Annotated in this window: 57 protein-coding genes and 1 pseudogene (2 of these 58 running past the window's edge); 33 read left to right on the top strand and 25 right to left on the bottom strand. The window is 70.7% G+C overall.

The features are described from left to right. The 3 genes from ACTOQ2_RS24995 to ACTOQ2_RS24985 all read left to right on the top strand — a co-directional run. Positions 1-713, top strand: the 3' portion of a protein-coding gene (locus tag ACTOQ2_RS24995; RefSeq protein ID WP_440102640.1) for an arsenate reductase/protein-tyrosine-phosphatase family protein. It extends 58 nt beyond the left edge of the window; the window shows 713 of its 771 coding nt (coding positions 59-771); the start codon falls outside the window, past its left edge; the stop codon is at positions 711-713. Continuing rightward, positions 710-1,117: a VOC family protein gene (locus tag ACTOQ2_RS24990; RefSeq protein ID WP_440102638.1), complete on the top strand. Its 408-nt coding sequence runs from the start codon at positions 710-712 to the stop codon at positions 1,115-1,117. Before ACTOQ2_RS24995 ends, ACTOQ2_RS24990 begins: the two co-directional genes overlap by 4 nt. A gap of 170 nt (positions 1,118-1,287) precedes the next feature. Continuing rightward, positions 1,288-1,638 carry a hypothetical protein gene (locus ACTOQ2_RS24985; RefSeq protein WP_440102636.1) on the top strand — a complete coding sequence of 117 codons (351 nt, stop codon included), beginning with the start codon at positions 1,288-1,290 and terminating at the stop codon, positions 1,636-1,638. Between the two features lie 147 nt (positions 1,639-1,785). Here ACTOQ2_RS24985 and ACTOQ2_RS24980 read toward each other — a convergent pair whose 3' ends face one another. Both ACTOQ2_RS24980 and ACTOQ2_RS24975 read right to left on the bottom strand, forming a co-directional pair. Next, positions 1,786-2,223 carry a hypothetical protein gene (locus ACTOQ2_RS24980; protein WP_440102634.1) on the bottom strand — a complete coding sequence of 146 codons (438 nt, stop codon included), beginning with the start codon at positions 2,221-2,223 and terminating at the stop codon, positions 1,786-1,788. 162 nt (positions 2,224-2,385) lie between these two features. Continuing rightward, positions 2,386-6,171 (bottom strand): nSTAND1 domain-containing NTPase, encoded by a 3,786-nt coding sequence (locus ACTOQ2_RS24975; protein ID WP_440102632.1) that lies wholly within the window; start codon positions 6,169-6,171, stop codon positions 2,386-2,388. A gap of 187 nt (positions 6,172-6,358) precedes the next feature. On the opposite strand from ACTOQ2_RS24975, the gene ACTOQ2_RS24970 reads away from it, so the two are divergent. From ACTOQ2_RS24970 to nhaA, 4 genes are all read left to right on the top strand, one after another. Continuing rightward, positions 6,359-6,709, top strand: a complete 351-nt coding sequence (locus ACTOQ2_RS24970) for a DUF952 domain-containing protein (RefSeq protein WP_440089548.1) — start codon at positions 6,359-6,361, stop codon at positions 6,707-6,709. Beyond that, a complete protein-coding gene (locus tag ACTOQ2_RS24965) occupies positions 6,706-7,254 on the top strand; it encodes an NUDIX domain-containing protein (protein WP_440066744.1) in 549 nt (182 codons plus the stop codon). Before ACTOQ2_RS24970 ends, ACTOQ2_RS24965 begins: the two co-directional genes overlap by 4 nt. 147 nt (positions 7,255-7,401) lie before the next feature. Then, positions 7,402-7,671 carry a hypothetical protein gene (locus ACTOQ2_RS24960; protein ID WP_440066742.1) on the top strand — a complete coding sequence of 90 codons (270 nt, stop codon included), beginning with the start codon at positions 7,402-7,404 and terminating at the stop codon, positions 7,669-7,671. 326 nt (positions 7,672-7,997) lie between these two features. Next, positions 7,998-9,896: a Na+/H+ antiporter NhaA gene (gene nhaA / locus ACTOQ2_RS24955; protein WP_440102630.1), complete on the top strand. Its 1,899-nt coding sequence runs from the start codon at positions 7,998-8,000 to the stop codon at positions 9,894-9,896. Between the two features lie 86 nt (positions 9,897-9,982). Here the strand turns inward: nhaA and ACTOQ2_RS24950 are convergent, their stop codons facing one another. Then, entirely contained in the window at positions 9,983-11,266 is a 1,284-nt protein-coding gene (locus ACTOQ2_RS24950; protein WP_440102628.1) for a glycosyltransferase, read from the bottom strand. After that, positions 11,263-11,892 carry a TetR/AcrR family transcriptional regulator gene (locus tag ACTOQ2_RS24945; protein ID WP_440102626.1) on the bottom strand — a complete coding sequence of 210 codons (630 nt, stop codon included), beginning with the start codon at positions 11,890-11,892 and terminating at the stop codon, positions 11,263-11,265. The genes ACTOQ2_RS24950 and ACTOQ2_RS24945 overlap by 4 nt, the downstream gene beginning before the upstream one ends. A 109-nt stretch (positions 11,893-12,001) precedes the next feature. Between ACTOQ2_RS24945 and ACTOQ2_RS24940 the strand changes: the two genes are divergently transcribed. Next, entirely contained in the window at positions 12,002-12,862 is an 861-nt protein-coding gene (locus ACTOQ2_RS24940; protein WP_440102625.1) for an alpha/beta fold hydrolase, read from the top strand. Positions 12,863-12,925: 63 nt separating this feature from the next. Here the strand turns inward: ACTOQ2_RS24940 and ACTOQ2_RS24935 are convergent, their stop codons facing one another. The 3 genes from ACTOQ2_RS24935 to ACTOQ2_RS24925 all read right to left on the bottom strand — a co-directional run bounded on the left by ACTOQ2_RS24935 (position 12,926) and on the right by ACTOQ2_RS24925 (position 15,976). Beyond that, complete coding sequence (locus ACTOQ2_RS24935; protein WP_440102624.1) at positions 12,926-14,218, bottom strand: ArsB/NhaD family transporter; 1,293 nt, start codon at positions 14,216-14,218, stop codon at positions 12,926-12,928. Beyond that, positions 14,215-14,658, bottom strand: coding sequence for a CBS domain-containing protein (locus ACTOQ2_RS24930; RefSeq protein WP_440102623.1), 444 nt, complete (start codon positions 14,656-14,658; stop codon positions 14,215-14,217). The genes ACTOQ2_RS24935 and ACTOQ2_RS24930 overlap by 4 nt, the downstream gene beginning before the upstream one ends. A 145-nt stretch (positions 14,659-14,803) precedes the next feature. Further along, positions 14,804-15,976 carry a macrolide family glycosyltransferase gene (locus ACTOQ2_RS24925; protein ID WP_440102622.1) on the bottom strand — a complete coding sequence of 391 codons (1,173 nt, stop codon included), beginning with the start codon at positions 15,974-15,976 and terminating at the stop codon, positions 14,804-14,806. 41 nt (positions 15,977-16,017) lie between these two features. Here ACTOQ2_RS24925 and ACTOQ2_RS24920 point away from each other — a divergent pair, with 41 nt between their 5' ends. Further along, entirely contained in the window at positions 16,018-16,617 is a 600-nt protein-coding gene (locus ACTOQ2_RS24920) for a TetR/AcrR family transcriptional regulator (protein ID WP_440102620.1), read from the top strand. Between the two features lie 50 nt (positions 16,618-16,667). On the opposite strand, the gene ACTOQ2_RS24915 is transcribed toward ACTOQ2_RS24920, so the two are convergent. After that, a complete protein-coding gene (locus ACTOQ2_RS24915) occupies positions 16,668-16,862 on the bottom strand; it encodes a hypothetical protein (RefSeq protein ID WP_440102618.1) in 195 nt (64 codons plus the stop codon). A gap of 164 nt (positions 16,863-17,026) precedes the next feature. Between ACTOQ2_RS24915 and ACTOQ2_RS24910 the strand changes: the two genes are divergently transcribed. The 3 genes from ACTOQ2_RS24910 to ACTOQ2_RS24900 all read left to right on the top strand — a co-directional run bounded on the left by ACTOQ2_RS24910 (position 17,027) and on the right by ACTOQ2_RS24900 (position 18,845). Beyond that, a complete protein-coding gene (locus ACTOQ2_RS24910; RefSeq protein ID WP_440102616.1) occupies positions 17,027-17,413 on the top strand; it encodes an ArsR/SmtB family transcription factor in 387 nt (128 codons plus the stop codon). 23 nt (positions 17,414-17,436) lie between these two features. Continuing rightward, positions 17,437-18,081, top strand: a complete 645-nt coding sequence (locus ACTOQ2_RS24905) for an SRPBCC domain-containing protein (RefSeq protein ID WP_440102614.1) — start codon at positions 17,437-17,439, stop codon at positions 18,079-18,081. 272 nt (positions 18,082-18,353) lie between these two features. Next, entirely contained in the window at positions 18,354-18,845 is a 492-nt protein-coding gene (locus tag ACTOQ2_RS24900; RefSeq protein ID WP_440102612.1) for an SRPBCC family protein, read from the top strand. Positions 18,846-19,155: 310 nt separating this feature from the next. Here the strand turns inward: ACTOQ2_RS24900 and ACTOQ2_RS24895 are convergent. Continuing rightward, positions 19,156-19,493 (bottom strand): annotated as a pseudogene (locus ACTOQ2_RS24895) (Tn3 family transposase); the annotation flags it as partial. Between the two features lie 170 nt (positions 19,494-19,663). Here ACTOQ2_RS24895 and trpB point away from each other — a divergent pair. From trpB to ACTOQ2_RS24880, 3 genes are read left to right on the top strand one after another with little or no spacing between them, the layout of a single operon-like run. After that, entirely contained in the window at positions 19,664-20,878 is a 1,215-nt protein-coding gene (trpB, locus tag ACTOQ2_RS24890) for a tryptophan synthase subunit beta (protein ID WP_440102610.1), read from the top strand. Next, the gene (trpA, locus tag ACTOQ2_RS24885) at positions 20,875-21,657 is read left to right on the top strand and encodes a tryptophan synthase subunit alpha (RefSeq protein ID WP_440102609.1); all 783 of its coding nucleotides are present in this window, start codon (positions 20,875-20,877) and stop codon (positions 21,655-21,657) included. Before trpB ends, trpA begins: the two co-directional genes overlap by 4 nt. Further along, on the top strand, positions 21,657-22,403 hold the full coding sequence (locus tag ACTOQ2_RS24880; RefSeq protein WP_440102608.1) for a GntR family transcriptional regulator: 747 nt from the start codon (positions 21,657-21,659) through the stop codon (positions 22,401-22,403). The genes trpA and ACTOQ2_RS24880 overlap by 1 nt, the downstream gene beginning before the upstream one ends. A 7-nt stretch (positions 22,404-22,410) precedes the next feature. Here ACTOQ2_RS24880 and ACTOQ2_RS24875 read toward each other — a convergent pair whose 3' ends face one another. The 3 genes from ACTOQ2_RS24875 to ACTOQ2_RS24865 all read right to left on the bottom strand — a co-directional run bounded on the left by ACTOQ2_RS24875 (position 22,411) and on the right by ACTOQ2_RS24865 (position 24,539). Further along, positions 22,411-23,073, bottom strand: a complete 663-nt coding sequence (locus ACTOQ2_RS24875) for a TetR/AcrR family transcriptional regulator C-terminal ligand-binding domain-containing protein (protein WP_440102607.1) — start codon at positions 23,071-23,073, stop codon at positions 22,411-22,413. A gap of 101 nt (positions 23,074-23,174) precedes the next feature. Further along, positions 23,175-23,885: a sulfotransferase family protein gene (locus ACTOQ2_RS24870; RefSeq protein ID WP_440102606.1), complete on the bottom strand. Its 711-nt coding sequence runs from the start codon at positions 23,883-23,885 to the stop codon at positions 23,175-23,177. An 87-nt stretch (positions 23,886-23,972) separates the two neighbouring features. Next, positions 23,973-24,539: an insulinase family protein gene (locus tag ACTOQ2_RS24865; RefSeq protein ID WP_440102728.1), complete on the bottom strand. Its 567-nt coding sequence runs from the start codon at positions 24,537-24,539 to the stop codon at positions 23,973-23,975. Here ACTOQ2_RS24865 and ACTOQ2_RS24860 point away from each other — a divergent pair. Next, entirely contained in the window at positions 24,474-26,069 is a 1,596-nt protein-coding gene (locus tag ACTOQ2_RS24860; RefSeq protein ID WP_440102605.1) for an ABC transporter ATP-binding protein, read from the top strand. The genes ACTOQ2_RS24865 and ACTOQ2_RS24860 overlap by 66 nt on opposite strands. A 225-nt stretch (positions 26,070-26,294) precedes the next feature. Further along, on the top strand, positions 26,295-27,461 hold the full coding sequence (gene tuf / locus ACTOQ2_RS24855; RefSeq protein WP_440102603.1) for an elongation factor Tu: 1,167 nt from the start codon (positions 26,295-26,297) through the stop codon (positions 27,459-27,461). Between the two features lie 132 nt (positions 27,462-27,593). Here tuf and ACTOQ2_RS24850 read toward each other — a convergent pair whose 3' ends face one another. Then, on the bottom strand, positions 27,594-28,703 hold the full coding sequence (locus ACTOQ2_RS24850) for an aldo/keto reductase (RefSeq protein ID WP_440102601.1): 1,110 nt from the start codon (positions 28,701-28,703) through the stop codon (positions 27,594-27,596). Positions 28,704-29,316: 613 nt separating this feature from the next. On the opposite strand from ACTOQ2_RS24850, the gene ACTOQ2_RS24845 reads away from it, so the two are divergent. Further along, the gene (locus ACTOQ2_RS24845) at positions 29,317-30,525 is read left to right on the top strand and encodes a phosphatase PAP2 family protein (protein WP_440102600.1); all 1,209 of its coding nucleotides are present in this window, start codon (positions 29,317-29,319) and stop codon (positions 30,523-30,525) included. 100 nt (positions 30,526-30,625) lie between these two features. On the opposite strand, the gene ACTOQ2_RS24840 is transcribed toward ACTOQ2_RS24845, so the two are convergent. Then, complete coding sequence (locus tag ACTOQ2_RS24840) at positions 30,626-31,231, bottom strand: TetR/AcrR family transcriptional regulator (protein ID WP_440102598.1); 606 nt, start codon at positions 31,229-31,231, stop codon at positions 30,626-30,628. 51 nt (positions 31,232-31,282) lie between these two features. Here ACTOQ2_RS24840 and ACTOQ2_RS24835 point away from each other — a divergent pair, with 51 nt between their 5' ends. The 3 genes from ACTOQ2_RS24835 to ACTOQ2_RS24825 all read left to right on the top strand — a co-directional run bounded on the left by ACTOQ2_RS24835 (position 31,283) and on the right by ACTOQ2_RS24825 (position 33,756). Continuing rightward, positions 31,283-31,486: a hypothetical protein gene (locus ACTOQ2_RS24835; protein WP_440102597.1), complete on the top strand. Its 204-nt coding sequence runs from the start codon at positions 31,283-31,285 to the stop codon at positions 31,484-31,486. A gap of 348 nt (positions 31,487-31,834) precedes the next feature. Then, a complete protein-coding gene (locus ACTOQ2_RS24830) occupies positions 31,835-32,059 on the top strand; it encodes a hypothetical protein (RefSeq protein WP_440102596.1) in 225 nt (74 codons plus the stop codon). Next, positions 32,056-33,756 (top strand): ABC-F family ATP-binding cassette domain-containing protein, encoded by a 1,701-nt coding sequence (locus ACTOQ2_RS24825; RefSeq protein WP_440102595.1) that lies wholly within the window; start codon positions 32,056-32,058, stop codon positions 33,754-33,756. The genes ACTOQ2_RS24830 and ACTOQ2_RS24825 overlap by 4 nt, the downstream gene beginning before the upstream one ends. Before the next feature lie 170 nt (positions 33,757-33,926). Here the strand turns inward: ACTOQ2_RS24825 and ACTOQ2_RS24820 are convergent, their stop codons facing one another. Further along, positions 33,927-34,496: an HIT family protein gene (locus ACTOQ2_RS24820; protein ID WP_440102594.1), complete on the bottom strand. Its 570-nt coding sequence runs from the start codon at positions 34,494-34,496 to the stop codon at positions 33,927-33,929. On the opposite strand from ACTOQ2_RS24820, the gene ACTOQ2_RS24815 reads away from it, so the two are divergent. Then, positions 34,495-34,674, top strand: a complete 180-nt coding sequence (locus ACTOQ2_RS24815; RefSeq protein WP_440102592.1) for a hypothetical protein — start codon at positions 34,495-34,497, stop codon at positions 34,672-34,674. The two genes, ACTOQ2_RS24820 and ACTOQ2_RS24815, sit on opposite strands and share 2 nt — an antisense overlap. Positions 34,675-34,695: 21 nt before the next feature. On the opposite strand, the gene tnpA is transcribed toward ACTOQ2_RS24815, so the two are convergent. Beyond that, positions 34,696-35,124 carry an IS200/IS605 family transposase gene (gene tnpA, locus ACTOQ2_RS24810; RefSeq protein WP_440102591.1) on the bottom strand — a complete coding sequence of 143 codons (429 nt, stop codon included), beginning with the start codon at positions 35,122-35,124 and terminating at the stop codon, positions 34,696-34,698. Between the two features lie 25 nt (positions 35,125-35,149). Here tnpA and ACTOQ2_RS24805 point away from each other — a divergent pair, with 25 nt between their 5' ends. The 3 genes from ACTOQ2_RS24805 (at position 35,150) to ACTOQ2_RS24795 (ending at position 38,054) form a co-directional block, all read left to right on the top strand. Beyond that, entirely contained in the window at positions 35,150-35,641 is a 492-nt protein-coding gene (locus ACTOQ2_RS24805; protein WP_440102590.1) for a hypothetical protein, read from the top strand. After that, a complete protein-coding gene (locus ACTOQ2_RS24800; RefSeq protein WP_440102589.1) occupies positions 35,572-36,291 on the top strand; it encodes an RNA-guided endonuclease InsQ/TnpB family protein in 720 nt (239 codons plus the stop codon). The genes ACTOQ2_RS24805 and ACTOQ2_RS24800 overlap by 70 nt, the downstream gene beginning before the upstream one ends. A gap of 302 nt (positions 36,292-36,593) precedes the next feature. Next, entirely contained in the window at positions 36,594-38,054 is a 1,461-nt protein-coding gene (locus tag ACTOQ2_RS24795; RefSeq protein WP_440102588.1) for a choice-of-anchor Q domain-containing protein, read from the top strand. Positions 38,055-38,165: 111 nt separating this feature from the next. Here ACTOQ2_RS24795 and ACTOQ2_RS24790 read toward each other — a convergent pair whose 3' ends face one another. From ACTOQ2_RS24790 to ACTOQ2_RS24780, 3 genes are all read right to left on the bottom strand, one after another. Continuing rightward, complete coding sequence (locus ACTOQ2_RS24790; protein ID WP_440102586.1) at positions 38,166-40,838, bottom strand: LuxR C-terminal-related transcriptional regulator; 2,673 nt, start codon at positions 40,836-40,838, stop codon at positions 38,166-38,168. A 585-nt stretch (positions 40,839-41,423) separates the two neighbouring features. Further along, on the bottom strand, positions 41,424-41,609 hold the full coding sequence (locus tag ACTOQ2_RS24785) for a hypothetical protein (RefSeq protein ID WP_440102585.1): 186 nt from the start codon (positions 41,607-41,609) through the stop codon (positions 41,424-41,426). Between the two features lie 10 nt (positions 41,610-41,619). Next, complete coding sequence (locus ACTOQ2_RS24780; RefSeq protein WP_440102584.1) at positions 41,620-41,964, bottom strand: isocitrate lyase/phosphoenolpyruvate mutase family protein; 345 nt, start codon at positions 41,962-41,964, stop codon at positions 41,620-41,622. A 590-nt stretch (positions 41,965-42,554) separates the two neighbouring features. Here ACTOQ2_RS24780 and ACTOQ2_RS24775 point away from each other — a divergent pair. Next, positions 42,555-43,451: an AfsR/SARP family transcriptional regulator gene (locus tag ACTOQ2_RS24775; protein ID WP_440102583.1), complete on the top strand. Its 897-nt coding sequence runs from the start codon at positions 42,555-42,557 to the stop codon at positions 43,449-43,451. A 65-nt stretch (positions 43,452-43,516) separates the two neighbouring features. On the opposite strand, the gene ACTOQ2_RS24770 is transcribed toward ACTOQ2_RS24775, so the two are convergent. The 5 genes from ACTOQ2_RS24770 to ACTOQ2_RS24750 all read right to left on the bottom strand — a co-directional run bounded on the left by ACTOQ2_RS24770 (position 43,517) and on the right by ACTOQ2_RS24750 (position 47,490). Further along, complete coding sequence (locus ACTOQ2_RS24770) at positions 43,517-44,086, bottom strand: S26 family signal peptidase (RefSeq protein WP_440102582.1); 570 nt, start codon at positions 44,084-44,086, stop codon at positions 43,517-43,519. Continuing rightward, on the bottom strand, positions 44,083-45,897 hold the full coding sequence (locus ACTOQ2_RS24765; protein WP_440102580.1) for an ABC transporter ATP-binding protein: 1,815 nt from the start codon (positions 45,895-45,897) through the stop codon (positions 44,083-44,085). The genes ACTOQ2_RS24770 and ACTOQ2_RS24765 overlap by 4 nt, the downstream gene beginning before the upstream one ends. Before the next feature lie 3 nt (positions 45,898-45,900). Next, entirely contained in the window at positions 45,901-46,476 is a 576-nt protein-coding gene (locus ACTOQ2_RS24760; RefSeq protein WP_440102578.1) for a TlpA family protein disulfide reductase, read from the bottom strand. Between the two features lie 50 nt (positions 46,477-46,526). Then, positions 46,527-47,063, bottom strand: coding sequence for a MauE/DoxX family redox-associated membrane protein (locus ACTOQ2_RS24755; protein ID WP_440102577.1), 537 nt, complete (start codon positions 47,061-47,063; stop codon positions 46,527-46,529). A 127-nt stretch (positions 47,064-47,190) separates the two neighbouring features. Next, positions 47,191-47,490, bottom strand: a complete 300-nt coding sequence (locus tag ACTOQ2_RS24750) for a hypothetical protein (protein WP_440102576.1) — start codon at positions 47,488-47,490, stop codon at positions 47,191-47,193. Between the two features lie 1,066 nt (positions 47,491-48,556). On the opposite strand from ACTOQ2_RS24750, the gene ACTOQ2_RS24745 reads away from it, so the two are divergent. From ACTOQ2_RS24745 to ACTOQ2_RS24735, 3 genes are all read left to right on the top strand, one after another. Further along, positions 48,557-48,997, top strand: a complete 441-nt coding sequence (locus ACTOQ2_RS24745; protein ID WP_440102575.1) for an acyl-CoA thioesterase — start codon at positions 48,557-48,559, stop codon at positions 48,995-48,997. Between the two features lie 131 nt (positions 48,998-49,128). Next, positions 49,129-49,698, top strand: coding sequence for a hypothetical protein (locus tag ACTOQ2_RS24740; protein WP_440102573.1), 570 nt, complete (start codon positions 49,129-49,131; stop codon positions 49,696-49,698). Beyond that, a complete protein-coding gene (locus tag ACTOQ2_RS24735; RefSeq protein ID WP_440102571.1) occupies positions 49,698-50,243 on the top strand; it encodes a hypothetical protein in 546 nt (181 codons plus the stop codon). Before ACTOQ2_RS24740 ends, ACTOQ2_RS24735 begins: the two co-directional genes overlap by 1 nt. A 74-nt stretch (positions 50,244-50,317) precedes the next feature. Here ACTOQ2_RS24735 and ACTOQ2_RS24730 read toward each other — a convergent pair whose 3' ends face one another. Beyond that, entirely contained in the window at positions 50,318-50,944 is a 627-nt protein-coding gene (locus tag ACTOQ2_RS24730) for a TetR/AcrR family transcriptional regulator (RefSeq protein WP_440102569.1), read from the bottom strand. A 63-nt stretch (positions 50,945-51,007) separates the two neighbouring features. On the opposite strand from ACTOQ2_RS24730, the gene ACTOQ2_RS24725 reads away from it, so the two are divergent. From ACTOQ2_RS24725 to ACTOQ2_RS24710, 4 genes are all read left to right on the top strand, one after another. Continuing rightward, positions 51,008-52,207: a cytochrome P450 gene (locus tag ACTOQ2_RS24725; protein ID WP_440102567.1), complete on the top strand. Its 1,200-nt coding sequence runs from the start codon at positions 51,008-51,010 to the stop codon at positions 52,205-52,207. A gap of 8 nt (positions 52,208-52,215) precedes the next feature. Continuing rightward, the gene (locus ACTOQ2_RS24720; RefSeq protein ID WP_440102565.1) at positions 52,216-52,881 is read left to right on the top strand and encodes a class I SAM-dependent methyltransferase; all 666 of its coding nucleotides are present in this window, start codon (positions 52,216-52,218) and stop codon (positions 52,879-52,881) included. A 369-nt stretch (positions 52,882-53,250) separates the two neighbouring features. Further along, the gene (locus tag ACTOQ2_RS24715) at positions 53,251-53,595 is read left to right on the top strand and encodes a YciI family protein (RefSeq protein ID WP_440102563.1); all 345 of its coding nucleotides are present in this window, start codon (positions 53,251-53,253) and stop codon (positions 53,593-53,595) included. Continuing rightward, on the top strand, positions 53,592-53,980 hold the start of the coding sequence (locus ACTOQ2_RS24710; RefSeq protein ID WP_440102561.1) for an RNA polymerase sigma factor. The gene runs 841 nt beyond the window's last position; only the first 389 of its 1,230 coding nucleotides appear in the window; the start codon lies at positions 53,592-53,594; its stop codon lies off the right edge, out of view. Before ACTOQ2_RS24715 ends, ACTOQ2_RS24710 begins: the two co-directional genes overlap by 4 nt.

Genomic DNA, 53,980 nt, shown 5'->3' with positions numbered 1-53,980 from the left:
GGTGGCGGCTGCTGACCGAGCTGGCCACGAGCGACTACCGGGTACGCGAACTGGTGGACCTGGTGGATCACCCGCAGAACCTGGTCTCCTACCATCTGCGGCTGCTGCGCGACGGCGGCCTGGTCACCACGCGGCGCAGCAGCGCCGACGCCCGCGACAGCTACTACCACCTGGACCTGGACCGCTGCGCCCACGCCCTGGCCGCCACCGGCCTCGCGCTGCACCCCGCGCTGCGCCTCACCCCGGCCCCATCCCCGCCACCCCTGGCACCCCTGGCGCCCGCGCGCCCGCCCGCCGTCCTGTTCGCCTGCACCGGCAACAGCGCCCGCTCACCGATCGCCGAAGCCCTGCTGCGTCACGGCGGCGGCGGCCACCTCGAGGTCGCCAGCGCGGGCAGCCACCCCCGGCCGCGCCTGCACCCCGACGCCGTCCGGGCCCTGCGCGAGGGCTACGGCATCGACCTCGGGGACCAGCGCCCCCGGCACCTGGACACCCTGACCGGGCGCCACTTCGACCACGTCGTCAGCCTGTGCGACAAGGTCCGCGAGGTCTGCCCCGACTTCGGCGACCACTCCCGGCGCGTCCACTGGAGCATCCCCGACCCCGTCGCCGAACAGGCCGGATATCCCGCCTTCGCCCGCACCGTGGCGGAGATCGACACCCGTGTCCGCCACCTGCTACCCGTCCTCACACCGCGAGAGGCCCAGCCATGACCGCACCCGACCAGTTCGCCACCGTCCGCTACCTCGTCGACGACGTGACCGCGGCCGTCGGCTACTACACCACCCACCTCGGCTTCACCCTGCGCATGGACGCCACGCCCGCCTTCGCCGACGTCGTACGCGGACCGCTGCGGCTCCTGCTGTCCGGGCCCGCCAGCTCCGGCGCCCGCGCCACACCCCCGGGCACCCCCGCCGGCCGCAACCGCATCCACCTCATCGTCGACGACCTCGACACCGAGACCGACCGGCTCCGCGACGCCGGCCTGTCCTTCCACGGCGACGTGGTCGCCGGCCCCGGCGGACGCCAGATCCTGCTCACCGACCCCGCTGGCAACCTCGTCGAACTCTTCGAACCCGCCCGCACTCCGGCTGCCACCACACCGGCCCGAGCCTGACCGGCGCCCGCCGCGACCGCGTCCTGGCCGGCCTTCGACAGGTCCTCAGGCCTTGCGACGGAACTCAAGGGGATATGTCTCTTTGACATGCCGACCTCTCTTGAAAGGGATAGAGGCATGTAAGTCGACCAGCGACTCCGCGAAAGCCGGGGCGTGTGTTTCGCCCTGCTATGCGCCGCCGCCCGCAGCTTCGCTCCAGTCCATGGCTCACCCTCGACGGGACCGTGCTCACCAACAGCGTGACCGGGACCGACACCGACGGCGTGCCCGATCCGACGCTCAGCGACAACACCGCCCAGGCCAGGACCACGGTACGGGCCCCGGTGCTGACCGTCGGCCAGTCGGCCACGGTCAACGCGGGTCGGGCCATCACCTACGCCAACACCGGCGGGGGCGCCGCCTCCGGGGTGGCCATCACCGCCACGCTGCTGTTGCCGGTCGACTCCAGCACCTCGGCGCGCTACAGCCAGATCATCGCAGTGCTGGACGACATCAACGCGAACAAGATCGAAGTGTACTGACCGGGTTGGGCGCGTCCCCGGGAATCCCGGGGACGCGCCCTTCAGCCCGCTGCCTCCGGGGTTGATGCCGGTGACCCGCCTGGAGCCTTTGACAGGGGCCACCGGCATACGGCAGCCGGTGGCACGCTCGTTGACGGCATTCCTGGATCATCCGCAGTAGGGGTCGCCGGCTGAGGCGGTTGTGAACCTGATGGGCACGGTGAACCCCAGTTCGGCCTTGACCACGAAGCAGCCGCCCTCGGCGTAGGCCTCGGTGAGGCGCTTCTTGGCCTTGTTGTAGGGGAAGAGCAGCGCCGCCGAGCACGCGAACCTGACCAGGCGGTTGGGAATGCGGAGGCAGATGATGTCGGCGGTCGGTCCGGCGAGCCAGCCGGCCCGGTCGGCGGCCTTCTTCATCGCGGCCGTCGTGGCGGGGGAGAAGGAGAACGAGCAACTCGTTCCCGAGCACCTGCCTCCTCCGGCTGAGGCGGACGCGGCTTGAGCGGACGCGGCTTGGGCGGGCGCGGCTTGGGCGGGCGCGGTGGAAAGGACGGCCGCCAGCAGCGCGGTGGAGAGGAGGGTGGCGGTGAGCGGGTAAGCGCGCATGGAAGGGCTCCAGGAAGCAGGAAGGTTTGGTCGAAGCCCACAGTGCGGACGCGACGGCCTGTCCGGCCAGCAGGCCGGACGCTTTCCCCGTGCGTGGTTTCTTCCGGCCTGGTCAGGCCCTGGCCTCCGCCGGTTCCCCGGTGTCCGGCGGCACCGGACAGCTCACGGACACGTCGCCGTGTACGGCTCGCCCGCGGGCAGGAATTCCCGCCACTCCTTCGGCGTCAGCGACCGGCCGGCCACCGCGCACACCTGCCGGTAGGGGTCGGAGGTCAGCCGCAGCGGCCACCGCTTGGCGGTGCCGTCGCGAGCCACGGCCAGCAGGGTGGTGCCCTCCGGGTCGAACGTCACGTTCACCGGCTCCTCGGTGGAGCCGACGGGCGGCGCAACCGCGATCTGGCGCCGCGACCGGACGTCCCACAGGCGCAGGGAGCCGTCGTCTTCACCGGTCGCCAGATAGGCGCCGTCCCGGCTGAGGGTCATGGCCGTGACGGAGGCGGGGCTGGGGAAGGGGTTGCCGATCTGCGCCCAGTCGCCGACGCGCAGTACACGGATGAGGCCTCCGGTGTCGGCGCCATTGGTCTCCGCCGTGATGATCGCCTTGCCGTCGGGGGTGAAGGCCATGGCATAGACGTCGAAGCCCAGGGCCGGCGAGGCCGCGATCTGCCGCAGGGTCGTCGTGCTGCGCAGCGTGAGATTGGCCCCTGCCGTTGCGATCACGCTGTCGTCGGGGCTGATCGCGATGGCGTTGATCGAGCCTGGGAGACGGTCGACCGTGCTCACCTGGCGGCGAGCCGCCAGGTCCATGACCCTGAGCCGGGTGCCGTCGGTGGTCATGCCACCGTCCTTGCCGGAGAGGAAGCGGCCGGCGCTGATCCCCAGGAGGCGGCCATCGCGGCCCATGACGATGCCGCTGGGGAAGGAATCGCTCGGCCCGAGGTCGAGCGGGTCGCCGGTTGGCCGCCCGGTGGCCGCGTCCAGGAGGCGGACGGAACTCCGCGAGGGACCACGCGGGCGTATTCCATCCGTCTGGATGGCCATGACGCGGCCGTCGCCGCTGATCGCGGCCGCGCTGACGAACCGGTCGGCCGCGGCCGCGGGCGCGGGCGCGGGTCCGGATACCTGGGCCCAGCTCGTGGTGTCCCAGATGCGGGCGTTGCGCTCGGTGGCGGTGGTCATCAGATGGGCGCCGTCGGCGGAGTAGGCCAGATCGGAGACGAAGGTGCTGTGCCCGCGCAGGACGGCCCCCGTCGGCCGGCGGGTGCGGGAGTCGAGGAAACGGACGACGCCGTCACCACCGCCGATCGCGACGGTCCGGCCGTCGGGGCTGTAGGTCATCGAATAGATCGACGTGCCGACGCGCACCGGGGTACCGATCTTGCGGTAGGTGGTGAGGTCCCACTGCTGGACCAGGCCGCCGTCCTCGCCGAAGTTGTCGTTGGAGGTGATGACCGTCCGGCCGTCCGGGCTGAACGCCAGTTCACCGGCCACGATGGGGGGCCCGTACGGCCGGCCGGTGGTCAGGTCCCAGACCTGCCAGTTCGAGGCGGTGCTGGAGCCGTCCCCCTGGACGGCCAGGGCCGAGCCGCCGGCACCGAGCCGGGTCCAGGTGCCCTCGCCCTCGCGCGGCGGCCCGAAGGCGGGTCCGAGGCGACGCCAGGTCTTGGTGTCCCAGTGCTGGACGATCTGGTTCTCATCGGCCGTGCTCAGCGTCGCGCCATCGTGGCTGAAGGCGATGGCGCTCAGAGCGCCTCGGTGGCCGGTCAGCGGTGAGGTGAGCAGCCGGCCGGTGGCGGCGTCCCTGATCAGGACGACACCGTCATGCTCCTCATCCCCGTCGCCCGAGGCGATGACGGCACCGTCCGGGCTGAACACGATGGGGTAGACACCGGACCTGTGTCCGGTCAGCGGCGCCCCCTTGGGCCGTCCGGTGATGTCCCACAGACGCACCGTCCCGCTCGTGTCTCCCGTCGCGACTGTCTCGCCGTCCGGGCCGACGGCGACCGCGCTGATGTCGGCGGACGGACTGTTCAGCACGGCCTCCAGCGGAGTGGCCAGCGCCGCCAGCATGCTGTACCTGGCCTCCTCGGTGGGCGTGTAGCGCCATGCCGCCACGGCGAGCAGGCCGGCCACGATCGGGTCGGCCGTGCGCATCGCGTCGCTGCGCGCCGTCAGCAGCCGTGACACGGCCTCGCGGCGCTGTGCCTCGGCCCGGTCGGCCGTGCGCATCGCCAGCACCCCGGTGGCCGAGGCTGCCAAAGCCAGGACGCTCACCAGGACCAGTGCGGCACGGGCCAGTCGCCGCCTGCGCACGGCCGCGCGCCTGGCGTGGGCGGCGGCCTCTTGCGAGGCGGCCAGAAAGGCGTGGGCCAAGGCGTCGTCGGCCGGACGCGCCCACGAGGCCGCACCGTAGGCGTCACGCGCCGTCTGCAGCCGGTTGCCGGTGTACAGGTAGGCCGCGTCGCGCCCGCCCTCCTGCCAGGCGGCCGCGTCGGCGTCCAGACGCTGCAGCACCACCAGGTCGGCGCGATCCTCCTCGATCCAGGTCCGCAGCCGCGGCCAGCCGCGGATCAGCGCCTCATGGGCGATCTGCACGCTCTGGGCGTCGACGCTCAGCAGCCGGGCCCGCGCCAGATGATCCAGTACCTGCCGCAGGCGCGGATCGGCGGGCAGGCCGGTGAGCGGCATCCGCCGCGCGGTGTCGGCGGCATCGACGCCCACGTGGACCAACCGCGTCAGCAGACGGCGAGCCGTCTGGCGAGCAACCGGGTCCAGGCTGTTGACGGTGGCGTCCGCGCTTTGGGCCAGCGACCGGATGATGCCCCCCGAGGCCCGGTACCCGGCCAACGTCAGATCCGTGCCTTCGCGGTGCGCCCACGTCTCACGCAGCGCGTGGGACAGCAGCGGCAGCACCCCCACGGCATCGGCGTGATTGCGATCACTGCGCAGGTCCTCCAGCAGCAGCTCGGCGAGGCCGTCCTGTAAAGTCAGGCCGGCCAGCCGCGCTGGGCCCGTGATGACCTCCAGCAGGTTCTCCCGCGTCATCGGCGTGACGACCACCGGGCGCTCGACCGCGGGGACGAGGGCCGAGTACTGGGCACAGTGGCCAAGAAAGTCGGCCCGCACCCCGAGAACGACCACCAGCGGGCCGCCCGCGCCGGCACCCAGTGCTGTGACGACCTCGACGAACGTGCTGCGGCGGCTTTCCTCTCCGGCGGTGAACACCTCTTCGAACTGGTCGATGATGACGGCCCTGTTCGACCATCGCGTCCTGAGAATCCCGGCCAGCCGGTCGGTGCCGACCTCGTCGCCGCTCTGGGCCAGGTCACACAGGGTTCGCAGCGGTTCGGCGCCCGGGGTGAAGACGACCGGGGCGGTGACGGCGTCACAGGCGAGCGCGGGTACCAGGCCGGCTCGCAGCAGGGAGGACTTGCCCGAACCTGACGGGCCCATGACGATCAGCAGGCCGCCGATGCCGGTGATCCGATCCAGCAGCGCGGCCGTCAGCGCGTCGCGGCCGAAGAAATAGTCGGCGTCGGCAGGGCCGAAGGCCTCCAACCCCCGGTAGGGCGACGACGGTTCCGCCGTGCGAGTGATACGGGGGACGGAGCGGACCGGCTCGCGCTCCTCGATCTGATCGTTCAGCGCCCGGTAGGCCTCGTCCCACGCCTCCCGGTCACCGAGCCCATCGGGCAGTACACGTCCGGTCTCGGCGGCCACCCGGATACAGGTGTCGACGAACACCTCGAAGTTGTGCCGCTCAGGCCGCACGGGCCTGCTCTGACTGATCATCCCGTCGACCGTGCTGTGCGGCAGCCGGATCGGATCCCGGCCCTCACGGCGGCGAGGCGTACGGGCGCTGGCGATCGTCAAAGCGCGCACCGAAAGCCCCGAGGCGTCCTTCAACGCCCGCAATCGCCGAGCGAACCGCGCTCTGGCGTCCTCCATGCCGCGATCGTAGAACAGGTGCCCTCGGCTGTCCGACGGCTCCGGACATTTGTCAGGAGGAGGACATCCCTCCCTCGCCAAGCGGTCGGCGACGACATCCGCGAGGTCACGCAGCGGGAACCGGGTGGGGGCCGCCCAGGACGCCCCCGGTTGAACGACGGGCGCGGGCAGGGCAGCATGTCATCCGATGACCATTCTGCATCTCGCCCTGGCCTCCGACTGGGACGCCGCCCGGCAGGCGGGGGAGTACCGCGTCTCCACGATCGGCCGCACCCTCGACGACGTCGGCTTCATCCACGCCTGCGCCGACCACGAGCAGCTGCGCGGCGTCGTGGAGCGCTTCTACCGCGACGTCACCGACCCCCTGGTGCTGCTGAGCGTCGACCCCGCCGGGCTCGACGTCCGCATGGAGGAGGTGCCCGGTGACTCACCCGAGGCGTTCCCGCACATCTACGGGCCGCTGCCGGTCACCGCGGTGACCGGCGTCCAGCCGTTCACCCCGCCCGGCCCCGGCCCGCTCAGTAGGCTCCGCGCATGACCGACGTATCCGGACCGACGATCCGCACCCTCGACTCCATGGTCGTCTACACCAACCCGTGGATCAGCGTGCGTGAGGACCGCATCGAGCGCCCCGACGGCTCCCACGGCATCTACGGTGTCGTGGACGCGCCGGACTTCGCCATCGTCATGCCCATGGAGAACGACGGGTTCCACCTGGTGGAGGAGTATCGCTACCCGGTGGGGCGCCGCACCTGGAACTTCCCCCAGGGCGGGGTGAAGGACAGCCCCTCACCCCTGGTCACCGCCCATACCGAACTGACCCAGGAGACCGGCCTGCGAGCCACCTCGATGACCCACCTGGGGCGCCTGGACAACGCGCACGGCACGATGGGCCAGAACTACGACATCTTCCTCGCCACCGGTCTGACCGCCGGCGCCCACGAGCGCGAGCACACCGAACAGGACATGCGCCAGGACTGGGTGTCGCGCGCCGAGTTCGAACAGATGATCCGCAACGGCGCCATCACCGACAGTAACTCGATCGCCGCCTACGCCATGCTCCTGCTGCGCGGGGCGGCCTGAGAGACCTGCCCGGCCTGAGAGAACCTGACCGGCCGCCTCGGATCCGGAAAACCCGATCGAGCATGGCCTGCAGCAGATCGCCGCATCTGTCCCGAATGTAGTGATCACATCCGCCATTTGGCGGCTTCGCGGCGGTACGCTCAGCCCATGTCGAACCCGATCGTCATCCTCCTCCTGACGGCGGTCGTCGTGGCGGCGGTCATCGCCCTGATCGTCTTCGCGGTACGAGCGGCACAACGCCCCAGGAACGCCCTGGTCGGCGGGGGAATCGGCCCCGAACTCGTCGAACGGCTCCTGGAACTCAAGGCCTCCGGCCAGTTCGACCAGGCCGTCTTCCTGGTCCGTGGCGAGACCGGCATGAGCCACCGCGCCGCCGCCCGCTTCGTCAGGAAACTCAGGTCATCACCCCCGCCCTGACCTCCCGCCCCCACCCCCGCCCCCGTCCGGGGCGGGCGCCGGCCGAGGTGGCCACCGCCCCCGCCCCGCTCGACCCTCCTCCCGCCCCGGCTCGGCCCGCCCCGGCGAGAGCCGCCGGGGCGGACCCTTGGGTACCCTGGGGGCGACTTCGGCGGCGACGCCGGCGACACACGAGAACGCGCCGGCGCGAGAAGCACCACCCCCCGCCCACAGGCCACGGACGGCACCGACCGGCCGGCGACACGTGATCCACCGGTCCGCGCTCCGCGCGACGCGAGACCGCCAGGCACGGGGGAGACCACAATGCGCCCGACGAGGATCCGACGATGACGGCCCCCGGCCAGGAGGGCGCCCCACCGCCCGCGCGGACCGTGTGGGCACAGACCTCCACCACCCCGCTGCGCGACTTCCTGCGCACGGAAACCGGCAGTGCCGTCATCCTGCTCGCCGCGACGCTGGCCGCCCTGGCCTGGGCCAACGTCGCCCCCTTCGCCTACGAGCGGTTCTGGCGCGTCCCGCTGTCCGTCACCTTCGGGGACTCGGGCGTCTCCCAGGACCTGCGCCAGTGGGTCAACACCGGCCTGATGACGTTCTTCTTCTTCGTCGTGGGGCTCGAAGCGCGCCGGGAGTTCGACATGGGGGAGTTGCGCGACCGCAGACGGCTCGTCCTGCCCCTGGCCGCCGGCGCCGGCGGCATGATCGTCCCCGTCGCGATCTACCTCGGCCTCAACGCGGGCACCCCGGCCGTCCACGGCTGGGGCGCCGCCATGTCCACCGACACCGCGTTCGCCCTCGGCATGCTCGCCCTGTTCGGATCCCGCCTGCCCGCCCGGCTGCGCACCTACCTGCTCACCGTCACCGTCGTCGACGACCTGATCGCCCTCGCGGTCATCGCGATCTTCTACAGCGAGCACGTCACGCCGGTACCGCTGCTGGCCGCGGTGGCCGTCTTCGCGGTGATCCTGGCGGTGCGCGCCACCGGCGTACGCCACGGGTTCGTCTACGCCCTGCTGGGCGCCGCGGCATGGGTCGCGTTGCTGCGCTCCGGCGTCGAACCGGTCATCATCGGCCTGGCGATGGGACTGCTGACCTACGCCTCCCCGGCCTCCCGCGGCGACCTGGAACGCGCCACCGACCTGTTCCGCCTCTTTCGCGAGCAGCCGACCCCCGAGCTGGCCCGCTCGGCCCGGGGAGGCCTCACCTCGGCGATCTCGCCCAACGAGCGGCTGCAACAGCTCTACCATCCCTGGACGAGCTACGTCGTCGTCCCCCTGTTCGCCCTGGCGAACGCCGGGATAACCCTCAGCGGCGACTTCCTGGCGCGAGCCCTCGTCTCCCCGATCACCCTGGGCATCCTGCTGGCCTACACGGTCGGCAAGCCCGTCGGGATCATCATCTCCTCCTGGCTGGTCACCCTGCTCGGCCGCGGCCGCGTCCGCCCGCCGGTCGGCTGGGCCGCCGTGACGGCCGGCGGCGCGATCGCCGGTATCGGCTTCACCGTCTCCCTGCTGATCGCCACCCTCGCCTTCGACGGCCCTCAGCTCCAGGAGGCCAAGTTCGGCATCCTCGCCGCGGCGGTGTGCGCGCCCGTCGTCACCTGGGCCGTCTCCCGCGCGACCGCGATGCTCCCGGCACGGCTGCGCATCCGCGCCCTGCTGGGCACCGCCGAGACCATCGTCGACCTGGCCGCTCCCGTCGACCCCGCCCGCGACCACCTTCGCGGCCCCGCCGACGCGCCGGTGACCGTCGTGGAGTACGGCGACTTCGAGTGCCCCTACTGCGGCCAGGCCGAACCGGTCGTGCGCCGCATCCTGGCCGACCTCGGCGACGTCCGTTACGTCTGGAGGCACCTGCCGCTCACCGACGTCCACCCCTTCGCCCAGCTCGCCGCCCAGGCCGGCGAGGCCGCCGCCGCGCAGGGAGCGTTCTGGCAGATGCACGACCGCCTGCTCGCCCACCAGGACCGCCTGCGTCCCTCCGACCTCATCGGCCACGCCCGCGACCTCGGCCTCGACGTCGAGCGCTTCCGCGCCGACCTCCACGACCACGCGGTCGTCGCCCGGATCGCCGCCGACGTCGACTCCGCCGACGTCAGCGACGTGTCCGGTACGCCGACGTTCTTCATCAACGGGCGGCGCCACCACGGCGCCTTCGACCTCGACGGCCTCTCCTCGGCCATCCGGTCGGCGCGAGCCCGGGCCGGCCTGGACTCGTCGCGGCGATAGGAACGAGCCCCTGACCGGGCGCTCGAGCCCGTGCGCGGTGAAGATTCGGGCTACCGCGTCCGGGCCGGTCGCGAAGGGCCGGCGAATCAGGTGAGTGACTCCAAGATGGCGATCGCGGCTTTCGTGCCGTCTTCGTCGCGGACGGCCTCGGCGAGCCGGTCGGCTTGTCGGGCCATGGCCTCCTCGCCGATGGCCCGGCGGATCGCGGCGGCGAGTCCTTCGGCGGTGAGGTGGCGTTGCGGCAAGGGCGCGGGGGCGACGCCCGCGGCGTGCGCGCGGGCGGCCCAGAACGGCTGGTCGGCGACGAAGGGGCAGATGACCTGCGGTCGTCCTGAGGCCAGCGCCGCGCCGGTGGTGCCGCTGCCGCCGTGGTGGACGATCGCGGCCATGCGCGGAAACAGCCAGTCGTGCGGGGCCTCGTCCAGCACGAACACCTCCTCGGGCAGGGCGGGCGGGTCGTCGACGGCGATGCCGCCCCAGCCCGACACCAGCACCGCGCGCGTGCCGGTCAAGCGAATCGCCTCGATGGCGATACGGCCGATGCGGCGGGGGTCGGTGCCGGCCATGCTGCCGAAGCCGATGTAGACCGGTGGCGCTCCGGCGGCCAGGAACGCGGCCAGATCCGGTGGCGGGGTCCAGGTGGAGGCGGCGGGCAGGAACCAGAACCCGGTGGTGTGGACCTGAGGAGGGTATTCGGCGCCGGAGGGCAGCAGGTGGCGGCTGAAGCCGTGCAGCACGGTGGCCGGGCCGCCGTCGGGGCGGCGCAGGAAGTCGTGGCGGCCGCGCCGGCGGGGCAGGTCGAGCGTCGTGTCGGCCACCGCGCCGAAGGAGCGCAGCATCAGCCGGAACGGCAGGTAGGAGGCGCGGTTCAGCGCCCGTGGCAGCGGCAGGGGGATCATTGGGTTGGCGAAGGAGGCGGTGGGCACCCACACCGGCTGCAGCAGGGCCGCCACGGCGGGCACCCCCAGAGCCTCGGCGATGCGATGGCCCGGGATGCTCGGGCCGTGCACGACGAGGTCGGCGCCGTCGCCGTCGCCGTCGCCGACGCCGCCGCCGGCGACGGTGACCATGTCGGTGAACACCCGCGCCATCAGCGGCTTGCTGGCCCGCATGACCTGCAGGGCGATCTTCTTGCCGGCCATGCCGCGGTAGTTGCTCTCGATCGCCCGGCGGATCTGGGGGTCGTCGATGAGGGTGTTGGGACCGTCGTGCACCGGAGCGAAGGGCAGGCCGTGCGGTTCGGCGAGGGCGGCCGAGGCGGCCGGGGCGGCCAGCACCGCGTGGTGACCGGCCTGCCGCAGGGCCAGGGCCAGGGCGGCGTACGGCTGGACGTCGCCGCGGGTGCCGTGGGTGAGGATGAGGACCTTCATCGGGTTCTCCGCTTCGCGGCGAGGGCGTCCCAGGCGTCGAGCAGGCGCTCGTCGGTGAACACGCCGTGGGTGAGCATGTCCACGGAGGTCCGCGAGTAGCGCAGGGTGGCGTCGGTGCCGTGCAGGTCGGCCACGCCCAGCACCCGTGACAGGTGCTCGCCGAAGGCCAGCGGCGCCAGCAGCCAGGTCACATACAGGGCGGCGCGGGCCCGGGCGTCGCCGGTGGGGCGGATCCACCCTTCGGCGCTGCCCTGCTCCAGCCACGCGCCGGTGGTCTCGACGATCTCGTCGAACAGCGCGGCCGCCTCGGGGGTGCCGTCCAGGAAGGCGCGGGCGAGGTAGCGCCGTACCGGTTCGGCCTCCTCCAGCATGGCGGCCAGGCCGGAGGCGTCTTTCAGGTCGACCGGGTCGTCGGGATCACCGCGCACCAGCGAGATCACGTACTGGTCGCACGCCGCGCGCAGGCCCTCCTTGGAGCCGAAGTGGTGCACCACCAGGGCGGGCGAGACGCCGGCTTTGGCGGCGATGGCGCGGATGCTCACCCGGGTGACGCCTTCGGAGCCGAACAGCTCCAGGGCCGCGTTCCCGATCCGGGCCCGCGCGGTGAGATCACTGTCTGAACGCATGTTCAGCATACTAAACAAACGTTCAACTCAAATGGAAGGGGTGAGGTGCCGGGAAGGTGGCAACGAACCGGTTATGCAGCCGTTGCCGGGCATGCGAGCATTGCGGTCCATGACGGCCTTGGAGCGAGAGACGATCACCGCCCGCCTGGCGACGGGTGCGGTGGAGTACCGGCTGGAGGGCGAGGGGCCCGAGACGGTCGTGATCTTCCACGGTGGTCACATGCGGGCCACGCTGGCCCTGGGCGAGGAGGCCTTCACCACTTCCGGCCACCGGGTGCTCGTCCCTTCTCGCCCCGGGTACGGGCGAACCCCTCTGGCCACCGCCACCACGCCCGCCGCCTTCGCCGACGTCGTCGCGCAGCTGTGCCACACCCTGGGCATCGAGCGGGTCGCCGCCGTGGTGGGCATCTCGGCGGGCGGGCGCACCGCAGCGACCATGGCCGCCCGCCACCCGCACCTGGTGCGCCGGGTGATCCTGCAAAGCGCGGTCGGCTTCCTGCCCTGGCCCGGCGACCGGCGCACCCGCCTGGCCGGCCGCCTGGTGTTCAACGCCCGCGTCGAGGCGGCGTCCTGGGCGGCGGTGCGGCTGCTGATGCGCGCGGCGCCGCGGGCCGGATTGCGGTTGTTGCTGCGCGACCTGTCCACCCGGCCCGCCGGCCAGGTCATGGCCGGCCTGAGCGAGCACGACCAGGCCGAACTGGCCGCGCTGTTCACGCTCATGCGCTCAGGTGCGGGTTTCGTCAACGACATGCTGCCGGTGCCCGACTGCGCCGGGCAGGTCACCCAGCCGACCCTGGTCATCGCCAGCCGCACCGACCGCTCGGTCCCCTTCGCCCACGCCGAATCCCTCACCGCGGCCATCCCGGGGGCCGAACTGCTGGAAAGCCGGGCCGACGGCCACATGATCTGGTTCGCCCCCGACTACCCCGCGATCGCCACGAGGATCAGGGCCTTCCTCGCCGCGGGGTGAGGCGTTCACCCGGCCCTTCCCGCCCGCGGCCGTACCTCGCCGCCCGACAGGCGGGGCATGGGTTCACATCAGGTAGCGCAGCCACAGGTAGGGCGTCACCAGCGCCACGGTGACGAAGGCGACGATGAGACCGTACCGGGTGAACTCCCAGAAACTGATCGGGGTGCGGTTGCGGGCGGCGATGCCGATGATGACGACGTTGGCGGCGGCGCCGACGGCGGTGGCGTTGCCGCCCAGGTCGGCGCCGAAGGCCAGCGCCCACCACAGCACCTGGGCGTGGTCGTGGCCGCCGTTCGCCTGCACCAGGTCGGCGACGATCGGGCTCATGGTCGCCACGTAGGGGATGTTGTCCACGATCGCCGAGAGGCCGGCCGAGGCCCACAGCAGGCCGATCGCGGTCAGCCCCAACCGGCCTTCGGTGGCGCCGACGGCGGCCTGGGAGATCTGGCCGATGACGCCGGTCTCGACCAGGGCGCCGACCATGACGAACAGCCCCATGAAGAACACCAGGGTGGGCCATTCGACCTCGGCGATGGCCTGCCCGGTGGTGACCTTGGTGGCCGCCACCAGGATCCCGGCGCCGAGGATCGCCACCACCGAGGGCTCGTAGTGCAGCACCGGGTGCAGCACGAAGGCGGCCATCACCAGGGCGAGCACGACCAGGCTCTGCCACAGCAGGGTGCGGTCGGCGATGGCCTCGCGCTCGTTCAGCTGCATGATGTCGGCGGCGCGTTCGGGGTCGTAGACGAACGCCTTGCGGAACATGACCCGGCACAGGCCGACGAACACCACCATCAGGATGACGATCATCGGCGCCATGTGCACGAGGAAGTCGTTGAAGGTGAGCCCGCCCCGGCTGGCGATGATGATGTTGGGCGGGTCGCCGACCAGGGTGGCGGCCCCGCCGATGTTGGAGGCCAGCGCCTCGGCGATGAGGAACGGCACCACCGGCAGCGCCAGGCGCTCGCACACCAGGAACGTCACCGGCGCGATCAGCAGCACCGTGGTGACGTTGTCCAGCAGCGCCGAGGCCAGCGCGGTGATGACCACCAGCAGCACCATCAGCCGGAACGGGCGTCCCCTGGCCCGTTTGGCGGCCCAGATCGCCAGGTACTCGAACACGCCTGTCTGCTTGAGCACCCCGACGATGACCATCATGCCCAGCAGCAGGAAGATGACGTTCCAGTCGACACCGGTCTCCGAGGAGAAGAACGCCGCCTCGGCGTCGCTGGCGTGGATGACCAGCATGATTCCGGCTCCGCCGAGGGCGGAGGCGACCCGGTGGATCCGCTCGGTCGCGATCAGCGCGTAGGCGCCGAGGAAGACCGCCACCGACAGCCAGGCCAGAGCCGTCATGAGGCGAGCATCCGCTCCATGAGCGCCTGCAGCGTCACCGCGCCGTGCAGGCGGCCCTCGCCCACCACGGCGACCAGCGGGCTGTGGGTGCGGGCCATCAGCGCGGCGATCTCCAGCACGGTGGCGTCCGGGTCGGTGACCGGTAGCTCGCGCGGTGTGGGTGGTAGTGCCTGGCGTACGGTCTGGCCGGCGACGTTGCGCAGGAAGGCGTCGGCGTGGGCCTCGTCGACCACCCGGGCCAGCGCCGGATCGTCCTGGCAGTAGCCGGGCACCGCCAGGGCCAGCACCTGGGTGCCGGCCAGGATGCTCAGCGGCAGCCCGCCGGAGTCCATCACGATCAGGCCCGGCAGATCGTGGTCGGCCAGCAGCCGGGCCGCGTCCAGCACGGAGGTGTCGAGGGTGACGGTGGGAAAATCGACGAGCAGGTCACGAGCGCGCATGAGGGCACTTTCAGGGGTAGGCGACAGAACTACCGACCAGACTTCCCGGCGCACCTTCGACGGACCCTATCAATGATCGCCGATCCGGGAGAAATTCACCCCTGCCGGGGCTCAATGCCGGGGCTCAACGGCTCGCGGGGCCACGTCACCGGCGGCCGAGGACCTTCTCCACCGCGTCGGCCGCCGCCGGAGCCCCGCCCGCGGCGGCCATCTCCCGCCGCATCCACGCCAGCCGCTCGCGAACGTGCTCGTCGCCGGCCACGTCCTCCACGGCCCGCCACAGCGCGTCGGGGGTGATCTCGCCCGGCGGCAGCACCGTGCCCAGGCCCAGTGCGGCGATGCGGTCGGCGTTGGCCCGCTGCTCGGCCATCTGCGGCACCGCCACCATCGGCACCCCGAAGTGCAGGCTCTCCATCGTGCCGCCCATCCCGGCGTGCGTGACGAATGCCCGCGCGTGGCGCAGCACGGCCGGCTGCGGCGCGTGCCGGTGCACCTCCACGTTGGGCGGCACCGGTCCCAGCGTCCTCGGGTCCACCTCGCCCACGGCCAGCACGACCTGCCAGGGTCGATCCGCCGCCGCGCGCAGCACGGTGCGGTAGAAACCGGGCCGGTCGTTGTAGGCGGTGCCCAGCGAGACCAGCGCCACCGGGAGATCACCGGAGGGTTCCCAGCCGCCCTGGTAGGCACGCTCGGTGATGCCCGGGCCGACGAAGGCGTACCGGTCGGTGAAGGTCTCGCCGGCGTACTGGAAGGCGCGCGGCAGCATCACCAGCTTGAGCGCGGCCTCGTCGCCCCGCGTGAACGCCTGCAGGTCGCGAAACCCCTCCGCCCGCAGGAAGCGGCCCAGCCGGACGGCCATGAGCAGGAAGCGCGGGCTCAGCGGGTTGAACCTCGTGTACTCGGTGGCCATCGACCAGTGCTCGTTGCTGACCAGGTTGGGCCAGGTCTCCACCGCGGGCACCCGCCATCGCCGGGCCAGGACCCGGCCCCACCAGCCCATCGGCCCGTCGTGAACCACCAGGTCGGGGGGCGGGCCCCCGCTCAACTGCGGGAGCATCGCCCTTGTCTCGTCGAGCAGCAGGCCCATGGCGCGGGCGAGCTCCCTGCCGTGCATCTGCGGTGCCTCGATGTCGTCGCGGCCCTCCCAGGTGGAGGTGATCGGGACGACCTCGGCGCCGGTCTCGGCGACGCGCTCGGCGTATGCCGCCGTGGTGGCGTAGGTGACCCGGTGGCCGCGCCGTACGAGCTCGGCGGCGAGACCCAGCGTGGGGTTGACGTGTCCGGAGGCGGCGGGGGCGAAGAACGCAACGGTTGCCATACCGGTGTATTATAATACGTACGTATGGAAAAGGGGAGGGCATGCCGAAGCAGGTCGATCACGACGAGCGGCGCCGGCACATCGCCGAGGCTGTGCTGCGCGTCGCGGGCCGCCACGGGCTGGACCGCGCCACGCTGCGCGACATCGCCGTCGAGGCGGGCATCTCCCTCGGGGCCGTGCAGCACTACTTCCACAGCAAGGACGAGCTGCTCCGGCACGTGATCGACTACATGGGCGAGCAGGTCACCGCGCGGATCGTGGCCGGACTCGGCGACCTCGGCGAGTCCGTCTCCGAGCGGGCCATCCTGGGGGTGATGGTCGCCGAGATGCTGCCGCTGGACGCCCGCCGCCGGGCCGAACGCCGCGTCGTCCAGGCATTCGGCGTCCGCGCCGCGGACGCCCCCCACCTGGCCGAGCCCCTGCGGGAGGGGTACCACTGGCTGCACGAGCGGGTCGCCGAACTGATCGGCCAGGCCCAGCGGGCCGGCGAGATGCGGCCCGAACTGGACGCCGAACGCGAGTCGATCGCGCTGCTCGCCATGATCGAGGGCCTGGCCTTCGACATCCTGCTCGGCGTGCGCGATCCCGACCAGGCCGTGGCGAGCGTGCATTACCACCTGGACCGGCTGGCGGTCCGGTAGGCCTCCCGGCCGCCCCGGTGGGCGTCGGTGCCCACCGGGGCGGGTGAGGATCAGGTGGCGCGGTCGGGCCGTACGGCAGGGTGAGCGGACCGTCCCTGTTGTCGTGCCGCCCACACGGTGCGTTCGGTGCGCACCGTCAGGTCGTCCCTGTGCAGGATGCCGTGGGGGCCGTCGGTGTCGAACAACCGGTCGAGAGCGGCGAGGTCCTCGGCGGGGGAGAGGAGCGGCCGCCAGGGACCGATCACCGCGGTGTGCGACTCGCCTTGGAGGTGTCCTCGCGGGTTTGGTGACCGCGGCGCGCCTCGCGGTCGAAGATTCCGGGGACTCCGGCCGGACCGCCGACGGCGCCGATGCGGCGCCAAGATATCAGCCTTTACTTATATAAGTGTAGGCCGGTACGATCTCCGTCGTGCACGCGTTCGACATCCTCGGCGCCCTCGTGCGCCGGCGCATTCTGGAGCTGCTCGCCGACGGTGAGCAGACCTCCGGGGCGATCACGGACGTCATCCGGGCCGAGTTCGCCATCTCCCAGCCGGCTGTCTCCCAGCATCTGCGTGTGCTGCGTGACAGCGGGTTCGCGTCGGTGTGGGCTGAGGACCCTCGGCGGTTCCACGCTGTCGAGCCCGCGCCGCTGAGCGAGGTTGACGCGTGGCTGGACCGGTTTCCGCCGGTCCTGGGAACAACGCCTCGACGCTCTGGGGACCGAGCCGGCCCGGGGCAGGTGTGCACGCCTGCCCCGGGCCAGTGGGGAACCCACCCGGCAGGCCGGGTCCGGCACCGATACGGTCAAAACTGATCCACCACCGACAGAGGCATGACATGAAAGACGTACTGGACGAGCTGGCCGCCGTGCACCGGGCGATGGGCAACGGCAGAGTGCCCGCCGGCGAGGCGTACACCGTGGAGCTGCGGCGTCGATACGACGCGGAGATCGACGACGTCTGGAACGCCATCACCAACCCCGAGCGGCTGCGCCGCTGGTTGAAGCCGGTCACCGGGGACCTTCGGCCTGGCGGAAAGTTCGAGTTGGACGGTGGTGAGCACGGCGACATCCTCCGGTGCGAGCCGCCGCGTCTGCTCAAGGTGTCCTGGCTCTACGGACCGGACGCCGACGCCTGGCCCGGCACGAGCGAGGTGGAAGTGCGCCTGGTCCCGGGCCCCGCCGGCGACACGGAGCTCGAGCTGATCCACGCAGCGTTCATCGGGGAGCCCTCCTTCCCCACTTATGGCCCAGGCGCCGGCGGCGTCGGCTGGGACCTGGCTCTGCTCACCCTGGCCCGGCTCCTGGCCGATGGTGAGATCGCCGACCACGAGGAGTTCGAGAAGTCGCCCGAAGGACGTGAGTTCAGCCGGCGCAGCGCCGCAGCCTGGGGCCAGGCTCATCTGGCCGCCGGTGGCGAACCGGAGCACGTCGCGGCCGCAGTCGAGGCCACCACCAAGTTCTACGCACCCGACCCGGCCTGACATTCCTACTGCGGTGGGCTGACCGGCGCCTTCGGCGCTCGCACCCACGATGAGAATGACGAATCGCCGGGCGGAGGGCCGCCCCCACACTGCGTAAGCACATCAACGCGTACCGAGATTGGACAGTGAACGCACCCTCTGGCACCCAACCGCAGATCACACGTCTGCCCTTCACCTCACGGACACAGAATGCAGTGCCCTCAGCCGAGGAGCACGACGAGCAGTACAAAAGCACGTCGTCCCACACCTAGAAGGAAAAGAATGATGCGCCCATGAAATACACCGTCTCCATCGAGATCGCCCTGCCGCGGGAGAAGACGGTCCCGCTGCTCGCCGACCCGGCACACCTGCCGAAATGGCTGCAGGGCCTGGTGCTGCACGAGCCGCTGAGCGGGGAGCACGGGCAGCTCGGCACCAAGTCGCGGGTCGTGATGCAGATGGGCCAGCGGAAGATCGAGTGCACCGAGACCATCACACGCCGGGAACCGGCAGACCTGCGTGAGATCCCGAAAACGAGTGTCGTTCACTTCGACCGCGAGATCGTCGGCGAGGGCATGTGGAGCGCCGTGCGCGACCGGCTGACCGAAGCCGGCCCGGAAACGACGCTCTGGGAGAGCGAGAACGAATACCGGTTCAGCGGCTTTCTGATGAAGCTGGTGGGACTTCTGATGCCCGGCGCCTTCCGCAAGCAGTCGCAACAGCACATGCAGGACTTCAAGGCGTTCGCCGAGCAGGGAAAGGACGTCCGCGAAGCGACGGACTGACGATGCCCTCGGCTACCACGACAAGACCACCGCTCGACTCCTCAGAGAAAGCGGTGGGGCATGGAGCAGCTACGCCCCTGGAGATCACGGCCGACCCGGCGCCAGGGTGACGCTGTGATCAACAAGCCACCAGGAATCGCCCAGGAGAACGAACCTACCGGCGTCGAACTACAGATCGACGAGTGGCTGATCGCGGGCTCGCGCTGCTTCGTGTGGGCGTCTCACAGTCAACCGCGTGCTGACGACTACGAATACGGGCTCAGGCATCTGACGGGTTCCTGGTGGGGCTGCCGAGAGTGGGACGGCCGGTAATCGACAGCTCCTGTTCCTCGCGCCGGTTGGAGGCGAGCTCCCCGCGCTTGCAGAACTTGATGTAGTCGCCTGCGCCGTTGTAGTTCTCCACCACGTTCAGCCCGGACTCGGTCTCCCGCTGAAGATCGCGGTCACGGAGCCAGCGGGCGAGAAAGACGGTGCGCTGGGCGCGGCCGGCCTCCAGCATCGCCGCGTAGGCGGGGTGGGTGGTCTCGCTGGTGAACCGGCGCAGCGGGGCTTCGGTGGACGCGGTCCTCAGCCGGATCGCGGTGGCGTACTTCATCATTCGTAGTTCTGGGTGATGATGTCCCACCGGATCGGCCTGGTCAGCGCGGGTCCCCCCCACACCCTGGCGGGTGTCTCCACGGCTTCGAGGTGGGTTCGCTGGGTTTTCCGCGATTGCCGCCGGTTTCGCCGGGATCAGGGGTTTGCCGATCGGCGACCCTGGGCTACTGTTCTAGAACTAAAGCCACTGTTCTAGAACTGTACAGAGGGAGAATACGATCATGGGCGAGATGTCCCGGTCCGGCCGGCAGGGCGTCACGGTGCCCGCCGCCCGCGCGATGAGCGACCCCGGCGCCACCGGCCGGTTCGGAACCTACGGCGGGCGGTACGTGCCGGAGTCGCTGGTCCCGGCCTGCCACGAGATCGAGGCGGCCTTCCGCGAGGCCTGGAGCGACCCCGAGTTCCGCGGCAGGCTCGACACCCTGCTCACGGTCTACGCAGGGCGCCCCACTCCGCTGACCCCCGCCTGGCGGCTCTCGCGCGAGCTCGGCATCACCCTGTTCCTCAAACGCGAGGATCTCGCGCACACCGGCTCACACAAGATCAACAATGTGATCGGCCAGGCGCTGCTCGCTCACCGGATGGGCAAGGAACGGCTGCTGGCCGAGACCGGCGCGGGCCAGCACGGCGTCGCCACGGCCACCGCCGCGGCGCTCCTGGGCCTCGAGGCGACCGTGTTCATGGGCGAGCGCGACATCGAACGGCAGGAGCTCAACGTTCTGCGGATGAACGCGCTGGGCGCGAAGGTCGTGCCGGTCACGACCGGGAGCCGCACCCTCAAGGACGCCTGCAACGAGGCGATGCGGCACTGGGTGTCGTCGACGGACGACTCCTACTACTGCATCGGGTCGGTGATGGGCCCGCATCCCTATCCGTGGATGGTGCGCGAGTTCCAGCGGGTGATCGGTGAGGAGGCCCGCGCCCAGTGCGCCGCCGAGCTCCCCGTCGGCGTGCCCGACTACGTGGTCGCCTGCGTCGGCGGCGGCTCCAACGCCGCGGGCACGTTCGCCGGCTTCGTCGACACCACCGCCCGGCTCGTCGGCGTCGAGGCCGAGGGCGGCGCGGCGGCGACCTTCGGCAGGGCCGGGGTGCTGCACGGCTTTCGCTCGCTGGTCCTGCAGGACGAGGACGGCCAGGTGACGGAGGCCCACTCGGTCGCGGCCGGCCTCGACTATCCGGGGATCGGCCCCGAGCACGCCCATCTACGCGACGAAGGGCGCGCCCGCTACGAGACCGTGAACGACGAGGAGGTCCTCCAGGCGCTGCTGTGCCTGGCCCGCACCGAGGGGATCCTGGCCGCGCTGGAGTCCTCGCACGCCGTGGCCTGGGTGATCCGGGCCGCCAGGTCCGGCGAGATCGCGCCGGGGTCGACCGTGATGCTGACTCTCTCCGGCAGGGGAGACAAGGACATCGCCTCCCTCAAGGAGCTGCTGTGAGCGAGTCCCTGGAAGAGTTCCTGGTCGCACGCCGTGGCACGGGGCGTTCCCTGCTGGTGCCCTATGTCACCGCCGGGGTCACCCCCGGATGGGCGGACGTCGTCCACGCCTACGCCGATGCCGGAGCCGACGCCGTCGAGCTGGGCTTACCCTTCTCCGACCCCATGCTGGACGGCGTCACGATCCAGGAGGCCTCCGACCGGGCGATCGCGGCCGGGACCACGGTCAGGAGAATCCTCGAGAAGGTCGCGACGCTCGACGCCGGTGTGCCGCTCATCGCGATGACCTACAGCAATCTGGTGGTGCAGCAGAGCGCCGCGCGGTTCTGCGCGGCGCTCACCGCGAGCGGGCTGCGCGGGCTGATCGTGCCCGACTCGCCGCTGGAGGAGGCCGGGGAGCTGGCCGACGCCGCGGCGGCCGAGGGCCTGGATCTCGCGCTGCTCGCCGCTCCGTCCTCCTCCCGGGCCAGGCTGCGCGAGATCGCCGAGCGCAGCCGGGGCTTCGTCTACGCCCTGACCCGCATGGGCACCACCGGCGAGCGCGGCGAGGTTCCCGAGCGGGCCGCCCGGCTCGGCCGCGAGCTCAAGGGACTCACCGACCGGCCGGTCCTGTTCGGTTTCGGGGTCTCCAACCCGGCGCAGGCCGCCGAGCTGGCGGGTCATGCCGACGGCGTCGTGGTGGCTTCGGCGCTGATGCGCAAGCTCCTCGACGGCGCCGGGCCAGGCGAGCTGGGAGGATATGTGGCGAGCATTCGACGCGCACTCGACCAGGGAGCCTGATGAGCAGTACGCCCCGCTACCGCGCCATCGCCGACGACCTGACCCACAAGATCAGGTCGGGCCACTACCGCGCGGGCGAGGCGTTGCCCGCGCAGCGTGAGCTCAGCGCCTCCTACGGCGTGACGATGATGACGCTGCGGCAGGCGTTGCAGGTCCTCAGCGGCGAGGGCCTGATCGTCCAGCGGGCCGGCCGCGGCACCTACGTGACGCCGGCCAGCGCGCAGTACCCTCTCGACACGCTGCGCAGTCTCGGCGACGATCTGCGCAGGCAGGGTTACCCCCTGCGCACCGAGGTGCTCTCGGCCGCGATCCGGCAGGCCCCGCGCTCGCTCATCCGGCTGCTGGGCGACGCGCCGGCCGGCGCTCGGGTCCTGCGGCTGGCACGCGTACGGCATCTGCTGGGCCGGCCCGCCGTCCACCAGATCTCCTGGATCGCCGAGCCGCACGCCTCGGCGATCAAGGGGGCCGATTTCACCGAGACCCCGCTGTACACCGCGCTCGCCGGCGCCGGCGCGCGCGTGCACCGGGCGACCGAACGGATCAGGCCGGCCCTGCTCACCGCCCCGGTGGCGGCGCGGCTGCGGCATCCGGCGGGCAGCCCGGTCTTCGTCAGCGAGCGGGCGACCTATGACGACCAGGGCGCCCTGGTCGTCATGGACCACGCCACGATCCTCGGCGAGTGGATGGAGATCAGGGCCGAGCGCAAGGCCACCGACCTGTCGCTGCACTGGGTCTCCCAGCGCTGACCGTTCCCTAGCGCCGTTTTTCCCGCCCGTTCTCCTCGGCGGACGAGGCGGGCGACGTGGAGGCGGCGATGCCGCCCAGCAGGTTGGCGACCAGGGCCTCGGCGAACTCCTCGGTCAGCGGCTGGTCGGGGATGAGAAGCCGGTGGTAGCAGGCGCCCCACAGCTGGTCGACGACCACCTCGGGATCCAGGCCCGGACGCAGCTGGCCGCGCCGCCCGGCCCTTCGCAGGGCCTGCACGGCCAGAGCCCGGCGCGGGCCCGAGTAGTGCTCGCGGTAGACCGCCGCCAGATCGGGATCGGTCTGGGCCTGGCCGATGAGCTGCGGCACGACGGTCCCGGCCCGGGTGTCGCGCATCAGGCGTACGAACGCCTTCAGCTGCGCGGTGAGATCGGCGGCGATGTCGCCGCTGTCGGGAAAGGCCAGGACGGGGCCGACCACGCCGAAGTAGCCCTCCAGGGCCAGTGCCCCCTTGGAGGGCCACCACTTGTGCAGCGTGACCCGGCTCGCGCCCGCCAGGGCGGCGACCTTCTCCACGGTGAAACCGGCCATGCCCTCGGCCAGCAGGAGCTCACCGGCCGCCCGCAGGACCTCCCGGCGCACCTGGTCGGCCGGGCGGCGCCCACGCCCGCGCCGGGCGGGCGGGCTGAGGGGCGGGCTGGGGTGCGTCACGGTCCACCTCCCGAAAAGCGCGCACGCGGCGCGACCACAGATATGTACAGAGTGTATACATTTTGCGGGGGAACCGCTCCGCGAGCACCGCTGATCGGCGATCAGCTCTCCTCCGGCCCCGAGCGGGCCTGGCCGCTTCGCCGCAGCAGCATGGCGGCGAGGTTCGCCCGGGTGTTCCTGTCGAAGTCCGCGCTGTCGTTGACCCGCGGAAACGGCCCCTCGGGCACCGCCACCCCGAGAAATCCGCACAGCGGCTCCCAGCCCTGACCGACCTCGAACCGCAGCAGCCTGCCGGGCGGGATCGCCGCCACGACGTCGTCGATGTGCGCCTGGAAGGTCCTCAGCAGCCACGCGGGGTCCTCCCAGCGCCCGCCGAAAACCCGCTCCTCGACGGTGAGCCTGGTCATCTTCGTGAACGCGGCGAAGTCGGTGCCCAGCAGCGAGGAGAGCCCGCGCATCGCCCTTCCGCCAAGCCCGCGCCCGCGCCGGCGCTGCTTGAAGACGGTGGCGTTCATGCTGGCCAGCCAGCGCTGCGGATCCCGCACGGTGAGCACGACCTTCGCCTCGGGAAAGTGACCGGCGAGCTCACGCCAGTAGGCGGCCGAGGGCCAGTCCACGCACGAGTGGTACCCCCGCAGCAGGTCCTCCCAGCTCACCGGCCGTCCCTCGGCCAGGGCGAGCCACCGGCGGATCTGCTCCGGCCGCTCGATCACCTCCTTCATGTGGTGACACGGCCCGTACCCCAGCTGCTCCAGGGCCGTCTTGAGCGAGAGCGTTCCCGTACGGCCGAAACCTGCCCCGATGATGCGCATGATCTTTGCCATTCCCCCCGGACACCGCGCGGCGGCTACCGGGGCAATGTCTCATCATCGTCGAAGACCGGCGAGAAGCCTCGCCGGTCACAGGGACGGGGGCAGGCGAGCGCGCCGGGGTCGGCGGCGACCAGGCCGGAGAAGCGCCCGGGCGCGAAGAAATCCCTCGCCGCCGCCGCCACGTCGCCAGGCGGCACGGCGGCCAGGCGGCGGGGGAAGTCGAGCAGCCACAGCGGGTCCCTGCCCTTGGCCGCCATGTCGGCCAGGGGCGGAGGCGAAGGCCGCGCGCGGGGCCAGGCGGGTGGCCATGGAGCCGAGCGCGTAGGCCCGGGCGGAGTCGATCTCCCGCTCGGTGGGAGGGTGGGTCCGCATCCGGCGCAGCTCGGCGGCCAGTACCTCGAGCGCGGCGCCGGTGGTGGCCGCCGCCGTGTCGGCCTCGACGGCCAGCAGCGCGCTGCCGGGGTGGGTGTCGAAGAAGGTCGTGACGCCGTACACGTAGCCCTTGTCTTCGCGCAGGCTTCTCGACAGCCTGGAGGACAGGTAGCCGCCCAGCACGTTGAGGGCCAAGAAGAGGGCCGGATAGCGCGGGTGCTCGACCGTCACCGCCTGCGCGCGCAGGCGGACGCGCGACTGCGGCGCGCCGGGCCGCGGCAGCAGCGCGAGGCGGCCGCCCTCGATCTCGGGCAGCGGCGGCAGGGGCGGCAGGGGCGGCAGGGGCGGCGGGGGCGGCGGGCGCAGCGCTCACCGGCCCCGCCGCCCCTGCCGCCGCTGGGCCTGACCGTGGTCGTGCTCGCGGCGGGCGCGCTCGCCGGCGCGCTGGGCAGGTACGTGCTCGAGCGCATGGGGGAGGGCATCGTCTACCGCGCCCGGCGCGCCCTGGTGGAGCGGATGCTGCGGCTGCCCGTCCGCGAGGTGGACCGGCTCAAGCCCGGCGCCCTGCTGTCTCGCGTCACCTCCGACACCACCTTGCTGCGCGCGGTGTTCACCAACGGGATCGTCGAGTCGGCCACCGCGGTGTTCATGCTGGTGGGCGCCGTGGTGATGATGGCGCTCATGGACGGGCTCCTGCTGCTGGTCACCGTGGGCGTGCTCGTCCTGGTCGGCGCCCTGGTGGGTCTGGTCATGCCGCGGATCCGGCGGGCCTCGATCCAGGCGCAGGAGTCGGTGGGGCAGATGGGCGCGGCGCTGGACCGGGCGCTGCAGGCCTTCCGCACGGTCAAGGCCACCGGCGCCGAGCAGCGGGAGATCGACGCGGTGACCGGCGCGGCCCGCCGGGCCCGCGACCGTGGTGTCGCCGTCGCCTGGTGGACCTCGGTGGCCGGCACCGCCTCCTGGGGCGCCGCCCGGCTCACCTTCGTGGCGGTGCTCAGCGTCGGCGGGGCCCGGGTCGCCTCCGGGGCCCTGCAGGTGTCGTCGCTGGTGGCCTTTCTGCTCTACCTGCTCTACCTGCTCTACCTGCTCTACCTGCTCTACCTGGTCGCGCCGATCGCCCAGCTGGTGCAGGGACTCACCCGGGTGCAGGGCGGCCTGGCCGCGCTCAGCCGGATCCGGGAGATCGAGGACCTCCCGGCGGAGGAGATCTCGCCGCGGGACACCGGCGGTGCGGGCCGGGAGAAGGGGGCGCCGGTCTGTGTGACGTTCGAGAACGTGGCCTTCGGCTACGGCGACGGCCGCCCGCCGGCGCACCGGGAGGTGTCCTTCGCCGTCCCGGCCGGCGGCGTGACGGCGCTGGTCGGCCCCTCGGGGGCGGGCAAGTCCACGGTCTTCGCCCTGCTGGAGCGCTTCTACGAACACCAGGCCGGCACGATCACCGTTGACGGGCGCGACATCCGGCGGTGGCGGACGGCCGAGCTGCGCGCCGCTCTCGGCTACGTGGAGCAGGACGCGCCGGTGCTGGACGGTACGCTTCGCCAGAACCTCCTGTGGGCGGCGCCGCACGCCTCGGGCGAGGCCGTCGGGCGGGTGCTCGGGCTGACGTGGCTGCAGGAGCTGGTCGCCCGGCTCCCTGAGGGGCTGGACAGCCAGGTGGGTCATCGCGGCGTCATGCTCTCCGGAGGCGAGCGCCAGCGGGTGGCCATCGCGAGCTCGCCGCCACCCAGTTCCTCGCCGCCCGGCCCGCCTGACGGCAGGCCCCGCCGTCCCGGATCGCGGGACCCCGGGCGCGGGCCCCCCATCCGCCCGTAGGCGGGGAATAATCCGTTGTACGCCGCTGCTGAGGCGGTCACTATGGTCACCATGTTCCGGCACGCTCGCCTCGTGACACCCGCCGCCGCGGGTGCCTTCGGGCGTGTCCGCGACGGCCTGGAGCGCTGACCTCTTCCCGTGAGTCCCGAGGTGACCCGGCGGGGGGAGGTAGCCGGCCCGTAGACGGGTCACCACGGATCCAGGCAGTGCGAAGGAAGAGACATCATGGCCAAGCAGGCCTACGTGCGCAACAAGCCGCACCTCAACATCGGCACGATGGGACATGTCGACCACGGCAAGACCACGCTGACCGCCGCGATCACCAAGGTGCTCGCCGAGCGGGGGCAGGCCACCTACACGCCGTTCGAGCGGATCGACCGTACCCCCGAGGAGCACCTGCGGGGCATCACGATCAACATCTCGCACGTCGAGTACGAGACCGCCACCAGGCACTACGCCCACGTGGACATGCCGGGCCACGCCGACTACGTGAAGAACATGATCACGGGGGCGGCGCAGCTCGACGGCGCGATCCTCGTCGTGTCCGCCCGGGACGGCATCATGCCCCAGACCAGGGAGCACGTCCTGCTCGCCAGGCGGGTGGGCGTCGAGCACCTGGTCGTCGCGGTCAACAAGGCCGACGGCGCCGACCCCGAGCTGGCCGACCTGGTCGAGCTGGAGCTGGCCGACCTGCTCGCCGAGCACGGCTACCACGACGTGCCGATGGTGCGGGTGTCGGGGCTGCGGGCGCTGGAGGGCGACCCGGAGTGGGCGGCGTCGGTCCAGGCGCTGCTGGCGGCGGTGGACGAGCACATCCCCGTGCCGGTCAGGTACGTGGACGCGCCGTTCCTGATGCCGGTGGAGAACGTGCTCACGGTGAGCGGCCGGGGCACGGTCGTCACCGGCGCCATCGAGCGGGGCGCCGTGCGCGTGGGCGACTCGGTGGAGGTCGTCGGGCTCGGCGACGGGTTCAGCGCGGTGGTCACCGGGGTGGAGACGTTCGGCAAGACGATGGAGCGGGGCGAGGCGGGCGACAACGCCGCCGTGCTGCTGCGCGGCGTCCGGCGTGAGCAGGTGCGGCGCGGAATGGTGCTGGCGGCCCCGCGCAGCCAGCGCGCCCGCCGGTCCTTCACCGCCCGGCTGTACCTGCTGACGGCCGAGGAGGGCGGGCGGCGCCGGCCGATCGCCTCCGGGTACCGGCCGCAGTTCTACCTGCGCACCACCGACGTGCCGGGTGAGCTGACGCTGCCCTCGCCGGCCCGGCCCGGCGACACCGTGGAGGTGTCGGTGGAGCTGGGCAGGGCGGTGGCGGTCGAGCCGGGCCTGGGTTTTGCGATCCGCGAGGGCGGGCTCACGGTCGGCGCGGGCACGGTCTTGACCGTGGCGGACTGACCGATCGCCGCCGTAGCGCGTGGGACGGGCCCGCCCGTCCCACGCGGGCACCCGCCCCCTCACACCCTCCCGGCGCGGGCCTGCGCCGGGAGGGTGTGAGGGGAATCGGATCGCCGGGGCGGGCGGCGTTTCTCAGCCGCCGGCCCCGGGCGTCCAGTTCCGTACGACCGGGGCGTACTCGGCGGGCTTGTCGCCGACCTTGAGGCCGGGGTTGACCAGCCAGCTCTGATAGGCGGGGGTGAACATCTGGTAGACCGACGCCGGGGGCACCGAGCTCGCCTCGTCGAGCTGGGCGCGCAGTTCGGCCGGCAGCTCGACGTCGAGCGCGGTCAAGGTGGTGTCGAGCTGGCCGGTGTTGCTCGCCCCGACGATGGCGGCGGCGACCCCGGGCTGGGTGGCGACCCAGTTGAGCGCGACCTGGGCCATCGTCAGCCCGAGCTTGTCGGCGACGTTCTCGAGCGTGGCCAGCAGCCGCCATTCCCGCTCGGTCCGCTGCTGTGCGGGCGAGCCCGCGCCGGTGAGCCGGCCCTCCCCGGTCAGGCCATGATCGGTGGAGCGGTACTTGCCGGTGAGGAAGCCGCCGCCCAGCGGGCTCCACGCGGTGATGCCGAGCCCCAGGCTCTGCCCCATCGGCACGTGCTCGGTCTCGATCGCCCGGTCGATGAGGGAGTAGGGCAGCTGCAGGTTGATCACCGGCTCCAGGGAGTGGGCCTCGGCGTAGGTCTGGGCCCGCGCCGCGTACCAGCTCGGCACGTCCGACAGGCCCGCGTAGCGGATCTTCCCGGCCCTGGTGAGGTCGTCGAGGGTGCGCATGACCTCCTCGACGGGAGTGATCCGGTCCCAGGTGTGCAGCATGAACAGGTCGATGTAGTCGGTGCGCAGGCGGCGCAGCGACGCCTCGACCGCTCTGATCATGTGCTTGCGGCCGTTGCCCCCCGCGTTCGGGTCCTTGGGGTCGACGCTGTTGGTGAACTTGGTGGTGAGCACCACCCTGTCGCGCACCTTGGCGGCGGCGATGAGGTTGCCGAGGATGGTCTCGCTCTCGCCCGCGGTGTAGAAGTCGGCGGTGTCGACGAAGTTGCCGCCCGCTTCGAGATAGCGGTGGAAGATGGCGCCGGACTCCTGCTCGGTCTTGCCGTACGCGGCGTGGAAACCGCCGGTGCCGAAGTTCATCGTGCCCAGGGCCAGCCGGCTGACGCGCAGCCCGGAACGTCCGAGCAGGTAGTAGTGATCCAAAGACATGGGGTGTCACTTCCGTTCGTGGGCAGAGCCCAGGAGATTGGTCCGTCCCGGTTCCCGCGTGTCTCCCGGCGGGAATCGGATGGCGAAGGGCGGGTGAGCCCGCGTGGCCGCCCCGGCTTGCCTGGCCTGCCCGGACGGTCCGGACGGACCGGGCAAGCCGGGGCGGCGGCCGCAGGCACGCCCTTTCTGAACCGTGCGGTCCATTCATCAGCTTGCGGACAAAAAAATGGACTGTCAAGTCCAAAACCTGAGGTCGGAACGCCCCGGCCCGGCCGCTCTCACCGGCCCCGCCCCGGCCCACGGGCCGAGAATGTCGCGCTCGCCGTCGACGATCGCCTCCTCACGAGACGGGGCTCTGCGTGATTCGGTACGGAATCCGGCGCCGGCCCCCTTGGGGCCCGATGCTCGGGTCGGCATCACCGGGGGCAAGGAGAAGATCGCTTTGGGCTTGCTCCTTATGGATTATTCGGTCGTTGGGCTGCTATGACGGGTGAGACCGGCGTAGTACTTTGCTCGCATGTCCTGCTCAAGCGATGCAAGGTGGACCGCTGGCTCACGCCGGAAAGCCGTCAGGGTCGCCATCGCGGGGATCGTTGCCGGGTCGCCGATTTGCTTGGGTTCGTCGGTTGCGTACGCGTCGGACGGGGCGCCGCGGGCCAACGCCGTCGTCGTCTGGGACAGGAACGCCCAGATCGCCATGTGGGACGTCGCCCAGCAGCAGCCGCCGGAGCAGTCCCGTAGCGCCGCCATGGTGCACGGGGCCATCTACGACGCGGTGAACGCGATCGCGGGCACTCCGTACCAGCCGTACCTGACCGCGCCTCGCGTCAAGGGGGCCACGTCAATGGACGCGGCCGTGGCGAGCGCCGCCTACCGGGTGCTGAGCGCGCTGTTCCCCGATCAGCGGGAGAGGCTGACGACGCAGTACGACGAGGCGCTGGCCGGGATTCCGGCCGGCGGCCCCAGGCAGCGTGGCATCGCGGTCGGCGATCAGGCCGCCTCGGCGATGATCGCGGTACGGAAGAACGACGGGGCCTACGGCGACCAGACCTGGGCCGTGGGCACCAAGCCCGGTCAGTGGCGGCCGACGCCTCCCGCCTTCGCCTCGAGCGGCGCCTGGATCGCTCACCTCAAGCCGTTCCTCATCCCCAGCGGGTCCATGTTCCGCACCTCCGGCCCGCCGACGCTCACCAGCAAGCGCTATGCCGAGGACATCAACGAGGTCAAGGAGATCGGCTCGAAGACCAGCACGGTAAGGACCGAAGACCAGACACAGGCCGCGATCTGGTGGCACGACCGCAATGGGGGCGGCGACTGGGAGATCAAGCGCCGGCTCGCGACGACGCAACGGCTCGGCACGCTCCAGACGGCGCGGATGTACGCGATGGTGAATCTGTCCAAGGCCGATGCCACGATCGCCTGCAACAGCGAGAAGGCTGCCTGGCACTTCTGGCGGCCGATCACCGCGATCCGGGAGGCCGGCACCGACGGAAATCCGGACACGAAGCCCGATTCCGACTGGGAGCCCCTGCTCGACACGCCACCGCATCCCGACTTCACCTCCGGGCACACCTGTTCCACCGGGGCGAGCATGTCGTCACTGACGCACTTCTTCGGCCGGGACGACCTGTCCTTCAGCGCGTTCAGCCCCCAGGCGGGCGCCACCAGGTACTACCACAGTTTCTCGCAGGCGCTCGCCGAGGTCATCGAGGCCCGGGTGTGGGGTGGTATTCACACCCGCTCGGCCGATGTGCAGGGGGCGGAGATCGGCAAGCGGGTGAGCGCGTACATGGGGGCGCACTACTTCAAGCCTGTGAACTGAATTTTCGGCGGCGATCAAACCTGAGTGCCGGGAGCCCAGGGCCCCGGCGCGGCGGCTCCTCACCCCCGGCCCCGCTCACAAACGCCCAGGCTCCCGCCCGCTACGGCGACGGGGGCCTGGAAGTGCGAAGGTAGGTGATGCCCATGTCCAGGGCGGCCTCCAGATGGGCCGTCTGACCGGTGGACATGTGGATCAGAACACCCCCCTGGATGCCGGCGAGCAGGGCGGCCGCCGCCCGGTCGGGGTCCAGGCCCGGGTCGATCTCCCCGGCCTCCTGCATGTGCCGCACGCCGGCGGCGATCTCGGCCTGCCAGCGGCGCATCAGCTCGGTGACCACGGCCTGGGCGCCGGGCGTGCCGCCGTCCAGCTGCGCCACGACGGAGCCGAGCGGGCACCGGGGACCCTGGTTGCGGTAGCGCTCGACGACCTTGTCGCGCCACAGCCGCCAGCCGGGCCAGGAGGTGAGATCGCCGAGCTGGGGCCGCTGGTCCTCCAGCACGCGGTCGGCCTCGAAACGGGCCACGGCCAGCAGCAACTCCTCCCGCCCGCCGGGAAAGTAGTGAAACAGCTGGCTCTTGCTCGTCGCCGTCACGGCCAGCACGTCGTCGAGGGTCGTGGCGGCCACACCGTGCTCGCGGATATGCGCGGCCGCCCCCTCGAGAACGCGCTGCCGCGTCGCGGCTCCCTTGCGGGTCAGCGAGCGCATGACACCCCCTGAACTGGACTTATCCCCTTATTTTACGGCGAGCGTCTCGCGGTGGGCGACCGGGCGCGGAACCGGGGCGGGACCGTCGCCGCGATCACGGCGCTGCAACAGGCGGCCCGGCTCAGTGAGGGTCGGCAGCGCGAAGCGGCCAGATTGCCGCGAGCCGCCGAGCTCGCGGTCGAATCCGGCCGTACCGTCGCCGTCGACACCGGCCTCAAATACCTCAGCGGCGACCTGTTCGGCCTCGGCGAGTAGCGCCGCACACCCCGCCGCATACCCCGCCGCACACCCCGCCGCACGGCTGGCCGCACGCGCCCACCGGCACCGGCGTCCATGACCACCACCTTCACGGCCAAAACGCCCCCCGCCCAGGACCGGCCCCGCCGACGGACGGCCGCGACGATGTAAAATGCCCGGGATCGACAACGAGGAGACCAGACATGGCAGGCGACGACGACATCTCCGGGTGATACCGGAGACCGATCAGCCCCGGCAGGCGCACATGACCGCCGCCGACGTGGCCAGGTCGTCATTCCCTGAATCCCTGTCCCGACGCCGGGCGGCTCCGGCACGCCCGGACCACGTACGCACGAGGTCTCCCGCATGTCCGACACACCCGTCACCCGCTCCAGCCTGCCCTTCTGTCACCCCGGTCGGCCCGACGACACACCCGCCCTCACCCCGGGCGGCGCTCACACGGGTCTCACCGCCTCCGGCGGCGCGCCCACCGCCACCCCGCCACACCTGATCGGCGAGGAACCCCGGCCCCCACGACACGACCACGCCGACCGGCGAGCGGCCGGCGAAGACGGGCAGGCCCGCCGATGAGTGAGGCACTGCTCGCCCACGACCTCGTACGAACCCTCGGCGCCCGACGCGTGCTCGACGGCGTCTCCCTCACCGCCGCCCCCGGTCACCGAATCGGACTGATCGGCGAGAACGGCGCGGGCAAATCCACCCTGCTACGCCTACTGGCCGGAACCGACACCCCCGACTCCGGCACCGTCACCCGGCCCGCCGACCTCGGCTTCCTGCACCAGGAAATGCCGTTCGACCCGCAGGCCACGATCACCGACGTCCTCGACGACGCCCTCCACCAAGCCCGCACCGACCTCGCCGAACTCGACCGCCTCACCAGTGCGCTCACCGACACCCCCCACGACACCACCCTGCTCACCGCCTACGGCACCAGACTCGACCAGGCACAACGACACGAGTCCTGGGACGCCGACCGCCGCGCGAAAATCATCCTCGACCGCTTCGGCCTCGGCGACCTTCCCCACGAACGCACCCTCACCTCACTGTCAGGCGGCCAGCGCGGACGACTCGCCCTGGCCGCGCTCCTGACCAGACGGCCCACCGCACTACTGCTGGACGAGCCCACCAACCACCTCGACGACACCGCCGCGACGTTCCTGCAAGAGCAACTCCGCCACATGACGGGAGTCGTGATCGTCGCGAGCCACGACCGGGCCTTCCTGGACGCGGTCTGCACGGACCTGATCGACCTGGACCCGGCGGTGAACGGCCCCGTCCGCTACGGAGGCGGATACAGCGCCTACCTGGCGGAAAAACACGCACAGCGCCAACGCTGGCAACGACGCCACGCCGAAGAACAGGAAGAACTCGACGAACTGCGCCGCGCCGTCGCGGTGACGGCCCGCCGGACACCGGCGGACGGGCTGAAACGCGACAACGAGAAAATGGGATACGGGCACGCCGCCGGACGCGTGCAGAAACAGATCTCGCGACGAGTGCGCGACGCCGCCCGCAGGCTCGCCGAACTGGAACGCGACCAGCTCCCCGCCCCACCGCCACCGCTGCGCCTGCGCCCCCGAACCCCGCCCGCCCACACCGGCGCCACTGACCTCGCGACACCCGGCACCACCCCCTTTCACGACCCCGACTCCCGCGACCCCGCCGATCAGAGCCTGCTGTCCCTGCGCGAGGTACGGGTGCCCGGACGGCTCTCGATCGACCGGCTCGACATGGCCCCGGGGGAGCGGCTGCTGATCACCGGCCCCAACGGAGCGGGGAAGTCCACCCTCCTGGCGGTATTGGCCGGACGGCTGAACGCGCGGGGACGGATACGGCGCAGGCACGGACTCACCACCGCACTGCTGACCCAGGACACCACCTTCGAACGACCCGACCGCACGGTGGAACAGACCTACCGGCTGGCGCTCGGCACCGAACGCGCCGAGGCCGTACCGCTGCGCTCGCTCGGCCTGATCGGCGCGCGCGACATGAACCTGCGGGTGGGGGAGCTGTCGGTCGGCCAGCGCCGCCGGCTCGCCCTGGCACTGCTGATGGCCGACCCCCCCGAGCTCCTCCTGCTCGACGAGCCCACCAACCACCTCTCGCCCCGCCTCTGCGACGAGCTGGAGGAGATGCTGGGCGCCGAAGGCCCCGGCGCGATCGTGATCGCCAGCCACGACCGCTGGTTACGCTCACACTGGCAGGGCCGCCATGTCCGCCTGTCTCACGAACAGGATCCGGCGCTCCGCACCAACCCACCCGCCTAAATGCCAAAAATCCGACAAATAGCAAATATTCTCTCTGGTGGTGGGGGAGAGGTCGCCCGAAGTCGCGTTCGCTCGGCAAAGCGACCCCGGCGAAACAGCAGACTGCGGCCGCGACCCGCTCCGCACACGCTCGCGACCGCCGGGGAGTACGGGCCGGCATTTGGTGAAGGTCACTCGTCTGCGCCGGCCCCGCCGGCCCCGGCCAAGGCCGCGCGAAGACGTTCGGCGAGGTCGAAAGCCTGCTGCAGCGACCAGGGAATCACCCCGTTCTCGGTCATCAGGGCGTGAAACTGCTGCTCGGGGTAAGGGGTTCCGGGCGGCAGTGGGGCGATGTGCCAGTGAAGGTGGGTGTTGCCCTGCTGACTGCCCAGCGAGAGCAGATAGGTGCGCTCGGAGGGAACGACCGCCTCGACAGCCACAGCGATCCGGCGGACCGTTCGCATCAACCGCAGATACGCCTCCTCCCCGAGGTCGCGGACCACGTGCTCGAGGTGTGCCTTGGGAGCCACCAAGACCTTGCCGGGCACTGTGGGGTAGCGGTCCAGGAAGGCGATGTGATGCTCGTCCTCGAAGACGATCTGTTCGAAGTCGTAACCGGGGGCACCCGCCAGGACGGCGCAGACGAAACAAGGGCCGCTCCTGGCCCGCCGAACGTAACCGGCGAGATCGAACGCCTCTTTTTTCCGCTCGGCCTTCGAAGCCAGGACGGGCGACTCCTCCCCGGAGGGATACAGACTCATGATCGCCACCATAGGCCAGGGCAGGCCGGCGGCCGCGGTGCCCGCCCCGGGGAAGAGCTTCTCGGCGTCGGTCTCAGACCCGGACCGCTTCAGCGTGATCTGGCGTGGAGCCTCGGGCGTTTACGCCCGGGAGGAAACGACGGCGCGGGAGGGCCCCCAGGCCCGAGCGGTGCTCTGACGGTCGGTTGCTGTGGGTAGCTCAGCCTGGCCGCTTCTGGTCCTCGATGTACTTCTTGACGATCGACAGGGGTGCCCCGCCGCAGGACGCGGCGAAATACGAAGGGGACCAGAAATGGCCGCCCCACACATGCCGGCGGATGTGGACCGGAAACTCCTTGCGCAGCAGTCGCGCCGAGACGCCCTTGAGGGAGTTGACCAAAGTCGAGAGCGCCACCTTGGGCGGATAGTGCACCAGCAGGTGGACATGGTCGTGCTCGCCGTTGAACTCCACCAGCGTGGCACCGAAGCTGTCGCACACCTCGATCATGATGTCTTCACAGCGACGCAGGATCTCCTCGGTGAACACCTCACGCCGATACTTGGGCATAAAGACCAAATGCGCATGCAGGCTGGAGACCACGCTACGGCCCCGCCGGATATCGGGGCTGGGTTCCCACCGCGGTGACATAGACCTAATGTTAGTGTGTTCGATTGTGAAACTGGTGGTACAGGTGAAGCTCCTTGCGACGCCGCAGCAGGCGGCGGCGCTGGAAGCCACCCTGGACGCCGCCAACCGAGCGGCGAATCTGGTCGCGGCGATGGCGTTCCAGCACCACTGTTTCCACACCTTCGACCTGCGCAAGCACACCTACAACCAGATCAAGGCCGAGTTCGGGCTGGCCGCCCAGGCCGCCCAGCATGTGATCAAGAAGGTGTGCGACGCCTATCGCAGCCTGCACACCAACCTGGCCGCCGGGAACCTGGGCAAGCCCGGATCGCCGCGCCGGGCCAAAATCGAAGCCCAGCCGATCTCTTTTCGATCACTGGCGGCCCAGCCCTATGACGACCGGTGCCTGTCTTGGCAGCATGATGCGCGGACGGTGTCGATCTGGACGACCGCCGGGCGGCTGAAAGGGTGGCCTTCACCGGCTCGGCGCGGCAACTGGCGCTGCTGGCCGCCCATCGACGCGGTGAGTCGGACCTGATCTGCCGGGACGGGATGTGGTTTTTGCATGCCACGGTCGAGGTGGCCGACCAGCCGCTGTCGGAACCGGACGGCTTCGTCGGGGTGGATCTGGGGATCGCCAACATCGCTACCACCTCCGATGGGGTCCGTCATTGCGGCAAGGGCCTGAACGCGGTGCGCCACCGTAATCGCCACCTCCGCCGCCGCCTGCAGGCCAAGCAGACCAAGTCCGCCAAGCGGCTGCTGAAACGGCGGCGTCGTAGCGAGGCGCGGTTCGCCGCGAATGTCAACCACATCATCGCCAAAAGCATCGTGGCCGAGGCAGAACGCACCGGGCGCGGGATCGCTCTGGAGGATCTCCAGGGCATCCGCGAGCGGGTACGGCTTCGCAAGCCCCAGCGGGTCACGCTGCGCTCCTGGAGCTTTCACCAGCTCGGAGCTTTCCTCGCCTACAAGGCGGTCCGGGCAGGAGTGGCGGTGATTCTCGTGGATGCGGCCTACACCTCACAGCAGTGCTCGCACTGTGGGCATGTGGACAAGCGCAACCGGCCTGACCAGGCCACCTTCTCGTGTACGTCGTGCGGTTTCGCTGAGCACGCCGATGTCAACGCAGCCCGCAACATCGCCGCACGCGGTGAGACGGGCTGGGCAGTGAGTCACGCTGCCTGACGCGGACCGGACCGTCGAAGCCATCGACGGCGAGGAACTGCAAGCTCGGTCGTTCACGGCCGAGAAGCTGACATGAGCAGTGTAAGTAGTGCCGGGCCGGTCGAATGAGTAGTGACTGCTCTACCTGCACAGGCCACCGATCGCCGACGCTGAGGACGCAAGAGCCGGTTTCCGGCCGGCAGGAGGCGCCGAGTTGACGGTGCAGGACATGGTTCTGCCATCCACGACGCCGCCACTTGGCGAACGGAAGCATTCCGGCGCCGGAAGAGTCGCGCGTTCTCGCGACGAAAGGGAAGGCAATGATGGGCACAGTCACCACAGGTCCCCGGCGGCTCGGCGTACTGCTGACGGCGCCTGCCGTCGCCGTCGCCGTCGCGGGCGTCACGCTCCAGGCGACCGTCCTGGCACTCCCGGCCCAGGCCGCGGTCACCTTCAACGTCAACAGCTTCGACGACCGTCGTGACACCGACCTCACTGACAACCTCTGCCGGACCTCAGCCGGAAACTGCTCCCTGCGGGCGGCGATCCAGCAGGCCAACGCGACCGCGGGCGCGGACACGATCCGTTTGCAGGGCGGCACCTACCGGCTGGGTTTCGCCGGCGGGGTGCAGCAGCCGGCCGCCACCGTCGATCCCGCGGAGCCGGCCGGCCGGCCGAGCTCCCGGGACCTGGACATCACCGACAGCGTGACGATCCTCGGGGGAGCCACGCCCAGCGGAACCGGGACCACCGTCAACGGTGGCCGGTTCAGCAGCGTGTTCGAGGTCGACAACGCCTCGGCCGTCGTCAACATCTCCGACCTGACGGTGACCAACGGCGGCGAGGAGGAGCATTCCAGCTTCGGCAGCGGCGGCGGCCTGCTGATCCGGGCCGGATCGGTGTCGCTGAGGCGAGTGACGGTGCGTGACAACGTCACGACACAGCAGGGCAGCGGCATCGCCAACGAGGGGCGACTGAGCCTGGTCGAGAGCACCGTCGACAACAACCGCAACCTGTCCAGCTTCGGCGGTCGGGGCTTGACCGCCGAAGGCGGCGGCATCCACAACTTCAGCACCGGCTCGGTCACCATCGACCGCAGCACGATCAGCAACAACTTCTCGTTACGCGGCGGCGGCATCACCAACAATTTCGGTCAGATGACGATCAGCAACAGCACCGTCAGCGGCAATACCGCGCGCAACAGCGGCGGGGGAATCCTCAACCGGGGCTACGGCACCGGGTCGAAGGGCACACTCAACATCGGGTTCTCGACGATCGTGGGTAACCAGGCCAACGTGTCCGGGGCCGACGATGAGAAGCTGGGCGGCGGGATCGCCAACGCCGGCGGTCAGGTCAACATGGGCGCAACGATCCTGGCGGGAAACACCGACAACCGCTCCCACTTCGACGCCTCCCACACTCCTGACTGCCACAGCGTTGACGCCTTCCGGTTCACCTCCTTCCGCAACAACGTGGTCGGGCTCCTCACGGGAACGTGTATCGTCCGCGACACGTTCTGGGGCGAGGGCCTGAACTTCGACCGGGTCAGCCGGGATCCCGCCGCCCCGCTCGACCCGCGACTGGGCGCTATGGCGCACAACGGCGGAACAACCACGAACCGGTCGCCGCTGGGCGGCAGCCCGGCCGTGGACTTCGCCGGCTCGGGTACCTCCGGTGAGCTGTTCAACTGCCCCGCGACCGACCAGCGAGGCGTCTCCCGCCCCCGCGACGGTGACGCCAACGGCACGACTGTCTGCGACACCGGCTCGGTCGAGGTCGGTTGAGACCGGACACCACGCACACCGGTCCGAGGCGGCCCCAGGCTGCGCCACCCGGGTCCCGCCCCGCCCGTGCACAGCGGCACGGGCGGCACGTGGCGGGGCGGGGCGGCTGGTTCACCTGTTCGTGCGGCCGAGCCGGCCGGTCAGCTCCTGACGGTTCGAGACGCCGAGCTTGGCGTAGACGCGCTGCAGGTGGTTGTCTACCGTCCTGGCGGAGATGGCCAGATTGGCCGCGATGTCCTTGCTGGACATCCCCGCGCAGGCCAGGATCGCCACTTCGCTCTCCCTGGCCGTGAGCGGCACGGCCGCGTCGGCCGCCTGCAGCAGGGGCGTGCGCGCGCCCTCGCACAGGGCGGCGTTCGCGGCCGACCGCGTGGCGGCGGCGGAGGCCTGCCGGGGGCTGCCGAAACGGCGCCACAGTTCCGCCGCCGCGCCCGCCGCCTCCGCCGCGAGCAGGCTCGCCCCCATCCGGTCGAAGTCGCCGGCCACCGCCATCAGGCCGTCCCGGTCGCCGGCGGCCAGCGCGGCCGCCAGCCGTGCCCGGGCGGCGGTGAAGGGCCCCCCGGCCTTGGCGAGCTCCGCGAGACCGTTCGCCGCCTCCGCGGCGCCGCCGAGCCGCGCCAGGTCCGTCAGCAGCATGGCCTCGGAGGAGAACTGCCCCCGCTCGCGGGCCTCGGCGGCCGCCTCCCGCAGCACCTTCCTGGCCGCCGGCCGCTCTCCCCGCGCCACGTGCGTCCACGCCTCGCCGAGCCGTTCCTCGGGCACGTGCACCGGTACCGCGAGCCCGGCGTGCTCAGCGAGGGCGGCCTCCGCCGCGCGCACGTCACCCTGCAACGCCGCGGCCGCCGCGAGCCCGGCGAGGGCGAGCGGACGGATGATCACCGCCTGAGGGCGGGTGTCGTGCGCGATCTCCGCATACCAGCGGCGCGCCGAGGCCGGGCGGCCGGCCATCCAGGCGTTGCGGGCGAGCGGGAAGACCAGGAGCGTACGCTGCCACCCGGCCGGCACCCAGCCCGAGCCGGTGAAGGCGCGCTCGGCGGTGACGCGGGCCTCTTGCAGGCGTCCGACCTCGGTCAGGGCCAAGACGAGAGCGGCCCACGCGGCCGCCTCCTGCGGGGTGTGGCCTCTGCCTTCCGTCCTCGCCTTCGCGCACAGGGCCACGGCCCGCTCGGCCCACGACACCGCCTGCTGACCACCGCCGAGAAACGACAGCGCACTGGCCCTCGTCGCGGCGGCGGCCGTCCACGCCGCCACGCCCGCGATGTCACCCACCGCCGGCTCCTCGTCCGGCATGCCCTCAAGCAGGCCCAGGCTCTCGGCGTGGTGGCCCAGGCTGGAGAGAATGTTGGCCTCGTTCACCCGCAGTGCCCACCGGCCCGCGTCACTGCTGACGCGGTCGCGCGCCGCGTCGTTCGCGGCGACGGCCTCCTCGCGGGCCGCGCCGCGGCACCACATGAGGTTGTGGGTGCGCGCCAGCGCCACCGCCAGCGCGCGGCCCTCCGTGGTGGCCCACCCGTCGGCCCGGCACAGCACCTCCTCGGCCTCCTGCGGCCGGCCCGCCTCCGACAGCGTGCGGCCGAGCAGAAGCAGGGCCGAGAAGGTGAGGTCCCCTTCGGGGATCGCCCGCAGGAAGGCGAGCACGCGGGCATGGTCGTCGCCGTAGGCGGCGAGCCGGGCAGCGTGCAGCAGGAGGGCCGGATCGGCGGTGCCGGTGCCGGCGAGCCGGTAGGAGGCCAGACGCATGGCGTCCTCCCGGCGACGCGAGCCGGTTCGCTCCAACCTGTCGGCCTGCTCGCGCAGGATCTCCCGGCGCCGCGCCTCGCTGCTGCCCGCGGGCAGCACCTCCGCATACAGAGGGTGCGCCAGGCGGGCGTAGGTACGCCGCCCCTCCCCTACGACGGTGACGAGCCCGGCTCGCTCCAGCTCGTCCAGGACCTCGGCGCCGGGCTCGCGTTCGAGGTCGGCGACCGACACCGGGCCGCACAGCGCCAGGACGTCGAGAAGACGACGGCCGCACGGCGCCACCGTCGCGAGCCGGTGGCGGATCAGATCCGTGAGGCGGCGGGTGACCGGAAGGGGCTCGGTGGCGGCCAGCTGCCAGATCTCCCCATCGTTCGTCAGCCGGCCTTCAGCCAGCGCACCGCGCACCAGTTCGCCCAGATAAAGCGGATTGCCCCCGCTCGCGGCGTGTAATCGGCCGACGGTCTCGCGGTGGACGTGCCCGGCCAGGGCGTGCCGCAGGAGCTCGTTCACCTCCCGCCACCCCAGCGGCGCGAGGTCGACGTGATGGACGGCATCGCCCCGCCCGAGCGTCACGACGCTCTCCAGAAACGAGGCGTCCGAGCGCACCGTACCCACCAGGAAGACGGCGCCGGTCTCCATGAGCTGGCGCAACAGCAGGGTCGAGGCGGAGTCGAGCAGGTGCAGGTCATCGATGAGCAAAACAAGACGGGCCGTGGCGTTGTAGGCCCGCGCCATGAGCCGGACCGCCGCCGCGAAGCCCGCGACGGGATCCGACAGGTCCACGCCGTCCGGCAGGAGATGCGCTATCGCCCCCAGCGGGATCTGCGCCGCCGCGCCGGTCGCGGCGGCGCGGCCCACGGCGTACCCCTGCAGCTCCGCGACGGCGAGGCATTCCTCCGCCAGCCGGGTCATACCGACACCGGGCTCACCGAAGATGAGGAAACCCTTGCAATGGGTGTCCTGAAGGACGGCCTTGAACGCCTTCACCTCCGCGTCGCGGCCCACCAGGGACCATCGTCTCGCCACCACCTCAACCGTCGCCACCGCGACCTCTCCTTCCACTGGACAGTCGGACGTGTCGTGCGGGGGCCGGCCGCAGACGCCCCCGATCGCCCACGGGAGCCAGGGGCCATGGGCCAGGGGCCAGGGAGGAGCAGGCGCGAAAATCCGCACACCGGTAGCGACGCGGTTTCGACGACGGCATCCCCCAGCACCGCCTGATGGACGGCTGATCGTCAAAGTGATGTGTGGCGACAGCCGGCCTGCGCGCCATTCTGGGAGCGTCTCCGAAATATGTCAATTGAATTAAGCCGTAGCTCGGCTAGCGAAATACCGAAATGTTTCGGCCGCCGCGATGTGAAGAGCGCCTCGGGCGGTGATCTGCGCCATGGCCTGCCGAAACGGCAGGCCGCACTCTCCCGGTCACCGCAGGAGGGAGTCTCGGACGTGAACGTCACGGGGTTAGTCCGGCATATCACGCCACGGTAACGACCGGGGGCCTGTTCCCGCAGATCACGATGGTCGCTACGTATCTTTGCGTCATCCCGTTCTCACTACAAGTCCAGCACATCGAAACGGCCGGTCACGAAACAGGGTCCGAGACCGGCCGCGGCCGGTACCGCTCACGGATCAGCGGCGAGGTCCTGCCAGCAGCAACGAATTGAGGGCGCCGTACCCGAGACCACCCTCCAGGGCTTTGCAGGTGCCGTCGGTGAGCAGCTCCCGGGCGGCACGTGCGACCAGCCCGTAGGCCGCCTCGACGATCGAGGATCCGGCACTCACCCGAGCCACGCCCAACGCCGCGAGCGCGGGCACGGTGAGAGTCTCAGGACCCGCCAGGACGTTCACCGGCCGCGAGCACGCCCCGCACGGTCTCGGCCACCCCCGCGGGGTCGGGCGCGTAACCGCTTTCGACATCGGCCGTCACCGGAACGCCGACCGCTGCGGCGACCCGGGCGATCAGGCCGAGGCCGCGGTCCCGGTCCAGGTGGTCGCCGTCTCCATAGCCCAGCGACCACGAGACGCCGGCGCTGGTGGTGGCGACCGCGGCAGCACCGGCGTCCGTCACGATACGCGCGGAGGCGACGTCCCAGGCATTGGGCAACACCAGCGGCCGACCGGGGACATGCATCGAGCGGAACAACAGGGCCTTGCCGCGAAGTGTCGTCATGCCGGTTATTTCAGCAGACGGTACCGAAGCCCGATCAGCCCTGTTTCGCGAAGCCGCCGCAGAGCATCGAACGGCAAGTGCCGCCGGGAGGTGCCGCTCCTTCGCATCGGACGCCACGGCCACCGGCCGCCTCTGCCTCCGAGTACGCGAGCACACCCATCCGCCCCGCCACGGCCTGGCCGGGATCGCGCACACCGAGCAGGATGCCGAAGGCCGGCCCCTCGACCACGGCGACCACGGCGATCGACTCACGCTCGTGTTTCCCGGGCCTGCCACCGGCCCAGCCACAGAGAAATACACACATATATATGGGCGATCATCCTGATTCTGGATAGCCGTAATTGTGCGAGACATAGAGGAAACGCCTGAGACCGCGCGAGTGCCGGCCGGAAAATGAGTAATCATTACTCACGACCGCCCCCCGGCGGCATCCCCATCCTGATAGGCGAACCGCCATCCGCCCGCGCCTCACGGCATGACGTCCGCGGACCGGCGGCCCACCCCGGGCCCACCATCAGCGTGGATGGCCGCCCCCCTTCTCCGGCCCCGGGCGGAAAACCGTTCCACCAATCACCAGAAGGGTCGCAGAAATGCTGTTCCGCCTGCTCGGAAGCGTTCGGATCGAGAACACGGAAACATCCACCGGTGTCAAGTCGGCGCCGGTCAGGGGAGTGCTCGCGGCCCTACTCCTCGACGAGGGACGATCGGTTCCCGTGGAGCGGCTGATGAAATCCCTGTGGGATGAATCTCCAGATTCAGCCCGAAAGAACCTGCGCCTGCACGTGGCCCGACTACGCAGCCAATTGACGGCGTTCTCCCTGCAGGAACGCTTGATCACCCTACGCGGCGGCGGAGGAGGATACCGCCTGCTCATCGAACCGGACGAGGTCGACGCGATCCGATTCAAGCGACTCGCCGCCCAGGGCTTCGCCGAGTTACGCGCCCGACGCACCGGCGCGGCCGAGGCGACGCTCAAGGAGTCGCTCGGCCTGTGGCAGGGACCCGCCGGGCAGGACTGCGCCGCCTCCGAACAGATGACAGCCCGCTTCGCCGCCCTCGACGAACTGCATCTGACGGTACGAGAACGCCTGGTGCAAGCCCGGCTGAGCCTGGGCCGCAACCTCGACCTCGTTCCCGAGATCCTTGACATCCTGGCCGCGGCGCCCTTCCGGGAGACCTCCTGGGCGCACCTGATGCGCGCGCACTATCTCGGCGGCAACGCAGCCGGAGCGATCTCGGCGTGGACCTCCGCCACGGCGACACTCAACGACCACCTCGGCCTGGACCCCTCCGCCGAACTACGTGAACTGCACCTTTCCATCCTTCGCCGGGACGACGACGCCATCCGCGGCCCCTCCTCCCACCACCAGAGCCGGCACCCGGACCCGGCACGCCCCAGCCCCCCGTGGCCGCGCCGGCTCCTGCCCATCGACGGCAAGCCCGCCGCGAACTCCGCCGACCCCGCCATGGGCCACCACCCCGCCTGACCCGACACCGGCCGAGATCTCCCACAGACCGGACGGCCGTTTTGGTGATTCATCGACCGGGCGCCTCACCGGCCACCTGCCGGCGACAGAGCGCCGACCACCTTGCCGACCACGTCCCTCGCAGGCACGTATCCGAAATGGCGGGAATCCAGGCTCTGCCCCGGATTGTCACCGAGCAGGACGAGACACCCGACCGGGACCGAGATCTCGCCCGCCCCGCGCGATACCGAGGCGGGAACGAGATCCCCCTGGACGGCGGCGACCCTTTTGACGACGCGGCTGGGGACCGGACCGCAAGAGGCCTTCCACGGGGGAACCGCTCCGCGCCGCCCGCCCATTCCACCCGCGCCACGACGCACAGCCCGCCGGACCCCGCCGTACGAGGACGCCGCCACGTACTCCGGAACGGCCACGATGTCGGCCACGATGTCCGCCACGATGTCGGCCACGACGATGTCCCCCACCCGGATCCGATCGGCGGGCAGACGCCGTACCAGCACCTTGTCACCCGGCCGGTGGGTGGGACGCATGCTGACACCCGAGATGACCACCACCAGGAGGTTCCGGCGAGCCCAGAACACCGCCACACCACCGGCCGCCAGCGACATGAGCATCAGGGCGAGCACAGCGCTCACCGACCCGCCCGCCCGGGAAGGACCTCCAGATAGCCCTCGGCCTGCATGGAGAACAGGTCGGCATAGATGCCGCCGCGGGCCACCAGTTCCTCATGGGTGCCGTGCTCGACAACGCTTCCCTCCTCGAGCACCACCAGCAGATCGGCATCACGCACAGTGTTGAGCCGATGAGAGATCAGCACGTTGGTACGACCCGTCCGGCGCCGCCGCAGCCCGCGATGGATCTCGTACTCGGCCTCGGCGTCCAGACCGGAACTGGGCTCGTCCAAAATCATCAGATCGCGCCCGGTACGCAGATGCGCGCGAGCCAAGGCCAGCCGCTGCCACTGACCTCCCGACAAGGTCACGCCGGAGGCGTCCTCTACGACGTCCTCTCCCTGGAAGAACAGCCGTGACAGCAGCGTGTCGTAGGAGCGCGGCAGGCGGCTGACGAACCCGTGGGCCCCGGCGTCGACGGCCGCGGCAATGATGCGCTCGCGATCGTGCAGACACTCCAGATCACCCAGGCCGATGTTCTCGGCCGCGGTCAGGTCGTACTCCATGTAGTCCTGGAAGACCACGCCGATACGGGCACGCAGTTCGGCGGGGTCCAGCTCGCGCAGATCGACGCCATCCCACAAGATCGCGCCACGCTCGGGGTCGTACATCCGGCACAAGAGCTTGATCAGGGTGCTCTTGCCCGCGCCGTTGCGGCCGATCAGACCCACCGTCCGGCCACAGGGGATGGTCAGGTCAAGGCCGCGCAGCGCCCAGGGATGGTCAGGAGAGTAACGAAACCACACGTCGCGAAAGACGATCCCGCGCGCCAGCGGCGCGATCGCCCGGGGAGAGCGGGGGATGGGCAGGTCAGGTTCGGCCGCGACCACCTGCACGTAGTGGTCGAACAACAGCAGCTGACGGTGGCACTGGGCGATGGTGTGCACCAGTGACACACTCGCGCTCTGCACACCGGCCACCGAGGCGACCAGCAACGAGATGTCACCGACACTGATCCGGCCGCCGGCGGCGGCCAGAACCGCCCACAGCAGCGCCCCACCCGACACCGCGGCGCTCCCCAGACCGATCAGCGCCTGAACGCCGACCTCCCGGCGGTCCATGCGGCGGTTCTCCCCGTTGGACAGGCGCCGCTGGGCCGTCATGAGCTCACGCAGGTAGGTGCCGATGGCAAACAGCCGGATCTCCTTGGCGGCCTGAGCACTGGTCAGCAAATCGCGAAAGAACATCTCCCGGCGTTCGATCGGGCTCAGCCGCCACGACAGACCGGCTCGACGGCGGGCCATCGACAGCTCCACGGCCAGCATCGGCAGGACCGAGGCGAGGATCACCGCGGGCAGCCAAGGAGAGATGACCGTCAACGACCCCAAAAAACCCAGACCGGTGACGAGGGAACGGACGAGCGACAAGACGGCCGAAACCATCACCCCAGGGGTGGTGGCACCGTGCTGCAGCGCCATCTGCATCCGGTTGAGGAAGACCGGGTCCTCGAAACGAGCCATGCCCACGAAACGCTCGGCCGTGACGAACAGGTGTTCCTGAGCCAGGAGCCCGACCCGGCGCTCGATCTCACGGGAGGCGTACTGGGTGACATGCGGTACCAAACCGGTCACCACGATCGTGACGGCGAGCGCGATACCTTCCCCCGCCACCGTGCCGACAGAGGCTCCGGCGGTGATGTCGTCCAGCACCAGCTTGGTCAGCCACGCCGTCACCACCGGTGCCGGCGCGATCGCCAGCGTGAGCGTGACGACGACGGCGGTGAGCAGCGGGCCGGCCTGCCAGCTCAGCCGTAACGCGACGATGATCTTCCGCATGGGTCAGGCCGTTTCCACAGCGGCCGCCACGTCCTGGAGCAAGGTGCCCGAAGCGCGCACCACACCACCGGGATCGACGATCGCCAGCGCCGGATAGGCCCTGACACCCAGCGACCCGCATACCGGCCCGCCATGGGTCTTCTCCACCACCACGGTGGCCACCGACTCCAGGAGCGCGGCCTTCTCGGCCGCGCCGTCGGCGCCGACCACGAGAGCGAGCACGCGCTCACGGCCGGCGAAGGCCGGGGCGAACCTGATGAACTCAGGCAGTCGCTCCTCGCAAGCGGGGCACCCGACGGAGAACGCCGCCGCGAGCGTCGAGGCATCAGCGAAAAACCCCTCATCGAGAGGCGTACCGTCCGCGGCGGCGGCACGGAAGGCGCCCAGCCGCTCTCCGGCTTCGCGCATGACCGGCGACAAAGCACCGGGCAGCGGATAACCGGCCGAAAGCGAAGCGACCTGCCGCGCCAGCAGTTCGCCCTGCGCGCGCAGCCTCCGGGCCACCCCCACGGTGACAACGATGTCGAGCGCGCACAGCACCATGACTGCGCCGACGAGCACCACAACGACATTCGACATGACCATCCTTAGTGATTGCACGGTTACACGTTCACCGGCACCCGCGGCGCTCAGACGAACGGCCTAAGCAACTCGGTCATGTCCTCGGCGAGCAACACCAAAGCGGCCCCCACCAGGCCGATGACCGCCGCCGCCGCGACACCGGCCGGCTCCAGCGCGACAGATGCGGACGCGGTGCCGAAGCAGAGCACCACCCCGGCCAGCGAGGCGACGAGCAGAGCCCCGTTGTGCACGAGCCGCCCCGGCCCCACCGGCGTGGACGAAGGACCGAAGCAGTTACAGACCACGTGCCGGCGAAGGCGCACGGCCGTCGCGATCGCGACCGTGAACGCGGCCAGCAACACCACCGCGATCACGAACCCGGCACCCACCGTGGACGGGACAGCGAGCAGCACGGCCGCGGCCAGCTCACCCACGACGACCGCCGGCGGCACAAGAGCCCTCGGCACCAAGGGCAGCCGCGGCGCCAGCTCACCGGCGGCGGCGCGAAAGGAGGCGTAGGCGCCGCGGGTGCGCACCTTGCCCGCCGCCGAGACCACGAAGACCACACCGACCAGAAGCCGGCAGCAGACCAGGACGTACTCCATGGAAACCCCTAATCTGGAGGGGGCGCCGCGACTCTTCGCCAGTCGCGGCACCCGTCCCTCCCTGACGGAGGCGGTCACTCACCTGACGGGTCCGGCCGGGACGGCCCGGCTCACCGGACGGCCCGGCTCAGCACATCATGAACGGCGGGCAGGGGGAGGGCGGGCACGGGTGCAGGGGGACGAAGGGCCCGTAAGGGGAACTGTTCCCACCGCAGATCGGCGTGCCGCACGGCAGCGTCTCCAGCACCTGCGTCACACCGTCGCAGATCTTGACCCGCTTCAGGCCTATCGTGTTGTACGGGACACCCCCAACGGGAGGGCAGGTGTACTGCTGCCACTGCTCGACGCACGCCATCGCCTGCGCCTGCGTGCTGGGGACCAGCCTCTCCAGCAGCCGGTCGGCGAACGACCGAACGGTTCGAACCATCGGTTGACCTTCTTTCTCATGACGGCTCCTCTCCGCGAGGAAGCCGAACGCTGCGACACGGATCAATCTAGGAAGCCCCCGCATGGGAACCGCATACAAGCGGCATGGCCGACGAACACGCGTTCACGCGTTCAGCCCGCCGCCCCCGGGTCCCGCACCCACGAAGGGCTCGACGACACAGCAGGGGTTCGAAGACGACAGCCCCCGAGTTCACAGGCAGATCCGACGTCATGCGATCGTGAGCGGCTTCAGGCGGGGCCAAGCGAACGCCCGATGCCGGATAGCACGCCCGCACCCGGCTGGTGAGTTCACCAACCGGGGAGTGGCCCACCATCGGATCCAGAACGGCTTGCCGGCCATGAGGGCCTTCAGCGGCACCGACCTGCCCATACTCGTCCACCAAAGCGGATATATGCCCTGACGGCACAGGGGAGAGGCCACCCGCGCCCCATGAGCCCTTCAGGGCCGTAGGTGGCCCGATGACCCGGTCGCCCGATCGACGTCGGACCGTCAATCCTCCGCACAAGTGGATCATCTTCGGTTTTCGAGGCTCCTTCCGATGACCGGGTCGACGTCCGGCGGTGTCATCATCTGCCAATCGAATCACTGGCGGATATTAATGTGTTGCCATTGCGTGCAGTTGTCGATCTTTCAAGTGGCTGGAACCTTTCCCAATGAAAGGGAAAAGTGCCGCACGGAGAGTCGGGGCGCATGTGCGATGGGGTGCGGATCGCGTCCAGTCTTATTCAATAGATTTTTATAGGATTTGTTTTCGCTGGTGACGGCCGCTGTTCTTGGATTCGCGTTGACAGTCACGGATAAGTGTTATTAGTTGCCTTCCAGGCCTCTTGTGCACCTAATGGGGTTCGGATGATCCGTCCTTCGGGTTCAATCGCAAGATCATTGTTTCGTGGTCGTTCATATTTGGGTGCGGTGATCTCGTCCTTGGTCGACGTGGTCACGCGCGGGCGAACGGGCCCGCCTGTCCAGCACTCCTTCGCCGTGTCGGTCGGCTTCACGAGCCGGACGCCGGATCGCATGCGCCCGGGCGCCTGAGGGGAGGATCATGAAGCCCTACTTCGAGTACCAGCACCTGGTGACCTTCGCTGACACCAACCTCGTTGGCAACGTCTACTTCGCCAACCACGTGGCGTGGCAGGGGGCCTGCAGGGAACGCTTCCTGGCCACGCACGCGCCAGGCGTCGTCACCCGGCTCTCCAGTGATCTTGTCTTGGTCACGGTGTCCTGCTCGTGTGAGTACTTCGCCGAGTTGTACGCCTTCGACGTGGTCTCCGTACGGATGTCGTTGAGAAGTATTGATTTCAACCGCGTCGCCATGGACTTCGCTTATTTCCGGCTGAACTCCGGTCCCGCTCAGCTCGTCGCTCGCGGCGAGCAGACGATCGCATGCATGGTGCGCCAGGACGGCGATCTGGCGTCCGTGGAGGTTCCAGACGAACTGGCGCACTCCCTCAAGGTCTACTCGGCGCCGGTGAAGATCCGCTGACACATCCTGCTCGACACGAAGACCACACGAAACTCGAAGACCCCTGACTTCGCGCGGAACCCTCGGTTCTCCTCCGAGAGGAACCGGGATGTCGCCACAGGAAGCGATCGACTGACAACGGAGGTTCGCGCATGACGGTACACAGCGGGTCGGCCCCTCTTCTGGGAGGAAAAGGCCTGGACCTCAACGGGCGCAATCACAAGTTCGCGCTCGGCGTCTACCTGGTGATCGTGGTGGCCCACTGGGGCGAACACGTGGCCCAGGCCGTCCAGATCTACGTCCTCGGCTGGCCGCTTCCCCAGGCCCGAGGCATGCTGGGAATACCGTTTCCCTGGCTGGTCACCTCTGAGTGGATGCACTACGGGTACGCCCTGATCATGCTCATCGGCCTGATCATTCTGAGGCCCGGCTTCACCGGCAGGGCACGCACGTGGTGGAACGTCTCCCTCGCCATCCAGGTGTGGCATCACTTCGAGCACCTGCTCCTGCTCGCCCAGGCCCTCACCGGAGCGAATCTCCTGGGCCGTCCTGTTCCCACCAGTGTGATCCAACTGCTCATCCCCAGGGTGGAACTGCACCTGTTCTACAACGCGATCGTTTTCGCCCCCATGGTTGTCGCGATGATCCTGCACCGGCGTCCGAGGGATTCCGAGCGGGCCGGCACGCGGTGCACCTGCGCGCTCGCGCTCGCCACGAAGTGATGGAGGACGACAACCGTCCACGTGACGGGCACGCGGCCCGGTCCTCGACGAGCCTCGGTTCCCCGCCGTACCAGCAGGGGCGGCCGCGTGCCCGCCGGATCGGTGCCTTCGACACGGTGGTGATGGTGGGTGGCCTGTCGTTGATGCTGCTCGCCGCGCAGAACGTCGCCCCCGCCCGTGCCGCGGCCTTCGCCGAAGGCGTTCCCGGTACCTTCGTGGCCCGCGAGGTCACCTGCGTTCAACACCCCGGGCACGAGTCCTGCTCGTGGCTCGGCGACTTCCGCTCCGAGGACGGGGCGATCCAGCGCAGGGCGATCGCCTTCTACGGCAGCGATCGCCAGATGTTCACCCCCGGCCAGAGCGCGAGGGCCTACGACACCGGCCGCCAAGGCCATGTGTACGGTCCGGGCGGTTCCAACGAGTGGGTCGCCGTGCTCGCGCTCCTGCTGTTCGGCCTCTTCATGGTCGCCCGCCCGCTCTTTCGCGCACTACGCCCGCCCGCCTCCGGCCGCGCCGGGAACGCGCCGGGGGAGGACGTCGGCTGAGCCGACAGCCCGCGCGGCGTCACGGCGAAGCGGCCGGGGCCATGGTGAACGCCCACAGAACGCCCACAGAACGCTCAGCCCAGCTGAGGAGGTCGCGCCGCCTGGATGACGCCGTCGATGGCCTGGTCGATGCGAGCCGCGGCCTGGCCGGGGTCGGGCTGCCCGGCCTCCAGCCAGGCGATCACCGCCTCGATGGTCACGGCGGGCACCAGCCGGGCGGCCCAGGCGGCCCACGGCCCCTCACCGATCAGCGGGACGAGGTTGCGATGGGCGATCTCGGTGGAGGCCGCGCTCAGGGCGTCGGTCAGGTCGCGAAACTCCGGCTCACGGGCCGCGTGGCGAAACAGCAGCCGAAAGGCGTCGGGATCGGCGGCGGCCGCGCGTAACAGCGCCGGGATGGACTGGTCGGTGAAGGTGTCCTCACCGACGCTTTGTGTCAGCCGGGTGCAGGTGCGCTCCAGCACGGCTCGGTACATGTCGGTCTTGGACTCGAAGTGCCGGTACAGGATCACCCGGCTGATCCCGGCCTCGGCGGCGACGTCGTCCAGGCTGGTGGCGGTGAACCCGGTGCGGGCGAAGGCGCGGGCCGCCGCGGTGAGAATCTGCTCGCGGCGCTCGGTGCGGCGCATACGCCGCACCGGTACCGCCGGGTCGGGGGCCGGTGGCTCCCCGAGCCGATCGCCGGGCTCTGTCGCCGTCATTCGCACACTCCAGTTGTTTACTCACTAGGCTACAAGTAGCTTTGTTTCATCAAGAGTATACAAATGCTCGTCGACTCCGAGGAGAGCGTTGTGCCGTCCCCGATCCAGCTGCCGTTCGAGCGGCGACATCCGTTGCAAGTAGCGCCGTCGATGCGCGAGCTGCAGTCCCAAGGGCCCGTTCACGAGGTCCGCACCCAGGTGGGCCACGACGCGTGGCTGGTCACCGGATACGAGCAGGTACGGCGGCTGCTGGACGACGACCGGCTCGGCCGCGCCCACCCCGATCCGCCGAACGCCGCTCGCAGCGGGGAGTCGGTGCTGTTCGGCGGGCCGCACGGCGACTACGACAGCGAGCGGGCCGATCATGTCCGGATGCGGTCGCTGCTGCAGCCGCACTTCTCCGCGGGGCGCATGCGCGCGCTGCGACCGCGTGTCGAGGCGCTGACAGCGGGACTGCTCGACGAGCTGGCCCGCCGCGAGCCCCCAGTGGACCTGAACGAGGCGCTCGCCCTGCCGTTGCCGATCGCGGTGATCTGCGAGCTGCTGGGCGTGCCGTACGCCGACCGGGCGCGGTTTCGCGCCTGGAGCCAGGCCGCCGGCGACGTGCGCGACCGGACGCGCTCGGAGCAGGGGCTGGCCGAGCTGTTCACCTACGGGCGGCACCTGGTGGCGCGCAAGCGCGACCGGCCCGGTGACGACGTGATCTCACACCTGTGCGCGAAGGAGGGCGTCGACGACGACGAGGCCGCCATGCTGTCGATGGCGTTGCTGTTCGCCGGGCACGAGACCACGGTGGTGGCGATCGGGATGGGCGCACTGCTGCTGCTGGCCAACCCCGACCAGTGGCAGGCTCTGCGGAAGGACCCGGGCCTGGTCGACGACGCGGTCGAGGAGATCCTGCGAACCCCGAGCGCGGGCGGCGGCGGAATCCCGCGCTATGCCCGCACCGACCTGGCGATCGGCGGCGTCACGATCGCCGCCGGGCAACTGGTCCTGCTGGACATCGACGCCGCCAACCATGACGCGACCGTCTTTGCCGACCCCGAGCGCTTCGACGTCACCCGGCGGGCCGCCCACCTCGCTTTTGGGCACGGCGCGCGCTACTGCATCGGCGCCCCGCTGGCCCGCATCGAGTTGCGGGCGGTGTTCTCCCAGCTCATCACGCGCTTTCCGACGATGCGACTGGCCGTACCGATCGAGGAGCTGACCGTTCGCGCCGCTGTGCTGACCGGCGGCCTGGTCGACCTGCCGATCACCTGGTGAGGCGGAGGATGAGCGAGGAGAACACCCCGGCCACGCCGCGGATCGGCCATCCGGTCTTCGCGCGCTTCTACACCCGCGTCAGCCAGGTGATGGAACGCCGCGGCATGGCCGAACACCGCCAGAGGTTACTGGCCGGGCTGGCCGGCCGAGTGATCGAGGTGGGCGCAGGCAACGGGCTGAACTTCGCGCACTACCCGGCGACCGTCGCGCGCGTGGTCGCGATCGAGCCCGAACCGCGGCTGCGCGCGATCGCCCGGCATGCCGCCAAAGCGGCACCCGTTCCCGTTGACGTCACCGCCGGCCTGGCCGAGCGGCTGCCCGCCGCCGACGAGAGCTTCGACGCCGCGGTGGTCTCGCTGGTGTTGTGTTCGCTGCCCGATCCCGGCGCGGCCTTGAAAGAGATGCTCCGGGTGCTCAAGCCGGGAGGCCAGCTCCGTTTCCTCGAGCACGTACGTGCCGACACCCCGGGCCTGGTCCGGTGGCAGCGACTGCTGGACACCACCGTGTGGCCATACCTGGCCGGGGGATGTCACACCGGCCGCGACAGTGCCGCGGCGATCAGGGAGAGCGGGTTCACCATCGACCGCCTGGAGCGTTTCCTGCTCCCCGATGCCCGCACACCGGTCTCCTTCCACATCCGGGGAACGGCCTCGCGCCCGCCCCGCGATCACTGAAGCCGGCTGTGCGCCGGCGCCGGCCCGATGGGGAACCCGGGGGCGTACGGGCCCGCCGCGCGAAGAACGCCGCCCGCCGCCAAAGCGGGGAAATGTCACGGCCGTCGCTTCGCGTGAGCCGATCCGAAACCACCAGGCCTGGCAGGCCGTCGCCCCGGAATTTCGCCCGTCGGGTGACAAGGTCGCCCAGCGGCGAGTGTCGTGTCGGCGAGTTGCCCCGGCGCCGCCTCGCCGGTCGATATCTTGCGGTGCGGCGGCCGACGGCAGGCCGCCGACGTGCGGCGGGCCGTCTCACCTGGGGCAAGTTCGCCGGGGCAGGTGTCGTATCCGGTCCGCGGCCGTTCGTCTGAACGGTAGGAGGTGGCACACGTGAAGTACGTGTTGATGTTCATAGAGACCGAGCAGTACCGCAAGGACTGGGACGCCAAGGACCAGGCCGAACGCGACTCGGCGTTCGAGAAGGTCGGCCGCTGGTTCGCCGAGCACGCCGACCAGATCACCCACAGCACCCAGCTGCATCCCGCGGCGGCGGCGACCACGGTACGACTGGCGGCGGGCGCGGGCGAGCCCGTCATCACCGACGGTCCCTTCGTCGAGGGCAAGGAGGTCGTCAGCGGCTACGTCGAGGCGGAGCTTCCCGACCTGGACGAGGCGTTGCGGATGGCGAGGTCATGGCCGGCCTGCCCGGTCGTGGAGGTACGCCCGGCCTCATGACGGCCGAGCCGGCACACGGTGCGCTGGCCCGCGTGGTGCGTGAGCACGCGGGCCGGCTCGCCGCGTCCCTGGTGTCCCTGCTCGGTGACTTCTCCGCGGCCGAGGACCTGGTTCAGGACGCGGTCGAGACGGCGTTGCGGCGCTGGCCGGTGGAGGGCATCCCCGAGCGGCCGGACGCGTGGTTGTTCACGGTGGCCCGCCGGCGGGGTCTTGACGTGCTGCGCCGCGAGGCGAACTACCGCGACAAGCTGACCCAAGTGCGGTGGCCCGTCCAGCCCGCTCCGGGCGACCGGCTCAGGCTGGTCTTCACCTGCTGTCATCCGGCCCTGTCCAGGCAGGCGCAGATCGCCCTGACCCTGCGCGTGGTGTGCGGCCTGACCACAGC

Origin of the sequence: Streptosporangium sp. H16 (genome assembly GCF_051918855.1) — a bacterium.
Lineage (GTDB): Bacteria > Actinomycetota > Actinomycetes > Streptosporangiales > Streptosporangiaceae > Streptosporangium.
This window is presented reverse-complemented; position numbering and strand designations above follow the sequence as displayed.

What these genes read in the sequence shown, in the direction of transcription:
- ACTOQ2_RS24870 (WP_440102606.1), bottom strand. Translation starts at nt 23,885, where the DNA reads ATGCGCATCATCGGGGCAGGTTTCGGCCGTACGGGAACGCTCTCGCTC.
- ACTOQ2_RS24945 (WP_440102626.1), bottom strand. Translation starts at nt 11,892, where the DNA reads ATGCGTTCAGACAGTGATCTCACCGCGCGGGCCCGGATCGGGAACGCG.
- ACTOQ2_RS24840 (WP_440102598.1), bottom strand. Translation starts at nt 31,231, where the DNA reads ATGCGCTCGCTGACCCGCAAGGGAGCCGCGACGCGGCAGCGCGTTCTC.
- ACTOQ2_RS24830 (WP_440102596.1), top strand. Translation starts at nt 31,835, where the DNA reads ATGTCCGACACACCCGTCACCCGCTCCAGCCTGCCCTTCTGTCACCCC.
- ACTOQ2_RS24820 (WP_440102594.1), bottom strand. Translation starts at nt 34,496, where the DNA reads ATGAGTCTGTATCCCTCCGGGGAGGAGTCGCCCGTCCTGGCTTCGAAG.
- ACTOQ2_RS24725 (WP_440102567.1), top strand. Translation starts at nt 51,008, where the DNA reads ATGCTCGTCGACTCCGAGGAGAGCGTTGTGCCGTCCCCGATCCAGCTG.
- ACTOQ2_RS24985 (WP_440102636.1), top strand. Translation starts at nt 1,288, where the DNA reads ATGCGCCGCCGCCCGCAGCTTCGCTCCAGTCCATGGCTCACCCTCGAC.
- ACTOQ2_RS24795 (WP_440102588.1), top strand. Translation starts at nt 36,594, where the DNA reads ATGGGCACAGTCACCACAGGTCCCCGGCGGCTCGGCGTACTGCTGACG.
- ACTOQ2_RS24950 (WP_440102628.1), bottom strand. Translation starts at nt 11,266, where the DNA reads ATGAAGGTCCTCATCCTCACCCACGGCACCCGCGGCGACGTCCAGCCG.
- tnpA (WP_440102591.1), bottom strand. Translation starts at nt 35,124, where the DNA reads ATGTCACCGCGGTGGGAACCCAGCCCCGATATCCGGCGGGGCCGTAGC.
- ACTOQ2_RS24775 (WP_440102583.1), top strand. Translation starts at nt 42,555, where the DNA reads ATGCTGTTCCGCCTGCTCGGAAGCGTTCGGATCGAGAACACGGAAACA.
- ACTOQ2_RS24735 (WP_440102571.1), top strand. Translation starts at nt 49,698, where the DNA reads ATGGAGGACGACAACCGTCCACGTGACGGGCACGCGGCCCGGTCCTCG.
- ACTOQ2_RS24980 (WP_440102634.1), bottom strand. Translation starts at nt 2,223, where the DNA reads ATGCGCGCTTACCCGCTCACCGCCACCCTCCTCTCCACCGCGCTGCTG.
- ACTOQ2_RS24970 (WP_440089548.1), top strand. Translation starts at nt 6,359, where the DNA reads ATGACCATTCTGCATCTCGCCCTGGCCTCCGACTGGGACGCCGCCCGG.
- ACTOQ2_RS24940 (WP_440102625.1), top strand. Translation starts at nt 12,002, where the DNA reads ATGACGGCCTTGGAGCGAGAGACGATCACCGCCCGCCTGGCGACGGGT.
- trpB (WP_440102610.1), top strand. Translation starts at nt 19,664, where the DNA reads ATGGGCGAGATGTCCCGGTCCGGCCGGCAGGGCGTCACGGTGCCCGCC.
- ACTOQ2_RS24960 (WP_440066742.1), top strand. Translation starts at nt 7,402, where the DNA reads ATGTCGAACCCGATCGTCATCCTCCTCCTGACGGCGGTCGTCGTGGCG.
- ACTOQ2_RS24745 (WP_440102575.1), top strand. Translation starts at nt 48,557, where the DNA reads ATGAAGCCCTACTTCGAGTACCAGCACCTGGTGACCTTCGCTGACACC.
- tuf (WP_440102603.1), top strand. Translation starts at nt 26,295, where the DNA reads ATGGCCAAGCAGGCCTACGTGCGCAACAAGCCGCACCTCAACATCGGC.
- ACTOQ2_RS24880 (WP_440102608.1), top strand. Translation starts at nt 21,657, where the DNA reads ATGAGCAGTACGCCCCGCTACCGCGCCATCGCCGACGACCTGACCCAC.
- ACTOQ2_RS24930 (WP_440102623.1), bottom strand. Translation starts at nt 14,658, where the DNA reads ATGCGCGCTCGTGACCTGCTCGTCGATTTTCCCACCGTCACCCTCGAC.
- ACTOQ2_RS24730 (WP_440102569.1), bottom strand. Translation starts at nt 50,944, where the DNA reads ATGACGGCGACAGAGCCCGGCGATCGGCTCGGGGAGCCACCGGCCCCC.
- ACTOQ2_RS24935 (WP_440102624.1), bottom strand. Translation starts at nt 14,218, where the DNA reads ATGACGGCTCTGGCCTGGCTGTCGGTGGCGGTCTTCCTCGGCGCCTAC.
- ACTOQ2_RS24925 (WP_440102622.1), bottom strand. Translation starts at nt 15,976, where the DNA reads ATGGCAACCGTTGCGTTCTTCGCCCCCGCCGCCTCCGGACACGTCAAC.
- ACTOQ2_RS24740 (WP_440102573.1), top strand. Translation starts at nt 49,129, where the DNA reads ATGACGGTACACAGCGGGTCGGCCCCTCTTCTGGGAGGAAAAGGCCTG.
- ACTOQ2_RS24720 (WP_440102565.1), top strand. Translation starts at nt 52,216, where the DNA reads ATGAGCGAGGAGAACACCCCGGCCACGCCGCGGATCGGCCATCCGGTC.
- ACTOQ2_RS24920 (WP_440102620.1), top strand. Translation starts at nt 16,018, where the DNA reads ATGCCGAAGCAGGTCGATCACGACGAGCGGCGCCGGCACATCGCCGAG.
- ACTOQ2_RS24905 (WP_440102614.1), top strand. Translation starts at nt 17,437, where the DNA reads ATGAAAGACGTACTGGACGAGCTGGCCGCCGTGCACCGGGCGATGGGC.
- ACTOQ2_RS24825 (WP_440102595.1), top strand. Translation starts at nt 32,056, where the DNA reads ATGAGTGAGGCACTGCTCGCCCACGACCTCGTACGAACCCTCGGCGCC.
- ACTOQ2_RS24990 (WP_440102638.1), top strand. Translation starts at nt 710, where the DNA reads ATGACCGCACCCGACCAGTTCGCCACCGTCCGCTACCTCGTCGACGAC.
- ACTOQ2_RS24760 (WP_440102578.1), bottom strand. Translation starts at nt 46,476, where the DNA reads ATGTCGAATGTCGTTGTGGTGCTCGTCGGCGCAGTCATGGTGCTGTGC.
- ACTOQ2_RS24755 (WP_440102577.1), bottom strand. Translation starts at nt 47,063, where the DNA reads ATGGAGTACGTCCTGGTCTGCTGCCGGCTTCTGGTCGGTGTGGTCTTC.
- ACTOQ2_RS24765 (WP_440102580.1), bottom strand. Translation starts at nt 45,897, where the DNA reads ATGCGGAAGATCATCGTCGCGTTACGGCTGAGCTGGCAGGCCGGCCCG.
- nhaA (WP_440102630.1), top strand. Translation starts at nt 7,998, where the DNA reads ATGACGGCCCCCGGCCAGGAGGGCGCCCCACCGCCCGCGCGGACCGTG.
- ACTOQ2_RS24965 (WP_440066744.1), top strand. Translation starts at nt 6,706, where the DNA reads ATGACCGACGTATCCGGACCGACGATCCGCACCCTCGACTCCATGGTC.
- ACTOQ2_RS24780 (WP_440102584.1), bottom strand. Translation starts at nt 41,964, where the DNA reads ATGACGACACTTCGCGGCAAGGCCCTGTTGTTCCGCTCGATGCATGTC.
- ACTOQ2_RS24850 (WP_440102601.1), bottom strand. Translation starts at nt 28,703, where the DNA reads ATGTCTTTGGATCACTACTACCTGCTCGGACGTTCCGGGCTGCGCGTC.
- ACTOQ2_RS24975 (WP_440102632.1), bottom strand. Translation starts at nt 6,171, where the DNA reads ATGGAGGACGCCAGAGCGCGGTTCGCTCGGCGATTGCGGGCGTTGAAG.
- ACTOQ2_RS24750 (WP_440102576.1), bottom strand. Translation starts at nt 47,490, where the DNA reads ATGGTTCGAACCGTTCGGTCGTTCGCCGACCGGCTGCTGGAGAGGCTG.
- ACTOQ2_RS24815 (WP_440102592.1), top strand. Translation starts at nt 34,495, where the DNA reads ATGATCGCCACCATAGGCCAGGGCAGGCCGGCGGCCGCGGTGCCCGCC.
- ACTOQ2_RS24900 (WP_440102612.1), top strand. Translation starts at nt 18,354, where the DNA reads ATGAAATACACCGTCTCCATCGAGATCGCCCTGCCGCGGGAGAAGACG.